The organism is Pseudomonas sp. S3_A09, from assembly GCF_054668065.1.
In genome coordinates this window covers 449738-505402 of sequence record NZ_CP162752.1, presented here as the reverse complement: position 1 = coordinate 505402, position 55665 = coordinate 449738, and the positions used below count along the sequence as shown (strand labels likewise).

54 protein-coding genes, 1 tRNA gene and 2 pseudogenes (2 of these 57 only partly in view) are annotated in these 55665 nt (G+C 60.1%); 28 read left to right on the top strand and 29 right to left on the bottom strand.

Annotated features, from left to right (window positions below; translation table 11 throughout):
• The 4 genes in view from AB4N92_RS02425 to AB4N92_RS02410 are tightly spaced (at most 25 nt apart) and all read left to right on the top strand, a layout consistent with a single transcriptional unit that may run on beyond the window.
• Positions 1 to 1020, top strand: the 3' portion of a protein-coding gene (locus AB4N92_RS02425) for a LacI family DNA-binding transcriptional regulator (protein WP_236267219.1). Its footprint begins 3 nt before the window's first position; 1020 of the gene's 1023 nt are visible here — the last part of the coding sequence; its start codon lies off the left edge, out of view; its stop codon occupies positions 1018 to 1020.
• A gap of 23 nt (positions 1021 to 1043) precedes the next feature.
• On the top strand, positions 1044 to 1961 hold the full coding sequence (gene rbsK, locus AB4N92_RS02420; protein ID WP_010209111.1) for a ribokinase: 918 nt from the start codon (positions 1044 to 1046) through the stop codon (positions 1959 to 1961).
• Entirely contained in the window at positions 1958 to 2362 is a 405-nt protein-coding gene (rbsD, locus tag AB4N92_RS02415; RefSeq protein ID WP_010209113.1) for a D-ribose pyranase, read from the top strand. Before rbsK ends, rbsD begins: the two co-directional genes overlap by 4 nt.
• A 25-nt stretch (positions 2363 to 2387) precedes the next feature.
• Positions 2388 to 3416, top strand: a complete 1029-nt coding sequence (locus AB4N92_RS02410; protein WP_021491189.1) for a nucleoside hydrolase — start codon at positions 2388 to 2390, stop codon at positions 3414 to 3416.
• A 33-nt stretch (positions 3417 to 3449) separates the two neighbouring features.
• Here the strand turns inward: AB4N92_RS02410 and AB4N92_RS02405 are convergent, their stop codons facing one another.
• Positions 3450 to 3662: a hypothetical protein gene (locus AB4N92_RS02405; protein ID WP_010209115.1), complete on the bottom strand. Its 213-nt coding sequence runs from the start codon at positions 3660 to 3662 to the stop codon at positions 3450 to 3452.
• Positions 3663 to 3832: 170 nt separating this feature from the next.
• On the opposite strand from AB4N92_RS02405, the gene AB4N92_RS02400 reads away from it, so the two are divergent.
• Positions 3833 to 4141, top strand: coding sequence for a hypothetical protein (locus tag AB4N92_RS02400; protein WP_029529088.1), 309 nt, complete (start codon positions 3833 to 3835; stop codon positions 4139 to 4141).
• A 144-nt stretch (positions 4142 to 4285) separates the two neighbouring features.
• Entirely contained in the window at positions 4286 to 4603 is a 318-nt protein-coding gene (locus AB4N92_RS02395; RefSeq protein WP_010209117.1) for an I78 family peptidase inhibitor, read from the top strand.
• A 73-nt stretch (positions 4604 to 4676) separates the two neighbouring features.
• Here AB4N92_RS02395 and AB4N92_RS02390 read toward each other — a convergent pair whose 3' ends face one another.
• Positions 4677 to 4889, bottom strand: coding sequence for a cold-shock protein (locus tag AB4N92_RS02390; protein WP_003234260.1), 213 nt, complete (start codon positions 4887 to 4889; stop codon positions 4677 to 4679).
• Positions 4890 to 5177: 288 nt separating this feature from the next.
• A complete protein-coding gene (locus AB4N92_RS02385) occupies positions 5178 to 5492 on the bottom strand; it encodes a hypothetical protein (protein ID WP_021491187.1) in 315 nt (104 codons plus the stop codon).
• 373 nt (positions 5493 to 5865) lie between these two features.
• Between AB4N92_RS02385 and thrS the strand changes: the two genes are divergently transcribed.
• From thrS to AB4N92_RS02340, 9 genes are all read left to right on the top strand, one after another.
• A complete protein-coding gene (gene thrS / locus AB4N92_RS02380) occupies positions 5866 to 7788 on the top strand; it encodes a threonine--tRNA ligase (protein WP_010209120.1) in 1923 nt (640 codons plus the stop codon).
• Positions 7788 to 8339 (top strand): translation initiation factor IF-3, encoded by a 552-nt coding sequence (infC, locus tag AB4N92_RS02375; protein WP_169850653.1) that lies wholly within the window; start codon positions 7788 to 7790, stop codon positions 8337 to 8339. The genes thrS and infC overlap by 1 nt, the downstream gene beginning before the upstream one ends.
• 60 nt (positions 8340 to 8399) lie before the next feature.
• On the top strand, positions 8400 to 8594 hold the full coding sequence (gene rpmI / locus AB4N92_RS02370) for a 50S ribosomal protein L35 (RefSeq protein WP_002553160.1): 195 nt from the start codon (positions 8400 to 8402) through the stop codon (positions 8592 to 8594).
• A 30-nt stretch (positions 8595 to 8624) separates the two neighbouring features.
• Entirely contained in the window at positions 8625 to 8981 is a 357-nt protein-coding gene (rplT, locus tag AB4N92_RS02365) for a 50S ribosomal protein L20 (RefSeq protein ID WP_002553161.1), read from the top strand.
• Positions 8982 to 9089: 108 nt separating this feature from the next.
• Entirely contained in the window at positions 9090 to 10106 is a 1017-nt protein-coding gene (pheS, locus tag AB4N92_RS02360; RefSeq protein WP_010209123.1) for a phenylalanine--tRNA ligase subunit alpha, read from the top strand.
• 26 nt (positions 10107 to 10132) lie between these two features.
• Complete coding sequence (gene pheT / locus AB4N92_RS02355) at positions 10133 to 12511, top strand: phenylalanine--tRNA ligase subunit beta (protein WP_010209125.1); 2379 nt, start codon at positions 10133 to 10135, stop codon at positions 12509 to 12511.
• A gap of 3 nt (positions 12512 to 12514) precedes the next feature.
• Entirely contained in the window at positions 12515 to 12817 is a 303-nt protein-coding gene (gene ihfA, locus AB4N92_RS02350; protein ID WP_002553164.1) for an integration host factor subunit alpha, read from the top strand.
• The gene (locus AB4N92_RS02345; RefSeq protein WP_010209127.1) at positions 12798 to 13154 is read left to right on the top strand and encodes a MerR family transcriptional regulator; all 357 of its coding nucleotides are present in this window, start codon (positions 12798 to 12800) and stop codon (positions 13152 to 13154) included. The genes ihfA and AB4N92_RS02345 overlap by 20 nt, the downstream gene beginning before the upstream one ends.
• Before the next feature lie 90 nt (positions 13155 to 13244).
• Positions 13245 to 13321 (top strand) — tRNA-Pro (locus AB4N92_RS02340).
• A gap of 16 nt (positions 13322 to 13337) precedes the next feature.
• Here the strand turns inward: AB4N92_RS02340 and AB4N92_RS02335 are convergent.
• The 3 genes from AB4N92_RS02335 to baeS form a co-directional block, all read right to left on the bottom strand.
• Complete coding sequence (locus AB4N92_RS02335) at positions 13338 to 13493, bottom strand: hypothetical protein (RefSeq protein ID WP_156046228.1); 156 nt, start codon at positions 13491 to 13493, stop codon at positions 13338 to 13340.
• A 72-nt stretch (positions 13494 to 13565) separates the two neighbouring features.
• The gene (locus tag AB4N92_RS02330) at positions 13566 to 14249 is read right to left on the bottom strand and encodes a response regulator (protein WP_460129152.1); all 684 of its coding nucleotides are present in this window, start codon (positions 14247 to 14249) and stop codon (positions 13566 to 13568) included.
• A 3-nt stretch (positions 14250 to 14252) separates the two neighbouring features.
• A complete protein-coding gene (baeS, locus tag AB4N92_RS02325) occupies positions 14253 to 15638 on the bottom strand; it encodes a sensor histidine kinase efflux regulator BaeS (protein WP_045791837.1) in 1386 nt (461 codons plus the stop codon).
• 144 nt (positions 15639 to 15782) lie between these two features.
• Here baeS and AB4N92_RS02320 point away from each other — a divergent pair, with 144 nt between their 5' ends.
• The 4 genes from AB4N92_RS02320 to AB4N92_RS02305 all read left to right on the top strand — a co-directional run bounded on the left by AB4N92_RS02320 (position 15783) and on the right by AB4N92_RS02305 (position 22282).
• Positions 15783 to 16967: an efflux RND transporter periplasmic adaptor subunit gene (locus AB4N92_RS02320; RefSeq protein ID WP_021491113.1), complete on the top strand. Its 1185-nt coding sequence runs from the start codon at positions 15783 to 15785 to the stop codon at positions 16965 to 16967.
• A 2-nt stretch (positions 16968 to 16969) separates the two neighbouring features.
• Positions 16970 to 20104, top strand: coding sequence for an efflux RND transporter permease subunit (locus AB4N92_RS02315; protein ID WP_198581055.1), 3135 nt, complete (start codon positions 16970 to 16972; stop codon positions 20102 to 20104).
• Complete coding sequence (locus AB4N92_RS02310) at positions 20101 to 21495, top strand: efflux transporter outer membrane subunit (protein ID WP_010209133.1); 1395 nt, start codon at positions 20101 to 20103, stop codon at positions 21493 to 21495. The genes AB4N92_RS02315 and AB4N92_RS02310 overlap by 4 nt, the downstream gene beginning before the upstream one ends.
• Positions 21496 to 21580: 85 nt before the next feature.
• Positions 21581 to 22282, top strand: a complete 702-nt coding sequence (locus AB4N92_RS02305) for an MlaA family lipoprotein (RefSeq protein ID WP_050544792.1) — start codon at positions 21581 to 21583, stop codon at positions 22280 to 22282.
• A 136-nt stretch (positions 22283 to 22418) separates the two neighbouring features.
• On the opposite strand, the gene AB4N92_RS02300 is transcribed toward AB4N92_RS02305, so the two are convergent.
• The gene (locus AB4N92_RS02300; protein ID WP_010209137.1) at positions 22419 to 23459 is read right to left on the bottom strand and encodes a zinc-dependent alcohol dehydrogenase family protein; all 1041 of its coding nucleotides are present in this window, start codon (positions 23457 to 23459) and stop codon (positions 22419 to 22421) included.
• 184 nt (positions 23460 to 23643) lie between these two features.
• Here AB4N92_RS02300 and AB4N92_RS02295 point away from each other — a divergent pair, with 184 nt between their 5' ends.
• Positions 23644 to 24126: an Lrp/AsnC family transcriptional regulator gene (locus AB4N92_RS02295; RefSeq protein ID WP_010209139.1), complete on the top strand. Its 483-nt coding sequence runs from the start codon at positions 23644 to 23646 to the stop codon at positions 24124 to 24126.
• Between the two features lie 55 nt (positions 24127 to 24181).
• Here the strand turns inward: AB4N92_RS02295 and AB4N92_RS02290 are convergent, their stop codons facing one another.
• The 10 genes and pseudogenes from AB4N92_RS02290 to oxdA all read right to left on the bottom strand — a co-directional run bounded on the left by AB4N92_RS02290 (position 24182) and on the right by oxdA (position 34164).
• A complete protein-coding gene (locus AB4N92_RS02290) occupies positions 24182 to 24757 on the bottom strand; it encodes a TetR/AcrR family transcriptional regulator (RefSeq protein ID WP_085989253.1) in 576 nt (191 codons plus the stop codon).
• 46 nt (positions 24758 to 24803) lie between these two features.
• Positions 24804 to 26444: an AMP-binding protein gene (locus AB4N92_RS02285; RefSeq protein ID WP_010209141.1), complete on the bottom strand. Its 1641-nt coding sequence runs from the start codon at positions 26442 to 26444 to the stop codon at positions 24804 to 24806.
• Between the two features lie 93 nt (positions 26445 to 26537).
• Positions 26538 to 26729: pseudogene (locus AB4N92_RS02280) on the bottom strand (methyl-accepting chemotaxis protein); the annotation flags it as partial.
• A gap of 126 nt (positions 26730 to 26855) precedes the next feature.
• Positions 26856 to 27470: pseudogene (locus AB4N92_RS02275) on the bottom strand (PAS domain-containing protein); the annotation flags it as partial.
• Positions 27471 to 27824: 354 nt separating this feature from the next.
• Positions 27825 to 29084: a GTP-binding protein gene (locus AB4N92_RS02270; RefSeq protein WP_010209143.1), complete on the bottom strand. Its 1260-nt coding sequence runs from the start codon at positions 29082 to 29084 to the stop codon at positions 27825 to 27827.
• Entirely contained in the window at positions 29081 to 29743 is a 663-nt protein-coding gene (gene nthB, locus AB4N92_RS02265) for a nitrile hydratase subunit beta (RefSeq protein WP_010209144.1), read from the bottom strand. Before nthB ends, AB4N92_RS02270 begins: the two co-directional genes overlap by 4 nt.
• Positions 29744 to 29784: 41 nt before the next feature.
• A complete protein-coding gene (gene nthA, locus AB4N92_RS02260; protein ID WP_029529092.1) occupies positions 29785 to 30378 on the bottom strand; it encodes a nitrile hydratase subunit alpha in 594 nt (197 codons plus the stop codon).
• 73 nt (positions 30379 to 30451) lie between these two features.
• The gene (locus tag AB4N92_RS02255) at positions 30452 to 31966 is read right to left on the bottom strand and encodes an amidase (protein WP_010209147.1); all 1515 of its coding nucleotides are present in this window, start codon (positions 31964 to 31966) and stop codon (positions 30452 to 30454) included.
• A gap of 189 nt (positions 31967 to 32155) precedes the next feature.
• Positions 32156 to 33022, bottom strand: coding sequence for a transporter (locus AB4N92_RS02250; RefSeq protein ID WP_010209148.1), 867 nt, complete (start codon positions 33020 to 33022; stop codon positions 32156 to 32158).
• Between the two features lie 83 nt (positions 33023 to 33105).
• Positions 33106 to 34164: an aliphatic aldoxime dehydratase gene (gene oxdA / locus AB4N92_RS02245; protein WP_010209150.1), complete on the bottom strand. Its 1059-nt coding sequence runs from the start codon at positions 34162 to 34164 to the stop codon at positions 33106 to 33108.
• Between the two features lie 563 nt (positions 34165 to 34727).
• Here oxdA and AB4N92_RS02240 point away from each other — a divergent pair.
• Entirely contained in the window at positions 34728 to 35663 is a 936-nt protein-coding gene (locus tag AB4N92_RS02240; RefSeq protein WP_042571987.1) for an AraC-like ligand-binding domain-containing protein, read from the top strand.
• A gap of 12 nt (positions 35664 to 35675) precedes the next feature.
• On the opposite strand, the gene AB4N92_RS02235 is transcribed toward AB4N92_RS02240, so the two are convergent.
• The 12 genes from AB4N92_RS02235 to bamA form a co-directional block, all read right to left on the bottom strand.
• Positions 35676 to 36674: a helix-turn-helix domain-containing protein gene (locus tag AB4N92_RS02235; RefSeq protein ID WP_010209154.1), complete on the bottom strand. Its 999-nt coding sequence runs from the start codon at positions 36672 to 36674 to the stop codon at positions 35676 to 35678.
• Between the two features lie 72 nt (positions 36675 to 36746).
• Positions 36747 to 38225 carry an aldehyde dehydrogenase family protein gene (locus tag AB4N92_RS02230; RefSeq protein WP_010209156.1) on the bottom strand — a complete coding sequence of 493 codons (1479 nt, stop codon included), beginning with the start codon at positions 38223 to 38225 and terminating at the stop codon, positions 36747 to 36749.
• A 70-nt stretch (positions 38226 to 38295) separates the two neighbouring features.
• Positions 38296 to 39144, bottom strand: a complete 849-nt coding sequence (locus AB4N92_RS02225; RefSeq protein ID WP_021491099.1) for a VOC family protein — start codon at positions 39142 to 39144, stop codon at positions 38296 to 38298.
• 22 nt (positions 39145 to 39166) lie between these two features.
• Entirely contained in the window at positions 39167 to 40813 is a 1647-nt protein-coding gene (locus AB4N92_RS02220; protein ID WP_021491098.1) for a bifunctional 3-(3-hydroxy-phenyl)propionate/3-hydroxycinnamic acid hydroxylase, read from the bottom strand.
• Positions 40814 to 40834: 21 nt separating this feature from the next.
• Positions 40835 to 41653: an IclR family transcriptional regulator gene (locus AB4N92_RS02215; RefSeq protein ID WP_010209161.1), complete on the bottom strand. Its 819-nt coding sequence runs from the start codon at positions 41651 to 41653 to the stop codon at positions 40835 to 40837.
• Between the two features lie 3 nt (positions 41654 to 41656).
• Positions 41657 to 42508: a fumarylacetoacetate hydrolase family protein gene (locus tag AB4N92_RS02210; protein WP_460129139.1), complete on the bottom strand. Its 852-nt coding sequence runs from the start codon at positions 42506 to 42508 to the stop codon at positions 41657 to 41659.
• Between the two features lie 230 nt (positions 42509 to 42738).
• The gene (locus AB4N92_RS02205) at positions 42739 to 44184 is read right to left on the bottom strand and encodes a carotenoid oxygenase family protein (RefSeq protein WP_010209163.1); all 1446 of its coding nucleotides are present in this window, start codon (positions 44182 to 44184) and stop codon (positions 42739 to 42741) included.
• Positions 44185 to 44219: 35 nt separating this feature from the next.
• A complete protein-coding gene (locus tag AB4N92_RS02200) occupies positions 44220 to 45401 on the bottom strand; it encodes an MFS transporter (protein WP_010209164.1) in 1182 nt (393 codons plus the stop codon).
• A 15-nt stretch (positions 45402 to 45416) separates the two neighbouring features.
• Positions 45417 to 46409: a SphA family protein gene (locus tag AB4N92_RS02195; protein WP_042571774.1), complete on the bottom strand. Its 993-nt coding sequence runs from the start codon at positions 46407 to 46409 to the stop codon at positions 45417 to 45419.
• A 218-nt stretch (positions 46410 to 46627) separates the two neighbouring features.
• Positions 46628 to 47047, bottom strand: a complete 420-nt coding sequence (locus tag AB4N92_RS02190; RefSeq protein ID WP_010209166.1) for a DUF6691 family protein — start codon at positions 47045 to 47047, stop codon at positions 46628 to 46630.
• A gap of 2 nt (positions 47048 to 47049) precedes the next feature.
• Positions 47050 to 47484, bottom strand: coding sequence for a YeeE/YedE family protein (locus tag AB4N92_RS02185; RefSeq protein ID WP_010209167.1), 435 nt, complete (start codon positions 47482 to 47484; stop codon positions 47050 to 47052).
• Positions 47485 to 47562: 78 nt separating this feature from the next.
• Positions 47563 to 49929, bottom strand: a complete 2367-nt coding sequence (bamA, locus tag AB4N92_RS02180; RefSeq protein ID WP_460129134.1) for an outer membrane protein assembly factor BamA — start codon at positions 49927 to 49929, stop codon at positions 47563 to 47565.
• 188 nt (positions 49930 to 50117) lie between these two features.
• On the opposite strand from bamA, the gene AB4N92_RS02175 reads away from it, so the two are divergent.
• The 7 genes from AB4N92_RS02175 to AB4N92_RS02145 all read left to right on the top strand — a co-directional run.
• Positions 50118 to 50801, top strand: a complete 684-nt coding sequence (locus tag AB4N92_RS02175) for a response regulator transcription factor (protein WP_010209170.1) — start codon at positions 50118 to 50120, stop codon at positions 50799 to 50801.
• Positions 50798 to 52081 carry a HAMP domain-containing sensor histidine kinase gene (locus AB4N92_RS02170; RefSeq protein WP_236267356.1) on the top strand — a complete coding sequence of 428 codons (1284 nt, stop codon included), beginning with the start codon at positions 50798 to 50800 and terminating at the stop codon, positions 52079 to 52081. The genes AB4N92_RS02175 and AB4N92_RS02170 overlap by 4 nt, the downstream gene beginning before the upstream one ends.
• Positions 52082 to 52138: 57 nt before the next feature.
• The gene (locus AB4N92_RS02165) at positions 52139 to 52579 is read left to right on the top strand and encodes a hypothetical protein (protein WP_029529093.1); all 441 of its coding nucleotides are present in this window, start codon (positions 52139 to 52141) and stop codon (positions 52577 to 52579) included.
• A 278-nt stretch (positions 52580 to 52857) separates the two neighbouring features.
• Positions 52858 to 53526, top strand: a complete 669-nt coding sequence (locus AB4N92_RS02160; protein ID WP_042571771.1) for a GntR family transcriptional regulator — start codon at positions 52858 to 52860, stop codon at positions 53524 to 53526.
• A 77-nt stretch (positions 53527 to 53603) separates the two neighbouring features.
• Positions 53604 to 54410: an ABC transporter substrate-binding protein gene (locus AB4N92_RS02155; RefSeq protein ID WP_010209177.1), complete on the top strand. Its 807-nt coding sequence runs from the start codon at positions 53604 to 53606 to the stop codon at positions 54408 to 54410.
• Between the two features lie 11 nt (positions 54411 to 54421).
• Positions 54422 to 55198 carry an amino acid ABC transporter permease gene (locus tag AB4N92_RS02150; protein ID WP_010209179.1) on the top strand — a complete coding sequence of 259 codons (777 nt, stop codon included), beginning with the start codon at positions 54422 to 54424 and terminating at the stop codon, positions 55196 to 55198.
• A 2-nt stretch (positions 55199 to 55200) separates the two neighbouring features.
• A protein-coding gene (locus tag AB4N92_RS02145; RefSeq protein ID WP_010209181.1) for an amino acid ABC transporter ATP-binding protein crosses the window boundary here: on the top strand, positions 55201 to 55665 show its 5' portion. It continues 315 nt past the right edge of the window; only the first 465 of its 780 coding nucleotides appear in the window; it begins with the start codon at positions 55201 to 55203; its stop codon lies off the right edge, out of view.

Sequence of the window (55665 nt, the reverse complement as noted above, 5' to 3'; positions counted from 1 at the left end):
GCAACGATCAAGGATGTGGCAGCGCTTGCAGGTATTTCCTACACGACGGTGTCTCATGTGGTGAACAAGACGCGCCCGGTCAGTGAGCCGGTGCGCATCAAGGTCGAAGCGGCGATCAAACAGCTCGACTACGTGCCCAGTGCCGTCGCGCGTTCGCTCAAGGCCAAGACCACAGCCACCATCGGTTTGTTGGTGCCCAACAGCCTCAACCCGTATTTTGCCGAGTTGGCCAGGGGCATCGAGGATTACTGCGAGCGTAACGGCTATTGCGTGATCCTGTGCAACTCCGACGACAATGCCGAAAAGCAACGCAACTATTTGCGCGTGTTGCTGGAAAAACGTATCGACGGCTTGATCGTAACTTCGGTGGGCGGCGATGACAGCGGCCTTGCCGCTGGATTGAGCGCGGTACGTACGCCCATGGTGATTGTCGACCGGGCGCTGGATGGCATCGACGTGGATTTGGTGCGTATTGACCACGAGGAGGGCGCCTACCTGGCGACCCGACACTTGCTCGAACTGGGCCATCGAGACATCGCCTGCATCGGCGGACCTGCCCATACCCGTGTCGCGCAAATGCGCTTGGCGGGCTATCACCGTGCGCTGCGAGAGGCAGGCGTAACGGTGGCAGCCAATCGCACCCAGGAAAGTGACTTCACCAGCACGGGCGGTTATACCGCCGCCGTGCAATTGTTGACGGAAAATCCGCCCAGCGCGATTTTTGCCAGCAACGATATGATTGGTTTCGGCGTGTTGCGCGCAGCAGCGGAGCGTAACATCCGCGTGCCGGGCGAGCTGTCGGTGATCGGTTTTGATGACATTCAAATGGGCCGTTATGTCTACCCGGCGTTGACCACGGTCGGGCAATCGATCGTGCAACTCGGCGAGACGGCGGCCGAACTCTTGCTGCGAAAAATTGCAACACCCCACATGCCGATCGATCAACGTATCGTGACGCCGAGCATTGTGTTGCGCGAGTCGACGGCGCCCGTCGCCGGTACATTTGCCCAATACCGCTGAATCGAATTGATGAGTACTGATGTATGCCAGCAAAAGTAGTGGTAGTAGGCAGCTTGAACATGGACCTGGTGACCCGCGCCAGCCGGCTGCCGCGTGCCGGTGAAACGCTGATCGGCCAAACGTTTTCCACGGTGCCTGGCGGTAAGGGCGCGAACCAGGCTGTAGCTTCGGCACGCTTGGGGGCCGATGTTTCAATGATTGGCTGCGTTGGCAGCGATGCCTATGGCAGTCAGTTGCGCGAGGCATTGCTGGTGGAAGGCATCGATTGCCAGGCCGTTAGCACCGTGGACGGCTCCAGTGGCGTGGCCCTGATCGTGGTCGATGACAGCAGCCAGAACGCGATTGTGATCGTGGCGGGCAGTAACGGCGAACTGACGCCTGCGTCGTTGCAGGCGTTCGACGCAGTATTGCAGGCGGCTGACGTGATCGTCTGCCAGCTGGAAGTCCCGATGAATACGGTGGGCTATGCGCTCAAGCGCGGCCGTGAGCTGGGTAAGACGGTGATCCTCAACCCGGCTCCGGCCAGCGGTCCATTACCGGCTGAGTGGTATGCATCGATCGACTATTTGATCCCCAATGAAAGTGAGGCCTCCGCACTCAGCGGCGTGACAGTCGATTCGATTGACGCTGCCAAAGTGGCTGCGACCCAATTGATTCAGGCGGGCGCCGGCAAAGTCATCGTCACCCTGGGGGCTCAGGGCGCGCTGTTTACCGACGGCCAGCGCTTTGAGCATTTGCAGGCGCCGAAGGTCAAGGCAGTCGACACCACGGCTGCGGGGGACACCTTTGTTGGTGGCTTTGCCGCGGCGTTGGCCAACGGCAAAAGCGAGGCCGAGGCCATCCGTTTTGGCCAGGTCGCGGCGGCACTGTCGGTCACCCGTGCCGGTGCACAGCCCTCTATTCCAACGCTGCACGACGTACAAGGTTTTGTGCCCTCATGAAAAAGACACCTCTGCTCAATATCGCCCTGTCGCGCGTGATCGCCTCTCTGGGGCACGGTGACATCCTGGTGATCGGTGATGCCGGCCTGCCGGTGCCGCCGGGCGTCGAGCTGATTGACCTGGCGTTGACCCAGGGCATCCCGGATTTCATCAGCACCTTGCGTATCGTGCTCAGTGAAATGCAAGTGGAGAGCCATGTGTTGGCCGAAGAAATCCTGCTCAAGCAACCGCCGGCACTGGCTGAACTCAACGCACTCACAGAACAGACCGCCCTCGGTGAGCGGCGCCTGGTCAGCCATGAAGAATTCAAACAGCTCAGCCGCAAGGCACGCGCCGTGGTGCGCACTGGCGAATGCCAGCCTTACTGCAATATCGCGCTGGTGTCCGGCGTAACGTTCTAGCGTTCTCAACGACAAGGAGTGTTTTATGCAATGTAGTCTTCCAACCCTGAAAAACCTGTTCCGGAGTGTTCTGCTTTTGTCCGCACTCACTGCTGCAAGCGCCCAGGCGGCGGAAAAGATCGATCTGATCATCGACACCGACCCCGGCGCTGATGACGTGGTGGCCTTGCTGTTCGCCATGGCCTCTCCGGATGAGCTGAACATCCGCGCGCTGACCACCGTCGCCGGCAACGTTCGCCTGGACAAGACCTCCCGTAACGCCCGGCTGGCCCGTGAGTGGGCAGGGCGGGAAGAAATCCCGGTGTACGCCGGTGCGCCGGCACCTCTTCTGCGCAAACCGATCTACGCCGAGAACATCCATGGCAAGGAAGGTATTTCCGGTGTCACCGTACATGAGCCCAAAAAGGGCCTGGCGGACGGCAATGCCGTTGATTACCTGATCAAGACCCTCAGCACCGCCAAGCCTCACAGTATCACCATCGCCATGCTTGGCCCGCAGACCAACCTGGCGCTGGCATTGACCCAGGCGCCGGAAATCACCCAAGGCATCAAGGAAGTGGTGGTGATGGGCGGTGCGCACTTCAATGGCGGCAATATCACCCCGGTGGCGGAGTTCAACCTGTTCGCCGACCCGGTTGCAGCCGAGATTGTGCTCAAGAGCGGCGTAAAGCTGACCTATCTGCCGCTGGACGTGACCCACAAGGTGCTGACCAGCGAAGCACGCTTGAAAAAGATCGCCGACATCAAGAACAACGCGAGCAAGGTGGTGGGCGATATTCTTAACGAATACGTCAAGGGCGACATGGAGCACTACGGCATTCCTGGCGGCCCGGTGCATGACGCTACCGTCATCGCCTACCTGCTCAAGCCTTCGCTGTTCAGTGGTCGTCAGGCCAATATGGTGGTGGATAGCCGTGAGGGCCCGACCTTCGGCCAGACCATCGTCGATTGGTACGACGGCCTGAAGCAGGACAAGAATGTGTTCTGGGTTGAGAATGGCGACGCGCAGGGCTTCTTCGATCTGTTGACTGAGCGCCTGGCGCGCCTGAAGTAAGGGGTTGACCGGTCGGCGTTCGCTGGCCGGTTCTTATTCGCGCTCGGGGTCGTGTGCCCCCATGTGATCGGCCGGATACTTTTCGAATATCTGGCCGATAAACGCTTGCGCCGCCTGCGTGCCCAGTTCCTTGACCAGTAGGTCGATACCAATGATTGCCAATTCCTCTGGGCTGCCAGGACTGTAGGAGCTTTGTCCTTGTGGCCACTTGGCTTTGATGTCGGCTTGGAGCGTTACGGTGGTCATGACTGTCTCGCGGGGTTGAGAGTACTGGGCAATGCGCTGGAACGCGGTTCTTACCGGGCCAGTTAACCATTTTGTACCGCGTTTGGCACTGATACTTAGGCATGAGGCGATTCGGAATGACGGCGACGCTGTGCGACACTGTTCGCCTGTTTAATTGCCGGGGACACCACGTGCAGATCGATTTGAACAATCCCGAGAACCTGACATTGGGAAATGTGCGCCTGCTGCTCGCCAGTGCCAGCGACGACGAACATACCCAGTTGCGCGTGACCAAGGCCGGAATCGCCTATATCTCCTCTGGGAGGGTGGTAGGTGGTGTGGATATCGACGGGCTGCTGTTCCGCCTGGAGACCTGGGCAAAAGGCTCTGGATACGTAGGTAATGTGGCCGCCAGCGATGAAGTCTGGGTGACGCAGATTTTCAATGCGCTGAAGGAAAACTGGCCGAAGCCGGCGTTCGACTACATCGACATCTACTGAACACATTCATATCTGGTCACGATTGACCGGGCGAATGCCTGCCCAGAGTCAGGCAGACTTGCCCAGCGGCGGTTTACGTCTTGAAACCAATCCGCCCAATCGCTGTCGCACGATCTCTGTCCATTTTTTATCATAGGAGGCTTCATGCCTTGGAAGCTCGCATCATTCGGTACTTTGTTGGCAGCGCTCGCGTTGGCGGGTTGCAGCACCCAGGGCGCCTCTGAGCCAGCCAAAGACGCCGTGGCCGATGCCGGTCATAGCCGCTGTGAGTCGAAGGCCGCCGAATTCACCATCGGCCAGAAAGCCTCGCCCCAGTTGCTGGAGCAGGCCCGTACCCGTGCCGGTGCCCAGAACGCACGCATCCTCAAGCCTAACGATATGATCACGCTGGAGTACCGCTCCGACCGCTTGAATCTGAACACCGACGATAACCTGGTGATCACGCGGGTCAATTGCGGGTAAACCGCTCCAGGCTTTAGCAGCGCCCATAAAAAACCCCGTCACATGGACGGGGTTTTTTTAGCTCAGCGGAGAATTACTCGCCGCGAACCTGTGCAGCTTGCATACCCTTTTGGCCTTTCTCAGCCACGAAGGAAACGGTTTGGCCTTCTTTCAGGCTTTTGAAACCGTCGCTTTCGATAGCTTTGAAGTGTACGAACAGGTCGTCACCGCCACCTTGAGGAGTGATGAAGCCGAAGCCTTTTTCATCGTTGAACCATTTAACGGTGCCGGTTTGGCGATTAGACATGGTGTATCTCCAAGAAACATATATTTTCAGTAGTGCTGTGCTGCTCAGGCCAACTGGGCACACCGGGCTATCATAGTCGAAATGTTCGACTTGGGAGCCCCCCAAGGCATTGTTTGCTAATCAATAGCGTCGCATTAAGTGCTTTGGTCGGCTGAAAGCCCCGAATTACGGGGCTTTGGCTCGAAATATCAGCTAGTAAAAAAAGCCGTAAAAGCTGTGTAATTTGTGCGAAATGGCAGTTTTCGGGCCATTTTTTCGGCAAAACAGCTGTGTGATCAGCCGCAAATCTTACTTTTTCTTCACCACTTTGCAGGACGAAATAGCCGCGACCGCTTTGTTTTTAAGCTCCGGGCTGGCGTTCTGATTGGTCATCAGTTCCTTGATTTCGGCAGTGCTCAATTCGGCGTTGATCTTGTCGGCGCCACATTCGCAGTGGGCTTTGGCAGTTTTGACGTCTACGTTCTGGCTGGCAGCTGCGCTGCAATCGCTGACGAAGCTATCGCGAGCACCGGCTGGCCAGTTGGACGGGGCTGCTGCCTGCGCGCCCAGGGAAAGAACAGTCAGGGAAGCGGCGAGAGCGAGAGTAGAGGTAAAACGCATCATGAGGATGCTCCTTTGGGTCGAGGACGAACGGCGATTCTCAGTGGGTTTGAGGTAGTGCGTACAGCTCAAGTTCACTTTTGCAGCTATAAAGGCAAAGGCCGGATTTTGTCGTTACGCAAGATAGCAGCGCCGCGATGACCGTTCATCTGTGCTAGGATCTTGCGCTTGGCTATTTCCAGGCGCGCCAATTGCCGCCTTGCCATATTCTTTTTAGCTCACTCCAGTCACTCTGGTTCGATTATCGGTTGGCCGAAAGGCTCCTGCCGCTGTAAGGCAGGCGTTCATTACTGAGCGGCCTGGTGTTGGATCTTGTACTGGCTCATCCCAACCCACGTGACCTTTGGTAGGGGTCACCACTAGGAGAGGAGGCGCCATGCCAACTATTACTCTTCCCGACGGCAGTCAACGTTCATTCGATCATTCGGTTTCCGTAGCCGAGGTCGCCGCATCCATTGGTGCTGGCCTGGCCAAGGCCACCGTGGCTGGCAAGGTTGACGGCAAGCTCGTCGACGCCAGCGACCTGATCACTCGCGACGCCAGCCTGCAAATCATCACGCCCAAGGATCAAGAGGGGCTGGAGATCATTCGCCACTCTTGCGCGCACCTGATTGGCCATGCGGTCAAGCAGCTGTACCCAACGGCGAAGATGGTGATCGGTCCGGTCATTGAAGAAGGCTTCTATTACGACATCGCCTACGAGCGTCCTTTCACCCCGGACGACCTGGCAGCCATCGAGCAGCGCATGCATGCGCTGATCGAGAAAGATTACGACGTGATCAAGAAAGTCACGCCGCGCGCCGAAGTGATCGACGTGTTCACCGCCCGTGGCGAAGACTACAAGCTGCGCCTGGTGGAAGACATGCCGGACGAGCAGGCCATGGGCCTGTACTACCACGAAGAATACGTCGACATGTGCCGTGGCCCGCACGTGCCGAACACGCGCTTCCTCAAGTCGTTCAAGCTGACCAAGCTGTCCGGCGCCTACTGGCGTGGCGACGCGAAGAACGAGCAACTGCAACGGATCTACGGCACTGCCTGGGCTGACAAGAAGCAGCTGGCGGCCTATATCCAGCGCATCGAAGAAGCCGAGAAGCGCGACCACCGCAAGATCGGCAAGCGCCTGAACCTGTTCCACCTCCAGGAAGAAGCGCCGGGCATGGTGTTCTGGCATCCGAACGGCTGGACCCTGTACCAGGTGCTTGAGCAGTACATGCGCAAAGTACAGCGCGAGAACGGTTACCTGGAGATCAAGACTCCCCAGGTCGTTGACCGTAGCCTCTGGGAAAAGTCCGGGCACTGGGCCAACTACGCCGACAACATGTTCACCACGCAGTCGGAAAACCGCGACTACGCCATCAAGCCGATGAACTGCCCTTGCCACGTGCAGGTGTTCAACCAGGGCCTGAAAAGCTACCGCGAGTTGCCGATGCGCCTGGCCGAGTTCGGTGCCTGCCACCGTAACGAGCCATCGGGTGCGCTACACGGCATCATGCGCGTGCGTGGCTTTACCCAGGACGACGCCCACATCTTCTGCACCGAAGAGCAGATGCAGGCTGAATCCGCCGCGTTCATCAAGCTGACCATGGACGTTTATCGCGATTTCGGCTTTACCGACGTCGAGATGAAGCTGTCCACTCGTCCGGAAAAACGCGTCGGTTCCGATGAGCTGTGGGATCGCGCCGAAGCTGCACTGGCCGCTGCGCTCGACAGCGCGGGCCTTGCGTACGATCTGCAGCCGGGCGAGGGCGCTTTCTACGGTCCGAAGATCGAGTTCTCACTGAAAGATTGCCTTGGCCGCGTCTGGCAGTGTGGTACCCTGCAGCTCGATTTTAACCTGCCGATCCGTCTGGGCGCCGAATACGTGTCCGAAGACAACAGCCGTAAACACCCGGTCATGCTGCACCGGGCGATCCTCGGCTCGTTCGAACGGTTCGTCGGGATCCTGATCGAGCACTACGAGGGTGCATTCCCTGCGTGGCTGGCTCCGACCCAGGCAGTGATCATGAATATCACTGATAAACAGGCAGATTTTGCCGCTGAAGTTGAAAAAACACTCAACGAAAGCGGATTTCGTGCCAAGTCCGACTTGAGAAATGAAAAGATCGGCTTTAAAATCCGCGAGCATACTTTGCTCAAGGTTCCCTATCTTTTGGTTATCGGAGATCGGGAAGTCGAGATGCAGACTGTCGCTGTGCGTACTCGTGAAGGTGCTGACCTGGGCTCGATGCCCGTCGCCCAGTTCGCTGAGTTCCTCGCGCAAGCGGTTTCCCGGCGTGGTCGCCCAGATTCGGAGTAATTATTATTAAGCGTGAAATGAGACAAGATAAACGAGCTGCACCGAAAGCCCCGATCAACGAGAATATCTCGGCACGCGAGGTTCGGTTAATTGGCGCTGACGGCGAGCAGATTGGCATCGTCTCGATTGATGAAGCGCTTCGTATCGCTGAAGAGTCCAAATTGGACCTGGTGGAAATCTCCGCCGACGCAGTCCCGCCTGTTTGCCGGGTGATGGACTACGGCAAGTCGATCTTCGAAAAGAAGAAGCAGATTGCTGCGGCGAAGAAGAACCAGAAGCAGATTCAAGTAAAAGAAATCAAGTTTCGTCCAGGGACGGAGGAAGGGGATTACCAGGTAAAACTGCGCAACCTGGTACGTTTCCTGAGTGATGGGGACAGGGCCAAGGTATCCTTGCGATTCCGCGGCCGTGAGATGGCCCACCAGGAGCTGGGGATGGAACTCCTCAAGCGGGTTGAAGCTGACCTGCTGGAGTACGGTTCCGTCGAGCAGCATCCTAAGATGGAAGGACGCCAGCTGATTATGGTCATCGCCCCGAAAAAGAAGAAGTAATCAACAGGGCACGGCAGGCCTTCTGATTATGTTTATCAACTGAATGCGGAGTATCCGAACATGCCAAAGATGAAGACTAAAAGTGGTGCTGCTAAGCGGTTTCTGAAAACTGCTAACGGTATCAAGCACAAGCACGCTTTCAAGAGCCACATCCTGACCAAAATGTCGACCAAGCGTAAGCGTCAACTGCGCGGTAGCAGCTTGCTGCATCCGTCTGACGTGGCAAAAGTCGAGCGCATGCTGCGCCTTCGTTAATTTTTGGATCAAGAATAGAGGAAGTAACTCATGGCTCGTGTAAAGCGTGGCGTCATTGCCCGTAAACGTCACAAAAAAATTCTGAAACTTGCTAAAGGCTACTACGGCGCGCGTTCACGCGTATTCCGTGTTGCCAAGCAAGCGGTAATCAAGGCAGGCCAATACGCCTACCGTGACCGTCGTCAGAAAAAACGTCAGTTCCGCGCTCTGTGGATCGCTCGTATCAACGCTGGTGCACGTGTTAACGGTCTGTCCTACAGCCGTTTCATCGCTGGCCTGAAAAAAGCGTCCATCGAGATCGACCGTAAGGTTCTGGCTGATCTGGCAGTGAACGAAAAAGCGGCGTTTGCTGCGATTGTCGAGAAAGCTAAAGCCACCTTGGCTTAAGTACCCCCGACAGTCACCTTGGGTTACGCTGTAGCCCAAGGTGTTAAACGTCATAAATAGGGGAAGAGCCTTCAAGCTCTTCCCCTATTTTGTATCTGGAGTCTGTACATGGAAAACCTGGACGCGCTCGTCGCCCAAGCCCTTGAGGCTGTGCAAAGCGCTGAAGATGTAAATGCCCTGGAGCAAATCCGGGTTCACTACCTTGGCAAAAAAGGTGAATTGACTCAGGTGATGAAGACCCTGGGGAATTTGCCGGCTGAAGAGCGTCCGCAAGTCGGTGCGCTGATCAACGTCGCCAAGGAGCGTGTCACAGAGGTGCTCAATGCGCGCAAGGCGACCATGGAGGAGGCCGATCTCGCGGCCAAACTCGCCGCCGAGTCCATTGATGTAACCCTGCCTGGTCGCGGCCAGGCCTCGGGCGGTCTGCATCCGATCACCCGGACTCTGGAACGTATCGAGCAGTTCTTCACCCACATCGGCTACGGCATTGCCGAAGGCCCTGAGGTCGAAGACGATTATCACAACTTCGAGGCGCTCAACATCCCAGGCCACCACCCGGCCCGGTCGATGCACGACACCTTCTATTTCAACGCGAACATGCTGTTGCGCACCCATACCTCGCCGGTACAGGTCCGCACCATGGAAGCGAACAAGCCGCCGATCCGCATTGTCTGCCCAGGCCGTGTGTACCGCAGCGACTCCGATATCACCCACTCGCCGATGTTCCACCAGGTCGAAGGCCTGCTGGTTGATCGCGACATCAACTTCGCCGACCTCAAAGGCACCATTGAAGAATTCCTGCGGGTGTTCTTCGAGAAGGAGCTGGCGGTGCGGTTCCGTCCATCGTTCTTCCCGTTCACCGAGCCATCCGCTGAAGTCGACATGGAATGTGTGATGTGCAGCGGTAAAGGCTGCCGCGTCTGCAAGCAGACCGGCTGGCTGGAAGTGATGGGCTGCGGCATGGTTCACCCTAACGTGCTGCGCATGTCCGGCATCGATCCGGAAGAGTTCTCGGGCTTTGCCTTCGGCATGGGCGTTGAGCGTCTGGCCATGCTGCGTTACGGCGTGAACGACTTGCGTCTGTTCTTCGACAACGACTTGCGGTTCCTCGCGCAATTTCGCTAGTCGTAACGAATCTTTAGGAGAGCAGGATGAAATTCAGTGAACAATGGCTGCGTGGCTGGGTAAGCCCGCAGGTAGATCGTGACGAGCTGGTTGCTCGTCTGTCGATGGCCGGTCTTGAGGTCGATAGCGTTACCCCGGCCGCCGGTGTCTTCAGTGGCGTGGTGGTGGGTGAGGTGCTGAGCACCGAGCAGCACCCTGACGCCGACAAGCTGCGTGTATGCCAGGTCAGCAATGGCGCGGAAACCTTCCAGGTCGTGTGCGGAGCGCCCAATGTGCGCCCGGGCCTGAAGATCCCGTTCGCCATGATCGGTGCCGAGCTGCCGGGCGACTTCAAGATCAAGAAGGCCAAGCTGCGCGGCGTCGAGTCCAACGGCATGCTGTGCTCCCAGGCAGAGCTGCAGGTAGGCGAGGGCAACGATGGCCTGATGGAACTGCCGGCCGATGCGCCAGTGGGCCAGGACATCCGTGTTTACCTGGAGCTGGAAGACGCCAGCATTGAGGTCGACCTGACCCCGAACCGCGGTGACTGCCTGTCCCTGGCTGGCTTGGCCCGTGAAGTCGGAGCGCTGTATAACGCCCCGGTCACCCGCCCAGTCGTCGCCGCCGTGCCTGCGGTGCACGACGAAGTACGCTCGATCGAAGTGCTGGCGCCCAACGCTTGCCCGCGCTACCTGGGTCGCGTGATCCGCAACGTCGACCTGTCCAAGCCAACCCCTCTGTGGATGGTTGAGCGCTTGCGTCGCGCCGACGTGCGCAGCATCGACGCTGCCGTCGATATCACCAACTACGTGATGCTGGAGCTGGGCCAGCCGCTGCACGCTTTTGATCTTGCCGAAATCAACGGCGGCATCCGCGTGCGCCTGGCCGAAGAAGGCGAGAAGCTGGTGCTGCTCGATGGCCAGGAAGTCAGCCTGCGTGCCGATACCCTGGTGATTGCAGACCACTCCCGCGCCCTGGCGATTGCCGGCGTGATGGGGGGCGAGCACAGCGGCGTGTCCGCGACCACTCGCGATATATTCCTTGAGAGTGCGTTCTTCGACCAGATCGCCATCGCCGGCAAGGCCCGCTCCTACGGCCTGCACACCGATGCATCGCACCGCTATGAGCGCGGTGTGGACTGGAAGCTGGCGCGTGAAGCCATGGAGCGCGCCACTGGCCTGCTGCTGGAAATCACCGGTGGCGAAGCCGGCCCGATCACCGAAACTGTGAACGAGCAGTACCTGCCGTCTGTTGCGCCGATCACCCTGCGTGCCAAAAGTGTCGAGCAGATGCTTGGCCTGGTGATCGAGCCGGCTGAAATCGAACAACTGTTGTCCGCCCTCGGCCTGGGTATTTCCGCAGGCGGGGAAGGGCAGTGGACCGTTGAAGTGCCAAGCCATCGCTTCGATATCAGTCTGGAAGTTGACCTGATCGAAGAATTGGCTCGCCTCTACGGCTACAACCGTCTGCCGGTTCGTTACCCGCAAGCGCGCCTGGCGCCACAACCCAAGGCCGAGGCGCGTGCGCACTTGCCCGAGTTGCGTCGTCTGCTGGTTGCCCGTGGCTACCAGGAAGCGGTGACCTACAGCTTCATCGATCCCAAGCAGTTCGAGCTGTTCAACCCAGGCGTCGAGCCGCTGCTGTTGGCCAACCCGATCTCCAACGACATGGCGGCCATGCGTTCGTCCCTGTGGCCAGGTTTGGTGAAAGCGCTTTCCCACAACCTGAACCGTCAGCAAGACCGTGTGCGCATGTTCGAAAGCGGCCTGCGCTTCGTCGGTCAGTTGGACGGCCTGAAGCAAGAGCCGATGCTGGCTGGCGTGGTTTGCGGCAGCCGTCTGCCGGAAGGTTGGGCACAGGGTCGCGACGCTGTGGACTTCTTCGACGTCAAGGCTGACGTGGAAGCGGTGTTGGGTTTTGCGGGTGCTCTGGATGCCTTCACCTTCGTACCGGGCAGCCATCCTGCATTGCACCCTGGCCAGACTGCGCGCATCGAGCGCGAAGGTCGCCTGGTAGGCTTCGTCGGTGCCATTCACCCTGAGCTGTCGAAAACCCTCGGTCTCGACCGTCCGGTCTTCGTGTTTGAGCTGGTTCTGGCTGAAGTGGCCTCTGGCAAGATGCCTAAATTCAGCGAGTTGTCGCGCTTCCCTGAAGTGCGCCGTGACCTGGCCCTGATCGCCGACCGTGAAGTGGCCGCCACTGCCGTTCTGGAGGTAATCCGTGAAAATGCAGGGGAATGGCTGACAGACCTCAGGCTATTTGACGTCTATCAGGGTAAAGGTATTGATCCGCATAGAAAAAGCCTTGCAGTTGGCTTGACCTGGCAGCATCCATCGCGCACTCTTAATGACGATGAGGTGAATACCACGACACAAAATATCCTCACCTCGCTCGAACAAAGGTTGAACGCCACGTTAAGGAAGTGACGTATGGGGGCTTTGACGAAAGCTGAGATGGCGGAACGTCTGTACGAAGAGTTGGGTCTGAACAAGCGCGAGGCCAAGGAATTGGTCGAGCTGTTTTTTGAAGAGATCAGACACGCTCTGGAAGACAACGAACAGGTCAAATTGTCCGGTTTCGGCAATTTTGACCTGCGGGACAAACGCCAGCGGCCTGGCCGCAATCCAAAAACGGGAGAAGAAATCCCGATCACGGCTCGCCGTGTGGTCACCTTTCGTCCAGGGCAGAAGTTGAAGGCCCGAGTTGAGGCTTATGCTGGAACCAAGTCATAACGACGAGCTACCCGTCATCCCAGGCAAACGCTACTTCACCATTGGTGAAGTCAGCGAGCTCTGTGCGGTAAAACCGCACGTACTGCGCTATTGGGAGCAGGAGTTTCCTCAACTCAACCCCGTCAAACGCACCGGGAACCGTCGGTATTATCAGCGCCAGGATGTGCTGATGATCCGACAGATCCGTGCGTTGCTGTACGATCAGGGGTTCACCATCAGCGGCGCGCGCCAACGCATGTCCGGTGATGAAGCCAAAGACGACACCACCCAATACAAACAAATGATCCGCCAGATGATCGCCGAACTCGAAGATGTGCTGGTGGTTCTGAAAAAGTAATTCCGGCTTTTAAAATACTTCCACATTTCAAAAGCTTGCGGTATATTCCGGATCGCTTCGTCAAGAAGCGTACCCAGTAACACGCCTAGTCGGGGCGTAGCGCAGTCCGGTAGCGCACTAGCATGGGGTGCTAGGGGTCGAGTGTTCGAATCACTCCGTCCCGACCATTATTCCTGAGTAAAATCAGACACTTAAGCCGATCAGATAGATCGGCTTTTTTGTGCCCGCGCGAAACTGCCTGGTGATGTCGCTGGTATTCGGCTCAAGGGCTGTGTTCTGCTCAGTCGGGTTGCCACCTTCAGCTCTGGCAATTGCTCTGAAAATTTCCAACCGATTCATGTCTTTTTGTCGTCGGCCAGCGGGGCAGTCGGTTGGGCTTTCTCTTCGAATCAGCCTTGTCCCTTCAAGCCCTCAGGCGTTGGACAACTGAAACCGATAGCCCACGCCGTACAATGACTCGATGGGTGTTTCCCCTGGGCACGCCTGCTCCAGCTTGCGCCGTAGGTTGCGGATATGACTGTCTACCGTACGGTCGGTGACCACGCGGTGGTCGGAGTAGAGCTTGTCGAGCAGTTGGTCGCGGGAAAATACCCGGCCGGCGGAGCGTGCAAAAGTGCTCAGCAGGCGTAACTCCAGAGGCGTGAGGTCCAAAGCGACGCCGTCGAGTGATGCGCGGTACTGGGCTTCGTCGATCAGCAGTCGCGGTGGGGTGTTGCTCAGCAATTGGTGGCCACGGCGCAGGATGGCCTTGACCCTGGCAACTACCTCCCGGGGGCTGAAGGGCTTGCAGATGTAGTCGTCGGCGCCCAGGTCCAGGCCCAGCAGGCGGTCCACTTCTTCGACGCGGGCGGTGATCATGATGATCGGCACGGCACTGAAACCGCGCAGGTCCTGGCACACTTGCATGCCGTCGCGCCCTGGCAGCATCAGGTCGAGCAAAATCAGGCGAGGGGGGCGGGCGCGCACGGTCGGTACCACCTGAAGGCCATTGTCCAGGCACAGGGTCGGGTAGCCCGCTGCGGCCAAGTAATCCTGCAGCAATGCGGCCAGTTTCGGTTCGTCTTCAACGATCAGGATCGGGCGTTCTTCGCTCATGGGTCAGGTATTCCGTGGGAGGCGCAGGCTCAGCCAAAGGCCACCGAGGGGGGAGTGAGCGGCGCTGAGGCTGCCGCCGTGGGCGAGGGCGATGCTGTGGCAGATCGCGAGCCCCAGGCCGGCCCCGCCACTGGCACGGTTGCGCGAGGATTCGCCGCGATAGAAGCGCTCGAACAGGCGCGGCAATTGCTCGGCCGACACACCAGGGCCGGAGTCGAGGATGTCGATGCATACGTCAGCGCGATCCAGGGCGACGCGGATACGTATTAGCCCATTCGGGTCGGTGTAGCGCACCGCATTTTCCAACAGATTGGAGAACAGTTGCTGCAAGCGACCGGCATCGGCCAACAGTTCCACGGGCGGTGCTGGCAAATCCAGTTCGAGGCGCAGGTGGCGCGCGTTCAAGCGCTCCTGGAACATCGACACACTGGCGCGCAGCAGTGGCTCCAGTGCGCAGGCGCTCTTGCGGTAGGTCAGCGCCCCAACATCCGCCAGGGACAGTTCATACAGGTCATCCACCAGCTTGCTGAGCATGCTCACTTCGCCCTGCAAGGACTGCATCGAGCCTGGGTCGAGGGTGCGTACGCCATCCTCGATAGCCTCCAGCTCGCCGCGCAAGACCGACAGCGGGGTACGCAGTTCGTGGGACACATCGGCCATGAATTCGCGGCGCATCTGCTCATTGCGTTCCAGGGTGTAGGCGAGTTGGTTGAAGTCACGGGCCAATTGGCCGACTTCGTCATTGGAACTCACTGCCACCCGGCTGCTGAAGTCGCCGCTGGCCAGGCGATGTGTTGCCGCAGCCACCCGCTTGACCGGCTCCAGCAGCGTGCGGGCGATCCACCAGGCAATCAGCATCGCCAGCAGCAGTGAGAAGGCGCCCATGACCAGGCTGGTGCGTAACTGGTATTGCTGGAATCGTTCGCCGCCGGCTTCGGTCACGCTCTGGAACGGTGTCACGGCCAGCCAGCCCACGGTTTCATCGGCCACCACAATCGGGCGTAGCAGGGCGTCCGTGCCGATGTCCGGGTAGCCGTTCACGCGCTTTTTATATTTATCCAGCAGGGCGATCCGAAACAGGGCGCCCGTCAGGTCCGAAGCCATGGGCGAGCGCAAGTCGTTCTTCGCCGGGTCTGCGCCGAGTTCGGGCCGCATGATCTCAAACCAGCGATCCGGCTGGTTACGCAGGAACTCCCAATTGCCCTCACGCGCGTAAGCACTGGCCAGACGTGGCAGCACGGGCGCCATGCGCTCCAGTGCCTGCTCATTGAGGTACCCGAGAAAGCCGCGTCCAAAACTCCAGCTCGTCGCCAGGCCCATGCTCAGGATGACCAACAACACACCGGCCAGTACCGCAATAAACAGTTTGGTGGAGATACTCAACTTCATGCAGATGGGCCGTTAAAAATAGGTGGGACCATTTAGGCCCTAGTGAGGGATAGATTCAACCCGGCCGGGCAATCTTCAATTTTCCTGCACATTTGCCTCGCAGGATGGCGCTGACTCAAGCCATTCCGTGTCGCAGAGGCTGCTATGTCCACGAAAGTAATCGCCAAATACCTGGTAACCGCCGCAGTTTTCCTGTCCTTGATCGTTCTGGCCATGCTGGGCGGCTGCTCCGGTGGCGAGCCACCTCCTGAGGCAGTCACCCCCAAAGTCTCGGTCATCAGCATAAAACCCCAGAGCCAGGTGCTGACCACTGAGCTGGCGGGGCGCACCCAGGCCTTCATGGTGGCGCAAATTCGTCCTCAGGTTGGCGGTATCGTCCAGCGTCGACTGTTTGTCGAGGGGGCGGATGTCAAGGTTGGGCAAGCGTTGTACCAATTGGATGCAGCGTCCTACACCGCCGCGCTGGCGCAGGCCGAGGCGAGCCTGGCCAAGTACCGCGCCACGCTTAAATCGGCGCAGGCCACCGCCAGGCGCGACGCCGAACTGGTGAAGATCAATGCCATCAGCCAGCAAGATAACGAAGACGCCCAGGCGACCTTGCTGACGGCCGCCGCCGACGTGCAGGGCGCCGAGGCCGACGTTCAGACCGCGCGGATCAACCTGGCTTACACCCGTATTACCTCACCGGTCGGCGGGCGCATCGAAACCTCGACCGTGACCCCTGGGGCGCTGGTGGTGGCCAATCAGGACAGCGCTTTGACCACGGTGCAGCAACTCGATCCGATCTATGTGGACGTGACTCAATCGACCACCGAATTGCTCAAGCTCAAGCGTGACCTGGCCAGCGGCGCATTGCAGTCCAACGGCGATGGCCAGGCACGGGTCAGCCTGAAGCTGGACGATGGCAGTGCCTACAACCAGCAGGGGCGGCTCAAGGTCAGTGGTGTCAGTGTCAACGAGGGGACGGGCACGGTCACCCTGCGTGCGGAGTTCGCCAACCCGGATCACCTGCTGCTACCGGGCATGTATGTCCGCGCGGTGCTCGAACAGGCTCGCAACGAGCAAGCCATTCTGGTTCCGCAAAAAGCTGTGAACCGCAGCGCCAGTGGCGTGACCACCGCGTTGCTGGTGGTTGACGGCAAGGTCGAACAACGTGAGCTGACCATCGATCGGGCGGTGGGGAATCAGTGGTGGGTCACGGCAGGTCTGCAGGCAGGTGACCAGTTGATTGTCGAAGGCGGACAAAAAGTCCGTGCCGGTGCCGCGGTCCAAGTGCAGGACGCCAATGCTCAGGCGGCCACACCCCGCACCCCAGCGAAGGAGGGTTGAGCGTGGCGCACTTTTTTATTGATCGACCGATTTTCGCCTGGGTCATTGCCATCGTGATCATGCTCGGTGGCAGCCTGTCCATCAGCCAGTTGCCGTTGGAGCAGTACCCGGATATTGCACCACCCACGGTGAAAATTTCTGCCACCTACACCGGGGCCTCGGCCAAGACCGTCGAAGACTCGGTAACCCAGGTCATCGAACAGCAGATGAAAGGCCTGGATAACCTGACCTATATGTCGGCCAGCAGCAGTTCGGCAGGCAGTGCCAGCATCAGTTTGACCTTTACTGCCGGCACCGACCCGGACGTCGCCCAGATGCAGGTGCAGAACAAGCTGCAACAAGCCGAGTCGAGGCTGCCGCAGTCGGTACAAAGCGAAGGCCTGACCGTGACCAAGGGCGGTTCGGACTTCTTGATGATTGTCGCCCTGGCATCGGACGACCCCAGCGTCACCGGCACTCAGATAGGTGATTACATTTCCACCACCTTGCTCGATTCCATCAGCCGAATAGACGGCGTCGGCGATGTGCAGACGTTGGGCTCGGGCTACGCCATGCGCATCTGGCTGGACCCCGCCTTGCTGGAAAAATATGCGTTGATGCCGTCGGACATCAGCAGCGCCCTGGAAGCGCAGAACACCGAAGTCTCGGCTGGACAGCTCGGCGCCTTGCCCGCGATCAAGGGGCAGCAACTGAATGCTACGATCAGCGCCCGCAGCAAACTGCAGACCGTGGACGAGTTTCGCAAGGTCGTGGTCAAGTCCAACAGCGACGGTGCCGTGGTACTGCTGGGCGATGTCGCGACCCTGGAACTGGGCAGTGAAAGCTACGACATCAGCACCGCCCTCAACGGCAAGCCCGCGGCGGCCATGGGCGTGCAGTTGGCCGCCGGCGCCAACGCGCTGAACGTCGGCAAGGCGGTCAAGGCCAAGCTCAAGGAGATGGAGCCCTTCTACCCGACGGAAATGCAGCTGAAAAATGTGATCGCCTACGACACCACGCCCTTTGTCAGCCTGTCCATCGAAGAGGTGGTCAAGGCCCTGGGCGAGGCCATCGTGCTGGTGGTGTTGATCATGTTCCTGTTCCTGCAGAGCCTGCGTGCAACGCTGATCCCGGCGATTACCGTGCCGGTGGTACTGCTCGGCACGTTCGGCGTGTTGGCGCTGTTCGGCTACTCGATCAATACCTTGACCATGTTTGCCATGGTCCTGGCGATCGGCTTGCTTGTAGACGATGCCATCGTGGTGGTGGAAAACGTGGAGCGGCTGATGGGCGAAGGGCTGTCGCCCGTGGCGGCTACGCGTCAATCGATGCGTGAAATCAGTGGCGCACTGGTCGGGATCACCCTGGTGCTGAGTGCGGTATTTATCCCTATGGCGTTTTTCGGTGGTTCCACCGGGATCATCTATCGGCAGTTCTCCGTGACCATCGTCTCGGCCATGGTCCTCTCAGTGTTGGTGGCGATGACCCTGACACCCGCGCTGTGCGCGACGTTGCTCAAAGCGCGCAATGGCAAGGGGCATGGCGCTCAGCATGGGTTCTTTGGCTGGTTCAACCGCACCTTCGAGCGCGCCAGCGCCGGTTATGAGCGCTGGGTGGGCGTGGTGTTGCGGCGTTGGGGGCGCAGCCTGCTGCTGTATGGGCTGGTGCTGGTGGTCATGGCGGTGGGTTATGTCAGCCTGGCCACTTCGTTTCTGCCGGACGAGGACCAAGGGATTCTGCTGGCACAGATCCAGTTGCCGGTCGGCGCGACGGACAGCCGCACACAGGCGGTGATCAAGCAGTTCGAGGACTACATCCTGCAACAGCCCGAGGTCGAAGCGATGATCAGCATCAGCGGCTTGGGCATGGGCGGTAACAGCCAGAACACCGCACGGGCGTTTATCCGCCTCAAGGATTGGTCCGAACGCGGTGGCTCTGGTCAGGGGGCAGCCGCGATTGCCCAGCGGGCGACCCTGGCACTGTCCAGCATCGGCGATGCCGATGCGTTCGTCATGCAGCCGCCGACCGTGCGTGGCCTGGGCCAGAGCTCGGGGTTCGACCTGCAGCTCAAGGACCTCGGTGGCCTGGGCCATGATGCGTTGGTGGCCGCCCGCGAACAGTTCCTTGAGTTGGCCAGGAAAGACGCCCGCTTGCTGGGCGTGCGCAGCAACGGCCTGGACGATGCACCGCAGCTCAAGGTCAGCATTGACGACCGCAAGGCCGGGGCCCTGAGCCTGAGTACCAGCGATATCAACAGCACCCTTGCGACGGCCTTAGGCGGCACTTATGTAAACGACTTTCTCAACCAGGGCCGGGTGAAAAAGGTCTATGTACAGGGCCAGGCATCCTCGCGCATGCAGGCTGCGGACCTTGATCATTGGTTTGTGCGCAACAGTAACAATGAAATGGTGCCGTTCTCGTCCTTTGCCAGCAGCACCTGGGGCTACGGCTCGCCGCTGCTGGAACGCTACAACGGTAACGCCTCCCTGGAGATCGTTGGCGATCCGGCGCCAGGGGTGAGCTCCGGCGATGCGATGGCCGCCGTGGAGGCCATTGTCCGGCAGTTGCCCCAGGGTATTGGCTACGAGTGGACCGGGCAGTCCTATCAGCTGCGCTTGTCCGGGTCCCAGGCGCCGCTGCTCTACGGCATTTCCGTGTTGTTTGTATTCCTGTGCCTGGCCGCGCTCTACGAGAGTTGGTCGGTGCCGTTTTCGGTGATCCTGGTCGTGCCCCTGGGGGTCATCGGTGCAGTGCTGGCGACCCGTGTCGCCGGGCTGAGCAACGACGTGTATTTCCAGGTCGGGCTGTTGACCACCGTGGGCCTGGCCGCAAAAAACGCGATCCTGATCGTTGAGTTTGCCAAGCACTTGCAAGAGCAGGGCAGCAGCGTGATCGACGCGACGCTGGTCGCGGTGCGCCAACGCCTGCGGCCGATCCTGATGACCTCCCTGGCCTTCATGTTCGGCGTATTGCCGCTGGCCTTGAGCACCGGTGCAGGCTCCGCCGGACGCCAGGCCATTGGTACGGGAGTACTGGGCGGTATGTTCAGCGCCACAGTGCTGGGGATCTTCTTTGTACCGTTGTTTTTCGTGCTGATCCGCGGTCGTTTCGGCCGCGTGCGCAGCGCTAATCAATCTGCCCCGACAGGTGATGCATGATCAAGTCACACTGGCCTCTGCTGGCCGCCATGGCCCTGGGCGGCTGCGTCAACCTGGCGCCGCAGTACGAGCGCCCTGAGGCCCCCGTCTCCGAGCAATGGTTGCCGGCGGCCAACCTGCCCAAAGGAAAGGTTGGGGCTGATATCAAGTGGCAGCAATTTTTTACCGACCGCCGCCTGGCGCAGTTGCAGCAATTGGCGCTGGCCAATAACCGCGACCTGCGCCTGGCCAGCCTCAACGTTGAAAAGGCCCAGGCGCAGTACCGCATCAAGCGCGCTGACCTGTTTCCTACCGTCGACGCGGGCGTCAGCGGCACCCATAGCCGTACGCCGGGGTCGTTGTCCAACACCGGCACGGCAGTCACCACACACGACTACAGCGCTCAGTTGGGGCTGAGCAGCTATGAACTGGACGTGTTTGGCAGGGTTCGCAACCTGCGCGATGAGGCGCTGGAAGACTACTTGGCGTTGACGGAAACCCGGCGCAGCACGCAAATCAGCCTGGTGGCGGAAGTTGCCACCGCCTGGCTGACCTTGGCCGCCGACAACGAACGGCTGCTGCTGGCCCAGGAAACCCTGACCAGCCAGTTGGCCACCTACGACCTGACCCAGCGCAGCTACGCCTTGGGTGGCTCTTCCGCGTTGTCGGTGGCGCAAGCCCAGACCACCGTCGAATCGGCACGGGGCGATGTAGCGTCCTATGAGAGCCAGATCCTGCAGGACCGCAATGCTTTGCGCCTGTTGGTGGGCAGCGATCTGCCCGAGGCCCTCTTGCCGGGCACGCGCCTGGAGTCGGCGGCAGTGCTGGTGGATATTCCAGCAGGCCTGCCCTCCAGCCTGTTGCAACAACGCCCGGACGTGCTCTCGGCCGAGCATACGCTCAAGTCCGCCAACATCGATATTGGCGCGGCCCGTGCGGCGTTTTACCCGAGCATCAGCCTGACCGCCAACGCCGGCTCTTCCAGCTCGGCATTGGCCGGCCTGTTCAAGTCCGGCAGCGGCGCCTGGACCTTTGCCCCGAGCATCAGCGTGCCGATTTTTGACGGGGGCAGTAACCGCGCAACCCTGGATTCGGCTAAGGTCGAACGCGAGATCCAGTTGCAGACCTATCAGCAAACCCTGCAAACCGCATTCCGCGAAGTGGCCGACGCACTGGCGGTGCGCAGCACCCTGGATCGCCGTATTGCCGCGCAACAGGCGCTGACCGACGCCAGCCGCAAAAGCTTCGAACTCTCGGATGCCTTGTATCGGGGCGGCTCCCAAAGCTACCTCGAAGCCCTGGATGCGCAACGCTCGCTCTACAGCGCACAACAGGACCTGATCACGCTGCGCCTGACCGAGCAGAGTAACCGCATCACGTTGTACAAAGTGCTGGGTGGCGGTTGGAATTAACGGCGCTGGCACATGCACACATCACCGCAGCAATGGAACGGCTTGCGCGGATTAAATCGGCTAGTTCATTCAACGGGGAATCAACATGTGTGCTTTTCGTTCCACTTTAAGCGGTTGCGTCCAGGTGCTGGGCTGCGCCTGTTTCATCATGATGTCACCGCTGTGTCTTGCGAATTCCGACGCGGACCCATGGGAAGGTGTTAACCGACCGATCTTCGCATTCAATGACGTACTGGATACCTATGCACTGAAACCCCTCGCCCAGGGCTATCAACTCATCACGCCCGGTGTTGTCCAGGACGGCATTCATAATGTGTTCAACAACCTCGGGGAGGTCAAAAACCTGGCTAACGATGTCCTCCAGGTGAAGTTCCACAGCGCTGGCGTCGACACAAGCCGCTTTTTGCTCAACAGCACGATTGGCCTGGTGGGGTTGATCGACGTCGCGACCCCCATGGGGCTGCAGCGCAGTGACGAGGATTTCGGGCAAACCCTCGGTTACTGGGGGGTCAATAGCGGGCCTTACCTGGTGCTGCCGTTCCTGGGGCCCAGCACACTGCGCGATGCACCGGCCATCCTTCCCGATGCCTACGCCAATCCGGTTCGCTACATGGGCGACGTGCCTACGCGTAATAGCCTGTACAGCGTGGGCGTGATCGACGGGCGTGCTCAATATCTGGCATCTGAAAAGCTCATGACGGGCGATAAATACACGTTTATTCGCAGTGCCTATCTGCAAAACCGAGCGTTCAAGATCAACGGCGCAAACGTAAAGGATGACTTCTGACCGGCGCCCCTGCGTGCTCTTCCCCAACCCGCTCGGCACAGAAGATCAATATCGTTCGTCACTCTCCAGTTGGAACGCAACACTAACGTTGCGCTTACTCCAGCACTGCCGGTTGTACGGCTGCGTCCTGTGCGATCTAAAATTCGGTCACGACGGTTACGCCAGCGGTCTCGAAACGATCCATGTTCATCAACGCGTCGATGGACTGCTCCAGGCTGATGGTTTTACCCACGAGTTTTTCCGGTGCCAGTTTTCCGCTGGTGATCATCTGGATCATGGCGTCATAACGATGTGCTTGCATGCCGTGGCTGCCGTAGATCTCAAGCTCGTGCGCGATGACCTTGCTCATGGGGATCGCCGGCTGTGCGTGGTCGGCGAGCATCAGGCCTACCTGGACGTGCTTGCCTCGACGGCGCAGGTTGTTGATGGAGTTGAAGCAGGTGGTGGGATGGCCCAATGCGTCCAGCGATACGTGGGCGCCCCCCTGGGTGATTTCCAGCACGGCTTCGGTGACGTCCGCCACGCTGTGTGCGTTCAGGGTGGCAACGGCGCCGAGCGTGCGTGCCAGTTCGAGTTTTTCCGGCGAAATATCGATGGCGATGACATTCGCGCCAAGGGCCTGGGCGATCATCACGGCGGACAGGCCCACACCTCCGCAGCCATGCACCGCGACCCACTGTCCGGCGCTGACCTTGCCTTGGTCAACGACGGCGCGGAATGACGTGGCGAAGCGGCAGCCCAGGCTCGCAGCAGTGGCGAAGTCCATGTTCTGCGGGAGTGCGACGAGGTTCAGGTCGGCCTGGTGTATACCGACGAATTGCGCAAACGACCCCCAATGAGTGAAGCCCGGTTGAAACTGCGTATTGCAGACTTGCTGGTTACCGCTGTTGCACTCGGGACACGCGCCACACCCGCCGACAAAGGGCACCGTTACACGGTCGCCGACCTTCCACCGGGTGATGTCCCTGCCAACTTCCGTCACGATGCCGGCAAGCTCATGCCCGGGAACATGCGGCAGTTGGATGTCCGGATCATGCCCCTTCCAGCCGTGCCAGTCGCTGCGGCAGACGCCGGTGCCCCGCACCTGTACGACCACGCCGTGACGCTCCGGCGTCGGGTCTTCGACGTTCATCAAGCGCGGCGGTTGGGAAAAGGCTTCGTAGACAACTGCTTTCATGAAAATCACCTCTGCTCGGATAGACACGACGTTGTATTCGTTCGATTTCTTGCGCGGGGCGGCTCGAATCAACGCTGATCCATTATGTGCGAATGCCTTGAAATTGCTTTTCAGATTCCAGTTGATAGTGGGCGATAAATGAAATTAATCTCCGTTATCCGGCACATAATTGAAAGGATCAACCATGTTTGAGCGTTTGGATAAGGTGGATATTGCGATATCGGAGCGACTGCAGCGAGATGGGCGACTCTCGAATGTCAAGTTGGCGGAGCAACTTTCCCTCAGTGAAGCATCGTGTTGGCGTAAACAGAAACGCCTGGAGGAGTGCGGCGTGATCGAGGGGTATCAAGCCATCCTGAATCGCAGAAAACTGGGCCTGGGGGTGATGGCTTTCGTGCAGATTTCCTGCAGTGATCACAGTGAAGAAGCCACGGAAAAGTTTGAGAAAATCATAGCGTCGGCGCCGCAGGTACTCAGTTGTCACAACACAACGGGCGAGGCGGATTTTTTACTTCAAGTGGTCGCGAGAGATTTGGACAGCTACAGCCGATTCGTTGAAAAAGTGCTGAGGAAGCTGCCGGGTGTATTGAGTATCCGGTCGAACCTGTCACTGCGAGAAATGAAGACCACCCATCGTTTTCCCGTGGCCGAACTCCTGAGCATCTGAGGACCTTTGAATCAGGGCGACGGCCTGATCATCAGGCGCCCAGGCGCTACCTGGTTCAAGGCAGGGCCTTTATCGCCTGGACGACAGCATTGACGATGGCCTGGGCGATGACCCGACGCTGGGCTTTCTCCATCCTGGGGCTCAGCCATGCAGGCAGGCTGTTCAGCATGGGCACGATTGCCTGCAGTGCGCCTTCGCGCAAGGGGCCACCAGGCTGATGGCATAGCTGCCCGACCAAGCTCAGTATTTCCGACTCATAAGCCTCCCTCAATCGCCGTACACTTTCTTCCATCGGCGCGTTCAGGCAGCCGGTGTCCATGACGGCCAACTTAAACTGCCCGGCCATGTGTTCATGCAATCGAAGGTGGCCTTCGATCAGTTTTGTCAGACGTTGCGCGGGCGTTAATCTTCGTTTTTTGATCAGCTCAACGTGCGACAACAACGTCTGATACAGCTCCATCAGCCACTCGAAAAGCAGTGCTTCCTTGCTTTCTACATGGTGATAAATCGCCCCCGGAGTGATGCCGATATGCGCCGCCAGTTCACGCATGCTGACCTGACTGAAACTGCGCTGCTGGAACAACTCCAGGGCTCTGCGCTGGAATTCAGAGCGGCTTAGCACAGTGCGCACGCTGTGTTGCGCACACGCAGCCACACCCGACGGCCGTAGCCTTGAGTCATGTGTCGAACGCCTGCTGCTTCGCGATTTCCTGGTTGCGCAGAATGAACCGCTGCAATTTGCCACTGGGTGTTTTGGGCAGGTGTTCGACGAACTCGATTTCCCTCGGGTACGCGTGCGCGGCCAGGCGTTGCCGGACATGCAGGCGCAGGACTTCCGCCAACTCGGTGCTTGGCAGGCTTTGACTGTTCAGTACGACGAACGCCTTGATCAACTCGGTGCGTTGCGGGTCCGGTTTGCCAATCACGGCGGCTTCAACCACCGCAGGGTGTTCGATCAGCGCACTTTCCACATCGAAAGGTCCGACGCGATAGCCGGAGGTAGTGATCACGTCGTCGTTACGGCCCACGAAGCTGATGCTGCCGTCGTCATTCAACTCCACGATATCGCCGCTCAAATAATAACGGTCGACAAAAGCCTGGGTGGGCATTCCGAAGTAGCCCTCGAACCAACACAGGGGCGACCGCTCGCGATCCACCGCCAGCACGCCTGGCCGGCCCGGCGGCAGTTCCCGATGAGCATCATCCAGCACGACAATCCGGTACCCCGGAACCGCATAACCAGCTGAACCCTCACGTACCGGGTGACGCAGGCCGTGGTGGTTGCACAGCACCATGCCGATTTCAGTCTGGCCATAATGGTCGTGGATGACCACGCCGAGTTCGTCGGCAAACCAACGGATGACCTGCGGGTTCAGCGGCTCGCCGGCACTGCTGATGACACGCAGGCGACCACGCACGGTGTCGGCGAACGCAGCCCCCGCCGCGATCAGCAGGCGGTAGGCGGTCGGCGAGCCGGCCAGGTTGGTGATCGCATACTTGGCAATGATCCGGCAGGTACTGTCCACCGCGAACGGGCCGTCATAGAACAGCGTGGCACGGCCACATGCCAGCGGGCCGGTCACCGCGTAATACAAACCATAGGCCCATCCGGGGTCGGCGAGGTTCCAGAAATGGTCGTCCTCTCGCAGGTCAATCGAATCACGCATATAGCCCTTGAAGGCCAGAATGGCGCTTAAGGGCACCTCCAACGGCTTGGCCGGCCCTGTGGTGCCTGACGTACACATCAGCAGGAACGGCGCACTGGCGTCCAGCAACTCGGGTACACAATCGGCCTGTTGGCGATCCAGAACGGTCCAGAAGTCGTAATCGTCCGGGTTGCGTGGGCCTGCGCCGGTCACGATGATGCGTGGGCAGTCAATGACGTCGTCCAACTTGGGGCGATTATGGGCATCGGTCACAATCCAGCGCGCCTCGGAGCAACCCAATCGCTGCTCGATTGCCTTGGGGCCGAATGCGGTGAAGAGCGGTTGGTAGACCGCGCCGATGCGCCAGGTCCCCAAAATGGCAATCAACAGTTCAACCGTGCGTGGCATCAGGCCCGCTACACGCTCTCCCGGCTTGACCCCTTGCTCGCGCAAAAAGTTGCCGAAGCGCGCAGCGTGGGCCTGCAGTTCGCTGAACGTGTGGTGCGTGGCGCGGCCATCCGGCGTTTCGCAGTACAACGCCACGGCATCACCCAGGGCGTGCCGGTCGCAGCATTCGATGCAGGCGTTCATGGCCGCCAGCTCGCCGTGCAAGTCCTGGGTGGCCAGTTGTCGATAATTGAAAGAGGTCACTGCCGAGTCGTAATCACGCATAACGTACCTGATTGTTATTGTTGGTAGATGTTCGGTGTGCACACGCCCAGTGCGCGCGCTTTGATGTGGCTAGCTGTCCATCATTTCGGCCGCTTGCTGTGTGGCCTGGCTGGTCCGAGTGGCCAGCTTGCGGACTTCATCAGCGACCACGGCAAACCCGCGCCCGGCCTCGCCTGCGCGCGCCGCCTCAATGGCGGCGTTCAAGGCCAGCAGGTTGGTTTGGCTGGCAATGCCCTGGATGGTGGCGACAATGTGCGTCAACTTGCTGAGCGTTTCCTGCATCACGCGATGTTGTTCCGCCTGCGCCTCACGCATCGTGCTTTCTTCATGGTGGGCATGGATATCGGTAATGGCACCCACCACTCGCTGCGGGGAGCCGTCCGATGCGCGGCGCGTTTGCCCCCGGCCGCGGAACCAGCGGTAAGTGCCACTTTTATGTTTGAGTCGGTAATCCACATCAAACGGTGTTTTGCCGCTGCGGTCTTCAACGTGGGCAACAAACGCTGCGATCGCCCGTTCGCTGTCGTCGGGATGCAGGCGCGAGGTCCAGCTTTCCAGGGTATTGGGGAACTCTTCAACCGTGCTGCACCCCAGCAGTCGGCGCATTTGCGACGACCACCAGATGGTATTTTTCGGGTTCGCAGGGTCGCCGGCCACAACCTCGATGTCCCAGAGCCCGTCGTGCAGCATTTCCCGGGAAATGTCGAAACGTGTGGCCGCCAGTTCAAGTGTCTCGTTGTGCAGGTGTTGTTCGTGAATGTCACGAAGGGTTCCACCGATGGCGAGAGGTACGCCTTGAGGATCACGACTTGCGTTACCGCTGACCCTGCACCAGCGATAGTCACTGCCTGATGCGGACTTCAGGCGCACATCGAGCGCAAAGGGCGTCCGCCCACTGCGATCGGCAAGATGCCGGGCAAGCGCTTCCAGGTGCGGTTGCCGGTCAGCGGGGTGTAACTGTTCGCTCCAACGGCCGAGCTGATCAATACCTTGGGCCTGGATTGACGCCGACCCCGACCACTCCATTGCGCACTCCGGCCCGGGGGCGGCGGTTGCAGCCAGATCCAGTGTCCAGAACAGTTCATCTGCACCCTGGGTGATCAGTGCCCAGCGCGTCTCCACATGACGCAAATGCTTGTCGCGGCAGGCCAGACGTTCGTCCAATTGGCTGACTTTCAATGTCAGTGCACGTGCTTGCTCCTCCAAGGCACGCCGCTCCTGTAGCAATTGATCGACGCCTGACAGAATGCGCCGCAATAACGGGTTGTTCGATGATAACGGCATGCTCGGCTGGTCTGGCTGCTCCAGCCTCTCGGCGAGCGGCGCCAGTACCCAACGGGTGGTTCTGCTGAAAAAAAGCATGGAGCACCTCTACCTCGTTCAAAGGGGATCCGCCTGCAAGAGGGGGGACGGGCATGCCGACAAGGCCCGGGTGTCAAAGTCTGTCGCTCCCGGCAGGGTTTGCCAGGCCGACGGGCCTGCGGCGATTTCCTGAGCACTCAGCAGGCAGTTGTCGAGCTCGTGTTGCAACCTATGGGTATCCAGGTCCTGGCCGATGAAGACCCATTCCTGCCGGCAATCCCCGACAATGCTGTCCCACTTGGCCATGATGCTTTGCAACCGATATTCATCCCGTGGCCATTGCGACGGCTCAATGAAGGTCCACCAGCGCCCGACATAGTCCCACTGGAACTGCTTGCCGCTTTGCACCAGCAGGCCGATTTCAAGGTGGCGGCTGGCCAACCAAAAGTAACCTTTGCTGCGCAACAGGCGCCCGTTGCACCAGGGTCGCAGGAGGAAATCGAACAATCGCTGCGGATGAAAAGGGGCGCGCTCGCGGTACACCCAGGACGTCACGCCATAGGTATCCGACTCGGAGGCCGGTGCGTCGCTGGCCTCCATTGTCTTCATCCAGCCCGGCGACGCCGCAAGGCTGGGTAAATCAAACAGATGGGTGCCGAGGATGTGGGATAGCTCAACGTTACCCTGAGTCATTGGCTCGATCCGCGCGGACGGGTTAAGGCCTGCGAGGATTCCGTGCAAGGCCTGGTAGCCAGGCTCATCGATCAAGTCCATTTTGTTGACAAGAATGACGTTGGCATACTCCACTTGCTCGATCAGAAGGTCGGTTAGAGGGCGCTGGGGCGTGTCCTCCTGTGCGTCGTCGCGGGGCACGGTGTCCGGTGACTCAAGCAGCGCCTGGAAACGGCTGCCATCGACCACTGTCACCAAGGTATCGAGCCGTGCCAACTCGCTGAGGCTGAAGCCTTCGGCGTCCAGGAAGGCGAACGTCTCCGCGACCGGCATCGGCTCAGAGATCCCGGTGGACTCAATGAGCAGGTAATCGAAACGCTGCTGGCGCGCCAGCGCACTGATCTGCTCAAGCAAATCGGCGCGCAGCGTGCAGCAAATGCAGCCGTTGCTCATCTCGATCAACTCATCGCTGCCACGGTGCAGTGACACATCGCGCTGCACCTCCTGGGCATCAATGTTGACCTCGCTCATGTCATTAACGATGACCGCCACCCTGAGGCCTTCGCGATTGCGCAGGATATGGTTGAGCAGGGTGGTTTTGCCGGCGCCGAGGAAGCCGGAAAGCACCGTCACCGGCAGTCGGCCTGTCAGGGCGCCGTCAATCATGCTTTCACCGCTTGAGCGACATCGGCGTGGTCCAGGTAGCTTTCGAAAAGATCGACCACCACCAGCCCATCGTCTGCCGCATCACCCCAGAGATCCTTTACGCGAAACTCGACATGGTAGGTCGGCTGGTGCGCCGCGCTCACGTCGCCATGGCCAATCGCGTCCGGGAAGGGCCACTGCTCTGATGTGCGGTGCAGCACCACGCCTGCCTTGCCACGCACATAGGCTGGCATGCGGGTATGCCCGGCCACGTACTCGTCTCGCACGACGACCCGGTCGCCCACCTCAAAATGCGGTCGACCGGTGATCGCCGGGCGACCTTCAGCATGAGCGGGGTTCGCCAGCTTGAAGGGGGAGCCCAAGGCCTGATCGAGTTCTGCCTGGGTGATGACGCCTGTTTCGACCAGCAGGGTGGCGGTCGCAATGACATAGCGTTCGTAGTACTGAGTGCCGACATGTTGGCGGACATCCAGGCGTTCTACGGCGTGGCGCACTTCGTCCACGCTGAACTTTTTCAAGTGATCGGCACCGATAAACATCAAGCTGTAGGCCAGGTGTTCCCAGTCCTGCTTGAATACCTGTTTGTAGTCCAGACTATTGATGGTGTGAGGGACCTTGCCAAAGCCCTGAAAACCACCGAGATCGTGAAAACCATCCATTGTGAATACCTCTGAAAAGTGAAAGAAACAAAGCGCCCCGGTTACGCGACGTGCGGTAGCGCCACGCCGATAAGGACATCCTTGGTGATCAATTTTCGAAGCGCCTCTTCATCCATGGACTCGCTCCCTTGCGGCCGTACAGGCAGCACCAGATAGCGGCTTTCGGCGCTGGTGTCCCACACCTTGATGGTGACGTCGTCCGGCAGTTGCGTGCCCAATTCCCGCAGGACAGTGCGCCCTTCGCGCACCAGCCGGGCACGAAATTCGAAGCCCTTGTACCACTCCGGTGGCAAGCCGAGGACGGGCCAATTGGTGCAGGAGCAGAGGCTGCACACAATCACGTTTTTCAGAGTGGGCGTGTCTTCCAGGGCAACAATGTATTCACCCTGCGGGCCGGTGTAGCCAAACTGGGCACACGCTGCGGTGCCATCCCTTAGCAACAGTTCACGAAACTGCGGGTCTACCCAGGCCTTGGCCACAACCCGCGCACCATTTTCCGGGCTCCATTCGTGGGCCATCAGTTGCGTCATGTGCTCGATGTAACCGTCGGGGATCAGGTCCTTCTGCTTGAGCACTTGCAGTAACGCTTGTGCTCGTTCGCCCGGTGTTGATGTGTTTCTCTCAGGAGTGGTCATCGGTTTATTCCTCATCATTGAGCGTCTAGGCAGCGCCTGGCGGCTTGGTCTTTTTTGCGCTGCGGGGGGCCGGCTAACAGTTTTTCCAGTCGACAGCCGCCTCGAACGCTGCGGCAGCCTGATAAATCGTGCCTTCGGCATAGTGCTTGCCCACCAACATGAGCCCGACAGGCAGACCGTCTACCAGACCGCAGGGGATCGACATCGCCGGGTGGCCCGTGATGTCCTGGGCGGAGGCATTGCCGATCATTTCCAGTGCTCGCGCCACGTACTCAGTGATCGAGCAATCCGGTTCCGGGTGCGGCTGGGCAATGATCGGGACGGTAGGCATCACCAGCAGGTCATAGCGCGCCAAGGCCGCGTCATAGGCCGAACGAGCCAGGCGCCGGAGGTTTTGCGCCTTGGCGTAGAAACGCCCGTTGTAGCGCTCGACACCGTATTGGCCGACGAACATGCACAGCTTGAGAGAGGCGGACAGGTCATCCGCCTGATCGCGCCATCCGGCTTGCTTGTCCAGCAAGCCCACGTCATACAGTCCTTTCCAGTTAAAACCCGCCCCATTGCCGTGCATCATCTGCATCGTCAGACCCTCACAGCCGATGGGGTGCCACAGCGCCCCGGCGATCGCGTGCTCAGGCACCGACACCTCCTCGACCTGCGCGCCCAGTTGCGAAAACCGTGCGATGGCATTGCGGACCGACGACGCAACGCGTGGATCCTGGTTGGCCAATTCGAAGCCTTCGCGCAGGACGCCAATCTTCAGACCGCTCACACCGCGTGCCAGGTAATCGCTGTACGTGTCGACCTGGGGCGCGGCTTGCCGGGGATCAAGCCCGTCCGCGCCGGCCATGACCTCCAGCATCAAGGCGTTGTCTCTCACATTGGCGGTGATGGGGCCGGCATGATCGATGGTCGCTTCGATGGCCATGATCCCGGTGTAAGGCACCAGACCGTGCGTAGGTTTCATCCCGTAAGTGCCGCAGAATGCGGAAGGAATCCGGATCGATCCGCCCTGGTCACCGCCGACTGCGAGGTCGACCTCGCCCGCGGCGACCAGCGCCGCGCTGCCGGAAGACGATCCACCCGAGGCAAACCCATGGCGATAAGGGTTGTGAACCGGTGCGGGATCGGAAGTGTGACTGCCACCTGACAGGCAGTAATGCTCGCACGTCGCCTTGCCGAGGATGGTTGCGCCCGCGTCCAGTAACCGAGTGACCACAGTGGCGTCGAACGATGGAACGTGGCCTTCCAGTGGCTTGGCACCATTCATCATGGGCACGCCAGCCAGTGAAATGTTGTCTTTGAGTGCGACCGTTTTACCCGCCAGTTTGCCGTCACGGGCACCGCTGACTTCCGTTCGCACGTACCAGGCGTTGAGTGGGTTGTGTGCAGCCGATGGACGATAGCCCGAGCTGCGTTCGTAACGTACCGGTGGAATGAAATCGGGCAACTCGTCAATCAGGTCGTAGGCGTCAAAGCTCGCCTGCATAAGCGGCAAGTATTCCCGCGCATGCTCGGGGCTGAGCTGCATGTGCAGGCGGCTGGCGATATCCAATAACTGCTCAAGGGTGGGGCGAACGATTGCCATGGTGGGGCTGTCCTTATCGTCTGTGGCCGAAGAGCACTGCATGCTCATCAAGGTCAGTGGGCCTGGTGCTCAAGATAGTCCGCGCCTCCAGTCGAAGGCTTGGTTGAAAAAGACAGCGACTTGGCTGAGCCGGACAGCCCTGCGCCAAGGCAACAGAGGGCTGGGGCCGCTGTCCGGTGGACGCTTGCGTCAAAATACGCGGGCGTAGCGCAGGTTCATGCGGAAGTCTTCCTTGGCGCCGTTGTCCACTGACAGATCCTTGCCCAACTGCAGTTGGATCTGGTCTTGGGGGGTGACGAATTTGGTCGCTGTCAGGCGGAAGTTGGTTGTACCCAACTCGTTATCCTGATTGACGTGCTCGACGTTGGTCTCACCTCCCCAGGTGCGCCCGAAGCCGATACCAAACGCTGTGGTAGCGTCAGGCATGTAACGCCCCATGATCTGTGCTGCATAGGAAACGTCTTGCTTCAGACGGTCAGCATTTGCGCCATAGTCGGTGTTGTCGCCATACCAGGTTGCGCCGCCGACCAAGTCCATTGCCCATCTTTCTGTGAAGTGCTTGACGTAGGCACTCTGCAGTTCGAACTTCCAGCGGTTCTCACCGATATTGAGCGCGTCATCCTTGTCATAAGTGCCAGTGGGTACATACAGATAGGGGGCGATACTGAGGGTGTCGCGGGCTTCGTTGAGCCGCCACTTGACCGGCGCGGTCAGGATCAAGTCGCCGACGCCGCGGGTACTGCCCAGCGTCGAGGCGTCACCGCCACTGGAGACGTGCCCGAAGGGCAGCAGGAATTGCGGGTCGATGGTGACTGTGTCGCTGAGTGCGTAGACGTGGAGCAGACGCAGAATGCCGACGTCTGAGCTCAACCTGTAGTCGGAGCTGACCTTGTGCCCGTTGGCGTAAGCCGAGTCCGTGGTGGAGTGCTGGTAATAAATCGCACCGATGGTCGCGCCGACCGGGTATTGCTCATAGTCGCCAGGGGCTACTTCACCGGCGTTCGCGTGAAGTGCGGGCAACAGGGTGGAAAGTGTCAGCAGGCGGATCTTGTTCATTTTTTTATTCCTCGCACAGGAAACCACGCCACCCGGGGAGGGTGGCAAGGAAGTAGGAAATGGGGGAGAAGTGCCGACGGCACTCAGGCGGTTGGCGACAGCGCGTCGCGCAACATGCCGGTCTGCGAGTGACAGTTGATGTACTCGAATACCTGGCTCTTGGCGTCTGACACCGACACTTCGTGGTACAGCCGTAACTTTTTCAAACCCGCGGCCACACGGAAGAACGTCACGAAAATACGCAGGTGGGTAGGGTGCGACTCTGCCCAGCGTTCGAGTTTTTCCACCGAGCGCCAGTGACCGATGTTGTAGCTCACGTCGAGAAAGTTACCGTCGATATCGATATTGCGCACAAACCTGTTGCTGTAGCAGCCCAGGGGTTGGCCGTTGTCACGCAGGAAGTCCATGCCGTCCTGCAAGGTCGGCAAAATTTCATCCAGGTACAGCGAGCGTTCGTCCGCCTCGGCATCCGCCCAGTCCTGGCCTGAACGGATCAGCGTGAGGTTGTCATGCCCCATGACCACGACCCGCCCACCCTTGGCAGGGTCACCCGCGACCACTTTCAGCTCACTGGTAGGTTTCATCCAGTCCGTCTGGGAGATCGGGAAGCGGTCGCGCATCGAGCCCCAGTAACCGTGTTCCTCGATCTCGCCACTGGTGCTATCCATGACCGCGCCGACACCGGGCAAGTTTTCCTGGAAGGCGTACAAGGTTTCGAACTGCTCGGCGCGTGGGGCGGTGATTTCGCGGAAATAGCCCAGGCCGTCACTGAGCCGATCCGGCGAATTCCACCAGTCATTTACCTGGGGTGAGCGCAACCAGCGACAGTGGGCGGCAGGGTCTTTCCAGTACCCGACCACAATCAAATTATCAAACCCACTGCTGTCGGTGTGGTGGGTCAAGTCATGGGTCTGCGGGCCATCGGCCAGACTGAAACTGCCGACGATGTGGCGCATTGACTGCAACGCGGCCTCGCGCTGGGCGTCGCCGCGATATTGCACGCCGAGGTAAGCCATCACCACTTGTTCCAGTTGCTCGTCAGCGCGCGCGACCCACATCGGGAACGGCGGTTGATATTCGTCGGGCACCCGGCGTGACAGGGTGCGTGGGCATTTGAGATGTGTGTCGATTGCAGATTCCATGGTGAGCTCCTCGTTATTTTCGTTCAGGCCTACGGGTGGGCATCAGCGCTTCGGCGGCAGGTCGCGTTTGACGACTTGCCGTCGGTGCAGCAGCGTCATGGCTCCCCATTCAATCAACCAATACGCCGACTCTTCAGGGACCAGGTCGCGCCTCTGCAGAAACCAGGAGGAATCAGCCCGTCGTTGTGAATAGTGTCGATACATGGCGTGCCTCATCAGCGGGGTATGAGCTGCTGTGAGGTGGAAATTAGGCTGGGTGGCGAGGGGGCGCTTTGTTCGACGGGACAACCGTTTGGTTGGAAAAGACACGGCAGAAACTGACGTTGCGCCGTGGTCCGCGTTGGTGCACTTGGGCCGACCGCGTGACGGGCTGTGCCTCTAAATGGGGATAACGGCACAGGCAACCGCCTGCGGCCTGAGGCGCGTTGCGAGGGGCATCGCACGGCAGTGTGACTGGACGGCCTGCAGCGGTGTTTGGCCTGCAAATTGCTTTTGATGGGGGACAGTTGACCGCAAGTTACACCTTATCGAGCGCCTTTTGCATTGATGTCGAGGTCAGTGACATGAACCCGAGCACGCAGTATTCGACCCTTGCAGTGTCGGCCCCCCGTCGCTTTGATTACTGGAAGGAAGTGGTGTGCCGCCATTGCCTGGCAGCAGACAGCAAACCCTTGTCCCAGAGCAGTTTTGATGGCGCGCTCGCGATCAATACGCTCGGCGACCTGGACATCTGTTCGCTGTCTTCGCCGCTGCATTACTGGGAGCGCTCAGAGCGTCACCTGCGCAGCGGCCCGGCTGAAGATTTATGGTTGGGCTTCTCCCGAAATGGCCATGGGCAAATTGAGCAAGGAGGAAGAAAAGCCAGCCTGGCAGCTGGAAATCTGTTTCTTTATGACGCAACACAGGCGTTTCGATTCAGTTTCGGTGGTACCGAAAACCACTTGGTCCGTATTCCGCGAGCCTTACTGATTGAGCGTCTGCCACGAATCGCCGATTACACGGCGATGGTCCTCGACGACCGCCGCCCCGGCGTCGTGCCCTTGCGTGAAATGTTGCGTCAGGCCGCGAGCTCGCCGATGTCGTTGCAGGATGAGCACATCTCGAATCGTTATTCCGGCGCATTGATCGACCTGCTGGTGATAAGCCTGGAACTCCAGGACCTGAAGACAACCCATCAGGAACTCGACCTCTACGGTCGTATCATGCAGTACATCCAACGGCACTTGACCGAGCCGGACCTATCCATTGACGTCATCGCGCAGGCTCATAATGTGTCCACGCGAACTGTCACGCGCGCGTTCGCGCGATACCAGAAGACCCCCGTTGCCGAGATCTGGAAAGAGCGCCTGAATGCGAGCCGTGAAGCGATCGAGCGCGGTCAGGTGCGCAGCGTGTCCCAGGCGGCGCTGGACTTCGGGTTTTCCGACTTCTCCCACTTCAGCCATGCCTTTCGCAAGGCCTTTGGCGTTGCGCCGAATACCCTTTTGCGCCGCAATTGAGAGGCTTCGCGCTCAAACGGCTGGCGATTGAGTGCGGTTGTCGCTGGCCGTTTCCCGGAACAGTCGTGGTGACATACCGAATGTCGATTTGAAGTGCCGGCTGAAATGTGAACTGCTGCCATAGCCCCAGGCATAGGCGATCTCGGTGAGTGAGCGATGGGCCTGTTCGCGGTTGCGCAGGTCCTCGGCGCATCGGGACAACCGACGCTGCCAGATATACTCGCTGACGCTGCAGCCCAATTCATCCTGAAAGGCCCGGTGCAAGCTGCGCACCGAGCACTGTTCAGCATTGGCGATGCGCTCAATGCTGAGGTCGCGGTCCGCCAGGTGGCGCTCAATATAGGCCTTGAGGCGATTCTGTTTGAAGAACCGGAAGTCGTGGTCCAGTTGCTTTTCATCTTGCTTGTTCTTCAAGGCATTGTTGAGCAACCCGGCGATGCTGTCGCCGATCAGCCCGGCCGACTGGCTGTTGAGCAAGGGGTATTGATGGTAAGCGTCGCTGATCAGGTGCATCAGCATGCGCCCCAGCCCGTTGCGGCCACTCAAGTGCATGTCGCCGGTCTGTGTCAGTTGCCCGGCGGCGCCTTGGAACAGCAGGATAAAGTGTTCGCACCCCTGGGTACTGGTTACGCTGAAGGGCTTGCCACAATCGACCAGGAGCATTTCGTCCGGTGCGACGGTACTGCTTTGCTGCCCTTGCTCGAAGTGGCTGACACCGGCAACTTGCAGGATCAACATGCGCGGCGTGTCGACGACATCGAGTGCTTTGCTCAAGTGGCGTGAATAGCGATGGGCACTGGCGGTCATGCGGCAGAAACGCAGCTGGCCCAGGTCGCCATATTCCAGCCGCCCCTGGAAGTTACCGTTGTGCAACGGGTCGATATGGGTGGCTTCCAGGCGCTTTATATACTCAGGCGTGCGGCCCAGGTGATCGCTCATGAACTCTTTCCACTTCATCAGCCGGTCAGAGCGAACGACCTGATCGGTGGACACACAGGCTAGGTTGTTCATTGGTTTCGCCTTCTGTCTTTTTGTTATGGCTGAAGGGGCAAGGAGGGCGCCTTGCCCGATTCTGGCATGCGATCAGAACGGGTAGCGATGGCTCCCCGCTTGCCAGGTGACCCAATGGGCCCGGGTAAACTCATCCAAGGCATAGTGACCGTTGAAGCGCCCTAGGCCGGAGTTCTTCTCGCCACCGAACGGTGCATTGGGTTGGTCGTCGACGGTGATGTCGTTGATATGGGTCATGCCCGCCACGATGCCACGCGCAAAACTCAGGCCGCGCGCCATGTCCCGGGTGAACACGGCACTGGATAGACCGTACTCGCTTGCATTGGCCAACTCCAGGGCGTGGGCCTGATTGTGTGCAATCATCAATGGCAATAACGGGCCGAAGGTTTCATCGCGGGCCAATGCCTGCTCGGGGCCCACTTCGCCGAAGACATGGGCTGGCAGCACGAGCCCTTGCGCCTGGCCACCACACAGTTGCTTGAGACCGGCACGCTCGGCTGCGTCGATCTTCCCCAGCAGGCCATCGAGCTGACTCTGGTTGACCACCGGCCCGATCACCGTATCGGGCTTGGCCGGGTCACCGGTCTTGAGGTTGAGCACGCGCTCCACCACCAGCGCCGCGAAGTCGGCATACAGCGAACGATCGACAATGACGCGGTTGACGCTCATGCAGATCTGGCCCTGATGCAGGAAGCGCCCGACCACGGCGGCATGCGCCGCGATCTCGATGTCCGCATCGTCCAGGACCACCAGCGGTGCGTTGCCGCCCAGTTCCAGCGCCACGCGCTTGATGTGCTTACCGCCGATGGCGATGCGTCCGACATTGCGGCCCACGTCGGTGGAACCGGTGAAGGAGATCAGGCTTGGTATCGGGTGCTCGACGAATGCATCACCAATCTCCGAGCCCGCGCCGACCACCACATTCAGCGCACCCGCGGGGAACCCGGCTTCTTCGAACAGGTGCGCAATCAGCAGGCCTCCGGTGACCGCCGTGTCACTGGCGGGCTTGAGCACCACGGTATTGCCCAGCGCCAGGGCCGGCACCACCGAGCGCATGCTCAGGTACAGTGGAAAGTTCCAGGGGCTGATGACACCGACCACGCCCAGCGGCTCGCGAAACACGAAGCTCTGTTCGCCAGGCTTGTAACTGCTCAGGATTCGCCCCTCAACCTGCATCGGCAGCGTTGCGCACTCGCGAACCAGGTTGAGGGTGAACTGCCATTCCATCCCTGCCTTGATACGGGTACTGCCGGACTCACGGATCAGCCAGTCGATGATTTCTTCGCTGCGGTCCTGGATGACCTGAGCGAGTTTTTCCAGCTGCGCACTGCGCTGGGTCGGGTGCAGCGCTGCCCAGTCGGTCTGTGCGCGCTGGGCCGCCTGGTAGGCGTCATCCAGGTCAACCACCGAGGCCAGCGGCATCTCCAGCAAGCGTTCGCCGTTGAACGGGTTACGGTCATCCAGGCGTCGTGTCGAACGACCTGTGCGCCAGGTGCCGTTGATGTATTGGTCGCCGCTGATGGCGTAGGTCGCGAAGGTTGGAATTGTCATTGTCTTACCTTAGGCAGGTAGCCGCGTTGATTGAGGGTAGGTGAGGGCAGACCCTTTGAAGTGTGTCTTTTCAGCTGCGTATCCAGGCGCGTCCCCAGGAGTTGAGGGTGTATTCCTCTTGGGGCCAGACGCCTGGCGCGCGGCTGGCTTCGGTGATTTCCAGCTCCGCCGAGAACTCCAGGCGATTGCGATCGGCATCGACCACCATGAAGAACAGGTTATTGCCCGGACCGTGGCGACCTGGGCCAAAGAACAATGTAATCCGCTCCTTGGCGAAACGGTCGCCCCAGTCGCGAATGTCATTCCACTCGTTGGTTTCGTAACAGTGATGATCCCATTCGTTTTTCGAACCGCGGAAAAACGCCAGCGAGTGGTGCTCGTCGTCTGAACGCAGGAAGCAGGTCGTGAGCTGGCTGCTCTGCTCATCGACAACATTGTCCGAGACCGTGAACCCCACCGTGTTGACGTAGAAGTCGATCATCGCTTCCAGCTCCGTGGTCTGGAACACCACATGCTGCAGGCGGCCCGGCATGCCCTTGCGGTCGGTGGCGACGGCGCCAAGAGACACGCCAAACACGGTTTGCCGGCCCTGGGGGTCGCGGATTTGAAAGGCGCCGGCTTCCAGCAGTGGCGAGTCGAGCGCTTCGACGCTACAGCCCTTGCTCACCAGGCGCGTGCGCAGTTCACTCAAGCGCGCTTGGCTGCCCAGGTCGTACGCGGCCGCGAGCAGGCCGCTGTGGTCGGCGGGCGAGATTAGCATGGCCCGTTGCGGGCCTTGGAGCAGCCAACTGCCGTCTGCCTGCGCCAGGCAGTTCATGTCCAGCAGGCGCCGATAGAAATCAACTTGTTGCTGGGGCGCTTTGCTCGCCAGGTGCAGGTAACACAGGCGTGCGGGGGTAGAAGTCTGCAAGGTTTGCATAAACACCTCGGTGGCTGAAGGTTCAGGGGTAGACGGGGGCCATGGCCGGTTGATCCGCACAGGCGCTTGTCGAGGGGATGCCGAACAGCGCCTGCAAGGCGGCGGCAGCCTGGTCTTGGGTGGTCTTGTCGAAGAGGGCGGCGACATAGCGATCGGGGCGCAGCAACACAAACGTGTGGCTGTCGCCCAGCAGGTCCTTGAGCGCATCCTCATGGTCTTGAAGTACGGTGCAGCCAGGCAGCGATGGCAGGGCCTGGAAGTGCGCAGGCAGGATCAGGATGCGCTTGGCCTCCAGGTGATCCCAAAGACCGTGGCGCAGTTCATCAAGACGCTGGCGAGCAGGGTCGCCATATTGAATCAGGGCAAAGCCGGCACCGATGCTCGCGTCCAGCAACTGGGCGTGGCCTTGGGCGTCGGTCAGCAGCGGCTGAGGAAACATTTGCCCACAGGCCAGCTTTCCGGCCTTGCCGTCGGGCAGCACCAGGCCTTGGGTAAAGCGTGGTTTTGGCTTGAAGCGCATCTGCAGGAAATAGTCGCGCAGCGGCGGCACCAGGCCGACCAACGCGAATGCCGCACTGATCAGGCGAGCCCGCAGCACGGTAGCCGGCGCCATGACCACGCCCAGGTTCAGGGCCAACTTGATCAAGGCCCAGGCATGCCCGCGCCGCTCGCTTTCGTAGGACTGCAAGGCGGTCGCGGCCAATTTGCCGTTGAGTACGCCGATCAACTTCCAGCCCAGATTATGAGCATCGCGAACGCCGCTGTTCATCCCCTGTCCGGCGTAGGGCGGGGTCAGGTGCGCGGCATCACCGGCGAGCAATACGCGGCCCACCTGCCAGCGCTCTGCAACGCGGGCATGAAAGGTGTAGACCGTCTTGCGCACGATCGAAACCGGCGCATCGCCCTTGAACGGACGCAACAGCACGTGCAGGCTTTGCGGGCTGAGCACCTGCTCCTCGGTTTCGTCCGGCCGGAGCATGAATTCGAAACGCCGCGTACGGTGCGGACCGGGTACTTCCACCACCGGGCGCCGGGCGTCACAGTACACGCGGGTCTGCCAGAACGGGTCGTCGTCCTGGTCGGTATCGACCACCAGCCAGCGCGAGGAGAAGCTCGACCCGACCATCTCGATTCCCAGTTGCTTGCGCACCGGGCTGCGGCCGCCGTCGCAGGCGACCAGGTAGTTGGCCTTGACGTCGAGCAATTGGCCATCGGTGTCCTTGATCAAGGCACGCACACCGTGCGCGTCTTGAGTGAACTCCAGCAGTTCGTGATTGAAGCGTGCAGTCACGCTCGCAAAGCGCTCAAGGCCGGTCTTCAGCGTGTGTTCGAACAGTGGCTGGCGAAAGGCATTGCGTTTGGGAAAACCATACACCTTGCCGGTGGGCTCGACCTTGCCAAAGCAACGCCCGCCCGGGCGGGTGAAGTAATGCACGCCGTAGCCCGGCACCACATCGTGTAGCACGGCGGCATCCAGCCCGATCGCCTGCATGGTGCGCAGGGATTCATCGTCGATCGAGACAGCGCGGGGCTCGGTCACGGTGCCGGCCTTGCGGTCGATGATCAGGGTATCCACCTGACCCTGGCCAAGCAGGTTGGCCAGAGTCAGTCCGGTGGGGCCGGCGCCGATGATCAGGACTTGAGTGCTGAAGCTGTTGAGGGTTGTCATTGTTATTCCCTTCCAAAGGTTTCAGTCCGGCTGCGCGGGGCGTTGAGTCAGGGCCGCCATGCGTTGCGAGAGTGTCTGTGCGAGGGTCAGCATCTGTTCCCCTTGTTGCGCTTCCTGGGTGTTGTCACGCTCCTGGATCGGACGCACGCAACTGATGCTGCCCAGCACCTTGCCGTCGCTGTCGAAAATCGGTGCCGCGAGGCCGTAGACGCCGGGATCGATTTCCGCCGCACTGGCGACATAGCCCTGGCGACGCAGTTGCTGCAGCGCGCGGCGGAACTGTTCCCAGGTTTGGCCCAGGTGGCTGGCGCGCACTTCATCCGGGTTTTCCAGGAACAGCTGGCGGTGCTGGCGCGAGGTCATGTTGGCGAGGATCGCTTTCGATGTCGCGCCGAGGAACAACGGCCTGGGCGAACCCCGGGAGTAGCTGACCTCACTGAACAACTCGCCATGCTGGTGGATACATACCACCTGGTCCTTGAACAGCCGACAGATCAGCCATACCTGTTGCTCGCTCCAGCGTGGCAGAGCCTGTTCCAGCGACTGTGCCGCGCGCACCAGAGGGTCGCTCAGGCGCAGCTGGCGGTCCCAGGTGATGATCCGTGCGCCCAGTGCATAGCGTCCGGCTTCGACCTGAAACAACAGGCTCGCCTCGGCCAGTTCGCGTACGTAGCGGTAAATGGTTGAGCGGGTGTAACCCAGTGCGGCGCCCATTTCGTCCACCGCCCAGATCGGGCTGGCCTCGGTGAACAGGTCCAGCACCCGCAGCATGCGTTCCAGGCTGGAGCCTTTGCTATCGGCTTCCAGCTCCGACGGGCGTTCTGATTCAAGTAGATTCATGACTCACTGCTCGTCGGCGATGCTGTTGCGCAGGCGGCCGATGCCGGTTATCTCGACTTCGACGGTGTCGCCGGGCTTCATCCACACCGGCGGTTCACGGAAGGCACCGACGCCACCAGTGGTGCCGCTGACAATCACGTCGCCGGGGGCCAGTTCGGTGAACGTGGAGCAGTACTCGATCAACTGGCGCACGTCGAAAATCATGTCGCTGGTGCGGGTGTGTTGCATCACTTCGCCGTTCAGGCGCGTGGTCAGTTCCAGCTCCTGCGGGTCGTTGATCTCGTCGTGGGTCACCATCCAAGGGCCGAATCCACCGGTTTGGGGGAAGTTCTTGCCGGGCACGAACTGGAGGGTGTGCTTCTGCCAGTCGCGCACACTGCCATCGTTGTAGCAGGCATAACCGGCCACGTAGTCCAGCGCGTCCGCTGCGTTGACGTGCCTTGCGGTTTTGCCGATGACCACTGCGAGTTCGCCTTCGAAATCCAGTTTGTGCGACACCTTTGGACGAATGATCGGCTGCAGGTGCGCGACCTGGCTGTCGGCGAAACGCGTGAAAATCATCGGATAGGTCGGCATGTCACGCCCGGTCTCCCGCACGTGGGTGGCATAGTTGATGCCGATGCACAGCACTTTCCCGGGATTGGCGATCACCGGCAGGAAGGTGACGTCGGCCAATGGCACGCGGGGCAGTGGCGCGAGCACGGCCGGTGTCAGCTCCCCCAGGCGATTGGTGGCAATGGCTTGCTTGAGGTCAGCGCCAAAGGTTGATTTGACCGATTCCAGGTCAATCAGTTGATCACCTTCGACCACACCGTAGGTCGTGCGACCGTGAACAATGAAGCTTGCAAGTTTCATGAAGTGTCCTCTCGAAAAGGAAGCGGGAGATGGCAGCAATGGGTTTAATCTAGTCTTGAGCATTTATCCTGTAAAGTGGGATTTTTGTATAAATCCTGCATTACGAAATAAACGTGATTTTTCTGTTCGATCATCGGATCCAGCCCTGTAACGCCGGGCAGCCCGCGCCCTTCCAGCAAGTGGAGGGCCACGGGCGTGTCGCATGGAGAGAGGGGGAGCGGTGGCGCGACTTAGTGCGGTGCCCAGCAGCCGTGCAGTGACATGCGCATGCGGAACGGGATTTTGATGCGTGCGAGGGGGCCGGCGGCCATGGCGGTGGCGTCCAGCACCACCAGTTCGCTGCGGCCTTCGGCAATCAGGTTGAGCAGGCAGACTACGTAGCCGTCGCCTTCCTTGGCTTGCGCGGAGCGCGGAATGAAGATGGGTTCCTGGAAACAGCCGCTGTCCCCGGGAAACCAGGCATCGGTGACACCGGTCGTGAGGTTGAGGTGAACCAGCAGGTTGAAAAACTGGAATGGCATCGGCCCGTTCGACGGGTTGTACGGGCGCTCTGGATCGAAGGCGAGCATGAATCCATGTTCATACTTGCGGCCGATGTAGCGGTCATCGCAGCGGGGAAACTCGCAGGGATAGTCCGTCAGCGCCTGGGGTTGTAGTTCATCCTGCGCACTGTTCAGGTCGAATATCCAGCGCATCAGACTGGCGGCCAGGGTCTCTGGCGGCGGTACGAAACCGTCCGCCTGGGGGAAGAAGTAGAAGATGTTGCCGCCGGTGACCGGCATGTCCAGATACACTTTGCCGTCTTCATCGAACGCATTCAGGGTATGGCCCTGGAAGCCGTCCTTGGGTCCTTTGAACCAGCGCACGTCGCGCGCATGGCCGTAACGGGGCACCACGGCAAACAGCTGGGGCAACTCGGGCTGCCACTGGAAATGCTGGCCGCCTTTTTTCATGCGTTCGACGTCCACTGTCAACGGGATCAGTGGGAACACCACATACCGTTCGGTGACCGCGAAGTCGTGGACCATCGCGGCGTAGGGCGCCTGGAACCAGATTTCATGCAGCAGCTTCCCCTCTGGCGATATCTCGAAATAGGCCATGTCCGGTGTACCGTCGCCTTTGGCTTCGTAACTGAAGGCCAGCAGGTTTCCCGTGACGGGGTCGAGCTTGGGGTGGGCAGTGAACGTCGCAGAGTCAATCTGCCCGTCGAAATTCCACTCGCCGAGAGTCTCCAGGGTCTGCGGGTCCAACGCCCAGGGCATGGCATCCTCCTTGAGAGCCAGCAGGACGTTGTTGTGCGGGATCACAGACGTGTTGGCGGTGGTGTTGTTTTTGGCCGCCAGCGGGTCGTTGGTGTAGACGTTGCGGTACACACCATTGAGCGAGCGCCCTTCACGGCGCTGAGCGACCAGGCGATCGGTCAGCACATAGCGGCGGCGCAGCGAGACCTTGCCATCAGCAAAATAAAAGCCGCTGACCAAGGCATCGCCATTGAAGAAAATATCGTTGCCGAGCATGGGCGGGTATTGCGGGTCGGGTGACACCTGGTAAAAGGCCCCACGGATCGCCTCGGGAAGGGCGCCTTCGATTTCAAGGTCATACACGTCGCCCTCGACGCGGCTCGGCGCATACAGCGCTCCGGAAAATTCCGGGGTGTTTGGGAATGGCGTATTCATCGCGTTATCTCATTGATCGGTTTGGGTGGCGTCGTTCAGGCGGATTGGGCTGACAGGGCCTGCCCGCCGGGCTTAACGCCGCGACGGAAGCGAGCCACCACCAGGCACGAGATGATCAAGGCCAGCCCATAAGCGCAGGCGGCCAGCCAGCCCACCGCGCGGAAATGCCCTTCGCCCACTACCAGCGCGGCGCCAAAGGGGCCAAGCCCTTGCCCGACGAATATCGCGGCGTTGCCCAGTCCCGCCAGGCGCCCGGAGGGATCCAGTTCGGCGGCCATGGAAAGCAGATAGGGCAAGCTGAAAAACCACACCATATGGATCAGGCACGCCGTGGTGGCAAAGGCAACGGTACTGTCGCCATACACCATGATCAGGGTCGCCACTAACGCAGCACCGAAGCTCAACAGTTGCGGGAACAGTAGGCCAAGCCGCCGTCCGATGAGCCCGGAAAGGCCTGCACCCAGGGCACCCGCCAGGATGCTGCCGCCGAGGATAGCCCCGATCTGTTGAGGTTCCAGGCCCAGGCTTTTACCGATTCGTTCCTGGTACACCCATAGAGCGGAATGCCCGAAGAATAGCAGCGCAAACAGCGCGATCAGCAGCAGTGAGGTCACCCCGAACGGTCGGGCCGCGCCATGGGCGATGCGTTGGGCGTCCGGGTAATGCCTGGGGATTCTCCCGCAACCCAGTGCGGCAAGCAGGCTGGTGATGGCCAGCAGGCCAAAGGCACCCCGCACGCCAAATACCTGCAGCAGCAGAGGCATCGAGGTGACCAGCAGCATGCCCCATAACAAGTTGCCGATATTGATCACTGCAAACGTTGCATCTTTGGACCGGCGCAGTGCCGCGGTCGCATACACCACCGCCATGACCGCGCCACCGCTGGCGCCGCAGATGATCCGCAAGACCACCAGCCACGTCTGGCTGTGAACCTGGGTGCTGATCAGGTTGCCGACGGCCAGTATCAACAAGGCCACCCGTGCAAAGCGGCGGCGGTCGACACGGGCCATGAGCAGGGCACATACGCCGCAGGCGATGGCCATCGCGATTAGCTCGGCGGCGAAGATCACGCCGATGGCATTGAGCGGCACCCCCAGTTGGTCAATCAGCGCCCCGCCCAGAATCGGCTGGATCTGCAGCGTTCCCAGGGAAATGACCATCATCAGGCAAATAGCGCCCAGTGATTGCTTGCTGTCGATGGAGTCGAGCGCATTCATCACACATCACCTCAGTCAAAACTTATGAACGTAGCGAACTTGCACGGCGTAATCGGTCTTGCTGCGATTCTCTACGCCGGTTTCTTTATAGGTATTGAGCCAGAACGCCTTGTCCTCAGTGATCTTCCAGAACAAACCGGGGCCAATGCCAAGGACTTTCTCGCGAGAGTTGCTCAGGCGGTCGCCGTTGACCCGGTCATCGGAAATCTGCCGGAAGTAATAGCCGTTGATCCCGACCGAGATTTTCGGGTACACCTCGTAGGAGGCCGTAAAGTTGGCCCAGGCCGATTGCCCTGATTGGGTGTCGCGCACGGGGCGCCCTTCAAAGAACTGTGCCGAGCTGCTCGCGGGATCGTCGTTCTTGAAGTTGTACAGGTAATTCAAGCGCCAGCTCACTTCCCAGCGCGGTGCCGGCATCAGGGTCGCGGCCCAGTAGGGGTTGACGGAAAAGTAATGGGAGCCGGGGTTCAAGTCCTTGTGTTTGTCGTACTTACCTGTGGGCAGGATCGTATCGAAGGCCACGCGTTGCACGAACACCGGCCGGCCTTCGGCGTTGAGGAGCGGATCGAACTGGATTTGCGGGCCAACAGTGACGTCGCCCAGGCCGACCCCGTTGTCTTTGAGTTTGACGCCGTTGTCGCCGAAGTCGCCGTCCAGGGAAACCACCGGGACCAACAGGCTCCAGCCCAGGTGTGCGCCGCCGCCGATGGTGTCCGGTGAGTAATAGCTGAACTGGTTGATCAGGGTAATGACATTGATCTTCTGGTTATCGAAGTTGCGGTTGTCCTTGCCACCATTGTCACGAATGCTGCTGGACGTACTGAACTTCAAATAGGTCTGATGCGTCAGCCCCGGTGGCCCGGCGAACCCGTCGAAGAAGCTGGTGCCGCCCAGGTTGATACCGCTGGGTTGGCTGACGGAGGGCGGTGGGGGGCCTTCGGCAGCAAAGGCGGCAAGTGATACGCAACTGAGGGCCAGGCACGCTGGCAAGGATGGTGTCAGTCTCATTGACGTCGCTCTATTATTGGAGTTGTGAGCTGGGGTAGCTTCCCCTGGCACTTCAACTTTAATTCTCGAGCGTTGCTGTTACTTGTACACAGCGGTCAGAGTTGACTGAGAGCGTCATGTCACGCCGGTTGATTTACCCTATCCACGGATAGAGAAGGGGGTGTTCGCAGGATGATGGCGCTTGCGCAGCCATCGTAGTGTGTCCCCATTCAGCGGATTTAACCCCTGCGCCGGTTCTCCAGTACCGTAAACAACAGCATGCCGCCCAGCATGGCCACCGTGAACAGGATGACCTGCCACTGCCCTGTCAGCAGAATGGCCACGGCCGGACCCGGACAAACCCCGGCAATACCCCAACCGATGCCGAACAACAGGCTGCCGCCCACCAGGCGCCGGTCCAGCCCGCGCTTGGCGGGCAACTGCATGGGCGCGCCCAGCAGTGAGCGGGAGTGCCGGCGGGCCCAGGTCAGCGGGCCAATCGCCACGGCAATGGCGCCAATCATAACCAGTGCCAAGGACGGATCCCAAGCGCCGGCTATATCCAGGAACGCCAGTACTTTTGTCGGGTTGGCCATGCCCGCCAGAAGCAAGCCCAAACCGAACAGCAACCCGGCGATGAATGCCGTGACCTTGATCATGTTCAACTTCCCAGTAGATGACGCAGCACAAACACCGTAACGAAACCGCTGGCCATGAAGCAGGCAGTGGCGACCATTGAGCGTGGCGAAAGTCGCGATAAGCCGCACACTCCATGGCCACTGGTGCACCCTGAACCGTACCGCGTGCCCACCCCTACCAGGAAACCGGCAAGGATCAATGCGGGCCAGCCGCTCTGGAATTCAATCAACGGTAGCGTGGCGAACGCACCCCATAGCAGCGGGGCGACGAGCAGGCCGAGCAGAAACAGTGCTGTTTCACTCACGCCCTTGCCCTCTCGCTGCAGAAGATGGCCGATCAGGCCGCTGATGCCGGCGATACGGCCGTTGCTGACGACGAACACGCTGGCCGCCAGGCCAATCAGTGCGCCGCCTGCCAGAGACGACCAGGGTGTGAAGTTGAGCCAGTCGACAGTCATGAAGCATTGCTCCTGAGTGATTCGGCGCTATTGTGCTTCAGCGTCGCCACTGATAGTGGAAAAAGTCGATCAGGCCCTTTAAAACGTCTGCCCCATGGAAAACTGGAAGACCTGCTTGTCTGCGTTCTCAGGTGTGCGAATCGGATAAGCCAGGTTGACACTCAACGGCCCCAGCGGGCTGTACCAGGTCACTCCCACCCCCACGGAACTGGCCATCTGGCTCAGGTCCACGCCGCCGCAGTCTTGGGTCGTGCTCAGGTAGCACTTGTCCGAATACACCGAGCCCACATCCCAGAACAGTGAAGTGCGCACGGATTTGTTGTCCTTGATGAACGGCACGGGGAACAAGTACTCCGCGCCGCCGGTAATCAGGATATTGCCGCCCAGCGCCTCTGTATCCCGGTCCGAATAGTACGCCTGGCCGGCACTGGCATACGTTCCGGTCGCCGGCGTGCTGCGTGGGCCGAGCGTGCCGCTTTCAAAGCCGCGCACCGTGCCTTCACCGCCGGCCGTATAGCTTTCGTAGAAGGGTAAGCCGTCGGTGGAACCGTAGCCGTTGCCGTAACCGAGCTTGGTATGCAAACGCAGGGCGGTGTTATTGCTGACCGGTAGGAAGGTTTGCCCCGTGTAATCGATTTTGTAGAAACTCAGGTCGCTGCCGGGCACCGTCACCGTCAGGTTGAGGTTTTGCGCGTGCCCACGCGTCGCCAGCACGCCTTTGTTCAAGGTCGATTCCGACCAGCCCAGGTTGGCTTTGAAGTTGGTGAACTGTTTGCCTTCGCGCTCGATGAAGTCGTAGATCTCGTCGGCGCTGTAGGTGCCCGGTTCGATACTGTCGTGTTGGGCGGTCAAGCCGAAACTCAGGCGCGACGTCTCATTGATCGGGTAGCCGAGGCTGGCGCCCAGGCCATAACTGTTAATGGCGTAATAGGACACTCCGTCATCGTAGTATTTGTTGTAGTCGGTCTTGTTATAGAACGCGTTGTAACCCAGGCTCACCCCATCACGAGTGAAGTAGGGATCGGTGAAGCCGATGTTGTACTTGCTCTGGTAGGACGACCGGGTCAGCCCCAGGCTGGCAGAATTGCCGGTGCCGAGAAAGTTGTTCTGGGTAATTGACCCGCCGAGGATCAGCCCAGAACTTTGGGCGAAGCCGACGCTGGCCGTGATCGAGCCGGATGCTTGCTCTTGCACGGCGTAGTTCACATCCAGCTGGTCATCCAGCCCGGTCACCGCTGGCGTCTCGACGTTCACTTCCTTGAAGTACCCCAGCCGCTCCAGGCGCACCTTGGACTGGTCGATCAAGTAGGTCGAGGCCCAGCCGCCCTCCATCTGGCGCATTTCGCGACGCAGCACCTTATCATCGGTCTTGGTATTGCCCCGGAAGTTGATGCGGTTGACGTAAGCCCGCTTGCCGGGCTCGACGCTGAAGGTGATATCGACCGTGTGATCCGCTTCATGCACCTGCGGCGTGCCGCTGACGTTGGCGAACGTGTAACCGTCGTTGCCCAGGCGGCGGGTGATCAGGTCCGACGTGGTGGTCATCAATTTGCGCGAAAACACTTGGCCTTTTTTCACCAGTAACAACGCCTGCACCTGATCCTGCGGGACTTTCAGCTCGCCACTCAACTTCACGTCGCGCACCGTGTATTTCTGGCCTTCCTGGATATTCACGGTGATGTACACGTGCTTTTTGTCCGGGGTCATGGAGACCTGCGTCGAGGCGATATCCATGTTGATGTAGCCGCGGTCCAGGTAAAAGGAGCGTAGGCGTTCAAGGTCGCCGGAGAGTTTCTCCCGTGCGTATTTATCGTCGTTCCTGAAAAAGGACAGCCAGTTGCTGGTCTTTAGCGTGAATTGGTCGAGCAAGGCGGCGTCGGCGAATACCGTATTGCCGACCACATTGATGTGCTGGATCGATGCCACTTCGCCTTCGTCGATCTTGATCTTCAGGCCCACGCGGTTGCGCGGTTGGGGCACGACCTCGGTGTCGACCGACGCCGAATAGCGGCCCTGGGCCACGTACTGGCGCTGCAGTTCATTGCGCAAGCCCTCCAGGGTGGCGCGCTGGAATATCTCGCCTTCGCTCAGACCTGATTGCTTCATGCCTTTCATCAGGTCATCGGTGGCGATCGCTTTGTTGCCCTCGAACTCGATACTGGCAACCGAAGGGCGCTCGACGACGTTGATAATCAGCACGTCGCCTTCGCGGCTCAACTGGATGTCCTGGAAGTAACCGGTCTTGAACAATGCTCGGGTGGAATCCACCAGGCGCCGGTCATCGGCTTCATCGCCAACGTTCAGCGGCAATGCACCGAAAACGCTGCCTGCCGAAACCCGTTGCAGGCCATTGATTCGAATATCCGAGATTTTGAAGCCTTGGGCGAGTGCCAGTGAGGCATTGAGCAGCAGCGCAACCGAGCAGAGCAGGCGCGAAAAATTCATCAAGATCTTTTCCAGAACACATCGACGAGCAGCGCCGGCGCGCTTGGTTCACTCGCCGACCGGTGAAGAGCCAGCATAAGAGTGCGCGGCGTTTGGTGCGGTTAACTGAATGTCAAGTTAGGTAAAGGTTGGCCCGGATTCCGGCAGCAAGGCTGATAATGCGCGCCCACACCCCGGACGAGCCCGTCATGATCTCCGTACTGTTAGTCGACGATGACCAGGAATTGACTGAAATGCTGCGCCAATACCTGGAGTGCGAAGGCTTCGAGGCCACGGCCGTGCATACGGGCGAGGCGGGTGAGGCCGAGGCGCTGTCGGGTCGCTACAGCATCGTAGTGCTGGATGTGATGTTGCCGCAGCGTTCGGGCATTGAGGTACTGCGGCGTATCCGTGCCGTCAGCCAAGTCCCGGTAGTGTTGCTCACCGCCCGTGGCGACAACATCGACCGCATCACTGGCCTGGAGCTCGGTGCTGATGACTACGTGCCCAAACCCAGCTCCCCAGGCGAGTTGGTGGCGCGCCTGCGCGCCATCATGCGCAGGGTGCAGGCAGTCGGTCAGCCCACCACCGAGGTGATCAAGACTGGTTCGCTGGTGTTATGGCCCGGCAAGCGCCAGGCCGTGTGGAATGGTGCAGAACTGGGCGTGACCAGCACCGAGTTCAGCCTGCTCGAAGAACTGGCCCGCTGCGCCGGCCAAGTGGTGAGCAAAAAGGATCTATCGCTCAATGCCCTGGGTTGCCCGCTGACCCGCTATGACCGGCGCATCGACGTGCATATCAGCAGCATCCGGCAGAAGCTGGGGCCGCGCCCGGACGCCAAGGCCTGGATCCAGAGCGTGCGTGGCCTGGGCTACCTGTTGATTGCCGAATGACCAAGCCCAGCCTGCTGTTCTGGAAACTGTTCCTGGCGTTCTGGCTGGCGACCACCTTGACGTTCCTGGTCGGGGTCGGTGTGCTGGAGCTGAGCCGCTTCCGCCCGGGCGACCCGCATGTGGGCGCCATCCTCGCAAGTGAGCAAAAGCTGCTGGAACAATTTGGTGTCCAGGCCGCTGGCCAGTTCCTGGCGGTATGGGAGCGTCCGCCGGACGAAGTTATCGGCATCTATGACCGCACCGGCCAGTTACTGGCTGGGTCTGCGGTTGCGGAGCCGGCCTTTGAGCGCGCGGTGACCAGCAAGGAAGGCCTGGCGCTTTCACTGCGCTCGAGTCACGCCCCCGGTGAGGACGGCGGCAGGCCCTGGCAACAGGTCCCGCTGATCATCGGCACGCTGATGAGTGCGCTGTTCAGCGGGTACATGGCGTACTACCTGGCCTGGCCGCTGGCGCACTTGCGCCGGGCGATGAGCGATGTGGCCCAGGGGCGTTTCGAAACCCGGGTCAAGCCCTCCATGGGCAAGCGCCGCGATGAAATCGTCGACCTGGCCGAAGACTGTGACCGCATGGCCAACCAGTTGAAGGTGTTGGTGCAAGCCCAACACCATCTGCTGCACGACATCTCCCATGAACTGCGCTCGCCATTGACGCGCATGCAAGCGGCCATCGGCCTGTTGCGCCAGGACGCCGCACGCCTGGAAATGCTCGAGCGCATCGAGCGCGAGTGCGAACGCATGGACACGCTGATCGAGGCGTTGCTGACCCTGGCCCGCCTGCAGGGCCGCCCTGAAAGCATCGAGCGCGAGCCGGTGGATATCGTGGAATTGCTGGCGATGATTGTCGACGATGCGCAATTCGAAGCGGATATCAAGGACTGTCGCGTTCACCTGCAGGCTTGCCCGCCGTTTATCGCCTGTGTCAGCGGTGAGTTGCTGTACCGCTGTTTTGAAAACGTGATTCGCAACGCCGTACGCTATACCCGTCCGGGAACGACCGTGCAGGTGTCGGCGCAGGTCAATCGCGAAGCTAATCGCTTGAGCGTACGCATCAGCGACCTTGGGCCTGGAGTGGCGCCTGACCGACTGAGCACCATCTTCCAGCCGTTCGAACGCGGTGTGGGTGATGCCACTGTCGGCTTTGGCCTGGGCTTGGCCATTGCGGCGAGGGCGGTGCAGATGCATGGCGGCCATATCGAGGCGCGCAACGAGTCGGGGGGCGGGCTGACCGTGGAGATCAACCTCCACAGTGCGCGATCTTTACACGACATTACATTGGCTTGACCGCCCTGTACGTCGCCCCTCATTAGACTGGTCGCCAGTGATTGAGCGGAGGTGACAATGTTTCAGGTGCATAAAAAGGGCTTTGTACCCGGTAGGAAAATGGTCGACGGCCTGGTCCCGTATGATTTTTTTTGCGAAGACAATCCGGCGATCAATCTCTTCGTGTTTACCGGTGCCGCCACCCCAGGCGCGGCGGTCAAGGAGCAGACGCTATGGGGGTTTACGCGGCTGGAACGGTTCGAGGCGATGACCTGTGCGCTGCTCGGCAACAAGCAGCACAGCGGCTGGTTCCAAAGCGTCAGCGTGTTGACCGGGCCTAACCAGAACGGTACGCAAAGCATGAAGTTCCAACGCGTGCTGAAAATCATCAAGCACGCAAGCAACACCCGCAACGTCGACTACGAGATCCTTACCGACGAAGGTGACACCTACTTCACACGCCCGCCCGTCACTGAAAACAGTGCGCAGACCATCATCTACTCGGCCGAACCCGGTTGAAAATGGCCGGTTGCCTTCAATCCTGATCTGAGGCCAGGGGCCGTGTTTAGACATCTGCCCCGACGTGGCCCGCGACCTGTTACGCGTGCCCACTCACGGGGCAATTTATGTGCTGTTTGGTAGCAAGCACCTGCAACGTCATTGCGCACCCTCTGTCGACAAATCCCTCGCTGTTTCATCCAAATCAACCACTTGGCACACCTTTGCATAATCTGGCACGCAAACTGCTTTTTTGTATTCATGGATAATTGGATACAAAAATACAAAAGGTGCTGCCAATGCAATTCGCCCCCGCTTACGTTGACCGTCAGCCCCTCACCGCCGAGGAGGAGGCCTACAACTTCCTGCTCGACGCCATTTGCGGTGGTCGCTACCGCAAGGGCGACCGGCTGATCGCTGAAGACATCGCCAGTGAGATTGGCATGAGCCGCATGCCGGTGCGCGAAGCCTTCCGCCGCTTGGATGCCCAAGGTCTGGTCACCTTGCGACCCAACCGTGGTGCCGTCGTCAGCGGCCTGGATATCGATGAATTGCACGAAGTATTCGAGATGCGCAGTGCCCTCGAAGGCCTGGCAGTGCGTGTGGCAGTCCCACGCATCGGCGAACGTCAATTGGCCGCACTGGAGCGCATGCTCGACGAGATGGACGACTACCGCGACGAAAGCGCCGCTTGGGTCAGCCGCCACCGCGCTTTTCACGAATACCTGTGCAGCCTCAGTGGCCGTCCACGCTTGATGAAGCAGATCTCGGCGCTGTACTCGCTGGTGGAAGCGCCCATGCGCCTGTGGTTGCAGCATGGCGAGAAACCCCTCAGCGCCCGCCAGGAACATGCGGTGATCCTTGATGCCATCCGTGCCGGTGACGCCGCCCGCGCCGAGGGCGTGGTGCGCGAGCATATCGAGGGCACCGTGCCGGCGCTGATCCAGTTCCTGCAAGCGGAAAAATAACAAGAGGCGGGCCCAAGCCCGTCCGTGTGTTGACTTTGAGTCCTGCCCCGTTAAACAACGAACTGGAGTGTCTGGTCATGCATAAACGCCGCGCCTTGTTGATGGCTGTCTCCCTCGGCTTCTGTACCCAATGGGCTTCTGCCGCGCCCCAGGTGCCGGAGCGCCTGAAGACAGTCGATAAACTCGTCTACTGCTCCGGGATGGATTCACCGCCCCTGGTGTCCTTCGATGAAGCGCAGAAACCGCGCGGTCTCACCGTCGACCTCGGGCTTGAAGTTGCCAAGCGCCTGGGCGACAAACAGGTGCAATGGCGGGTCATTCCGTTTTCCGGCCTGGTGCCTGCGTTGCTTGCCCAGCAATGCGACATGATCGTTGACCAGCTGTTCGACAAACCCGAACGGCGCCAGGTGATCGACATCGTTAACTACATGTATTCCAGCCAGTCGGTGGTGGTGCCCAAGGGCAATCCAAAAGGCATCAAGGCCCTGGATGACTTGTCCGGGCACAAGGTCGCAGTGCTCAACGGCTCCACCATCAAGACCCTGCTGGACGCGCAAAACGACAGCCTGACCAAAGCCGGCAAGCCGCCGATGAAACTGGTGGTGTACAACAGCGACACCGATGCCTTCCAGGCCCTGCGCATCAGCCAGGTCGACGCCTACGGCACCACGGTGGAAACCGCCGGCTACTACGCCGCGATGGCCCCGGACCTGTTCCAGGAAGGCGTGCCGGCATTCAGTCGCATCCTTACCGGCCTGGGCATGCGCAAGGATGACCCGCAACTCAGCGCCGCCGTGCAGCAAGTGATCAGCGACATGCGCAGTGATGGCAGCTATGTGGCATTGCTCAACAAATGGCATGTCAGCAGTGACACTCTCGACTGAGGTTTCCCGCAATGAACTTCAATTGGGATGTGTTCTGGCAGTACCTGTTGCAGCCCAGCGGGGTGTACCTCACCGGGCTCTGGCTGACCTGCCTGATCGCGGTGTCGGCGATGCTGCTGGGCTGTGTGCTGGGCTTGGCGGCTGCACTGTTGCGCCTGTCAAAGAACCCGCTATTGCACCTGCCGGTGCGTTTTTATGTGTGGCTGATGCGCGGCACGCCGTTGCTGGTGCAGATCGTGTTCCTGTACACGGCGCTGGCGGCGGGCGGGATTTTCCGCTTTGAGGATATCGACCTGTTCGGTCTGGTGGTGCCTGGCAATATCCAGGCGGCGATCATCGCTTTGGGCCTCAATGAAGGCGCCTATATGGCCGAGATCATCCGCGCCGGCATTGGCGCGGTCGACAAGGGCCAGTACGAAGCCGGGCGCTCCCTGGGCATGGGCTTTGCCAAGCTGATGCGGCGTATCGTGCTGCCCCAGGCATTCCGCGTGATCGTGCCGCCGCTGGGCAACGAGTTCAACGTGATGCTCAAGAACACCACCCTGGTCAGCGTGATCGGCGTGCAGGAATTGTTGCTCAGCACGCAGATGGTCACCTCGGCGACGTTTCGCGTGTTCGAGTTGTACCTGGTGGTCGCGATCTACTTCCTGATGCTCACCACGCTCTGGGGCTTCTTCCAGCGCTGGCTGGAGGCACGTTTCGGCCAGTCCGACCGGCCTTCCGCACCGCCACCGGCGTCCAGCCGCATGTTCGGGCGCAGCACCTTGAAACTGCTGAGGGGACGATAACCATGGCGCATCAAAGTGAAGAGCTGATTATCGAAGCGTTGGATATTCATAAGTCGTTCGGCGCACTGCAGATCCTCAAGGGGATCTCCCTGCAAGTGCGGCGCGGTGAGGTGGTGGTGCTGATCGGCGCCTCGGGTTCGGGCAAGACCACGTTTATCCGCTGCATCAACCTGCTGGAGGACATCCAGGGTGGACGCATCCGCGTCAACGGCCGCGCCATGGGCTATCGCGAGCGCAGCGACGGCAGCCTGGTGCGCGACTCGGAGCGCAACATCGCCCGTCAGCGCCGCGACATCGGCATGGTGTTCCAACGCTTTAACCTGTTCCCCCACATGACTGCGCTGGAAAACATCATCGAGGCGCCGATCCAGGTGCTTGGCACGCCTCGCGCCCAAGCCTTGGAACAGGCCCGTGGATTACTAGCGCGGGTTGGCCTGGCGGACAAGGCCAGCCACTACCCGGCGATG

What these genes read in the sequence shown, in the direction of transcription:
- AB4N92_RS02210 (WP_460129139.1), bottom strand. Translation starts at nt 42,508, where the DNA reads ATGAAACTTGCAAGCTTCATTGTTCACGGTCGCACGACCTACGGTGTG.
- rbsK (WP_010209111.1), top strand. Translation starts at nt 1,044, where the DNA reads ATGCCAGCAAAAGTAGTGGTAGTAGGCAGCTTGAACATGGACCTGGTG.
- AB4N92_RS02195 (WP_042571774.1), bottom strand. Translation starts at nt 46,409, where the DNA reads ATGAGACTGACACCATCCTTGCCAGCGTGCCTGGCCCTCAGTTGCGTA.
- AB4N92_RS02240 (WP_042571987.1), top strand. Translation starts at nt 34,728, where the DNA reads ATGAACCCGAGCACGCAGTATTCGACCCTTGCAGTGTCGGCCCCCCGT.
- AB4N92_RS02310 (WP_010209133.1), top strand. Translation starts at nt 20,101, where the DNA reads ATGATCAAGTCACACTGGCCTCTGCTGGCCGCCATGGCCCTGGGCGGC.
- AB4N92_RS02270 (WP_010209143.1), bottom strand. Translation starts at nt 29,084, where the DNA reads ATGATTGACGGCGCCCTGACAGGCCGACTGCCGGTGACGGTGCTTTCC.
- AB4N92_RS02155 (WP_010209177.1), top strand. Translation starts at nt 53,604, where the DNA reads ATGCATAAACGCCGCGCCTTGTTGATGGCTGTCTCCCTCGGCTTCTGT.
- nthA (WP_029529092.1), bottom strand. Translation starts at nt 30,378, where the DNA reads ATGACCACTCCTGAGAGAAACACATCAACACCGGGCGAACGAGCACAA.
- nthB (WP_010209144.1), bottom strand. Translation starts at nt 29,743, where the DNA reads ATGGATGGTTTTCACGATCTCGGTGGTTTTCAGGGCTTTGGCAAGGTC.
- AB4N92_RS02405 (WP_010209115.1), bottom strand. Translation starts at nt 3,662, where the DNA reads ATGACCACCGTAACGCTCCAAGCCGACATCAAAGCCAAGTGGCCACAA.
- AB4N92_RS02185 (WP_010209167.1), bottom strand. Translation starts at nt 47,484, where the DNA reads ATGACTGTCGACTGGCTCAACTTCACACCCTGGTCGTCTCTGGCAGGC.
- AB4N92_RS02170 (WP_236267356.1), top strand. Translation starts at nt 50,798, where the DNA reads ATGACCAAGCCCAGCCTGCTGTTCTGGAAACTGTTCCTGGCGTTCTGG.
- AB4N92_RS02165 (WP_029529093.1), top strand. Translation starts at nt 52,139, where the DNA reads ATGTTTCAGGTGCATAAAAAGGGCTTTGTACCCGGTAGGAAAATGGTC.
- AB4N92_RS02175 (WP_010209170.1), top strand. Translation starts at nt 50,118, where the DNA reads ATGATCTCCGTACTGTTAGTCGACGATGACCAGGAATTGACTGAAATG.
- pheT (WP_010209125.1), top strand. Translation starts at nt 10,133, where the DNA reads ATGAAATTCAGTGAACAATGGCTGCGTGGCTGGGTAAGCCCGCAGGTA.
- AB4N92_RS02295 (WP_010209139.1), top strand. Translation starts at nt 23,644, where the DNA reads ATGTTTGAGCGTTTGGATAAGGTGGATATTGCGATATCGGAGCGACTG.
- AB4N92_RS02255 (WP_010209147.1), bottom strand. Translation starts at nt 31,966, where the DNA reads ATGGCAATCGTTCGCCCCACCCTTGAGCAGTTATTGGATATCGCCAGC.
- AB4N92_RS02250 (WP_010209148.1), bottom strand. Translation starts at nt 33,022, where the DNA reads ATGAACAAGATCCGCCTGCTGACACTTTCCACCCTGTTGCCCGCACTT.
- AB4N92_RS02235 (WP_010209154.1), bottom strand. Translation starts at nt 36,674, where the DNA reads ATGAACAACCTAGCCTGTGTGTCCACCGATCAGGTCGTTCGCTCTGAC.
- AB4N92_RS02410 (WP_021491189.1), top strand. Translation starts at nt 2,388, where the DNA reads ATGCAATGTAGTCTTCCAACCCTGAAAAACCTGTTCCGGAGTGTTCTG.
- oxdA (WP_010209150.1), bottom strand. Translation starts at nt 34,164, where the DNA reads ATGGAATCTGCAATCGACACACATCTCAAATGCCCACGCACCCTGTCA.
- baeS (WP_045791837.1), bottom strand. Translation starts at nt 15,638, where the DNA reads ATGAAGTTGAGTATCTCCACCAAACTGTTTATTGCGGTACTGGCCGGT.
- rplT (WP_002553161.1), top strand. Translation starts at nt 8,625, where the DNA reads ATGGCTCGTGTAAAGCGTGGCGTCATTGCCCGTAAACGTCACAAAAAA.
- thrS (WP_010209120.1), top strand. Translation starts at nt 5,866, where the DNA reads ATGCCAACTATTACTCTTCCCGACGGCAGTCAACGTTCATTCGATCAT.
- AB4N92_RS02300 (WP_010209137.1), bottom strand. Translation starts at nt 23,459, where the DNA reads ATGAAAGCAGTTGTCTACGAAGCCTTTTCCCAACCGCCGCGCTTGATG.
- AB4N92_RS02190 (WP_010209166.1), bottom strand. Translation starts at nt 47,047, where the DNA reads ATGATCAAGGTCACGGCATTCATCGCCGGGTTGCTGTTCGGTTTGGGC.
- AB4N92_RS02200 (WP_010209164.1), bottom strand. Translation starts at nt 45,401, where the DNA reads ATGAATGCGCTCGACTCCATCGACAGCAAGCAATCACTGGGCGCTATT.
- AB4N92_RS02345 (WP_010209127.1), top strand. Translation starts at nt 12,798, where the DNA reads ATGCTGGAACCAAGTCATAACGACGAGCTACCCGTCATCCCAGGCAAA.
- AB4N92_RS02320 (WP_021491113.1), top strand. Translation starts at nt 15,783, where the DNA reads ATGTCCACGAAAGTAATCGCCAAATACCTGGTAACCGCCGCAGTTTTC.
- AB4N92_RS02305 (WP_050544792.1), top strand. Translation starts at nt 21,581, where the DNA reads ATGTGTGCTTTTCGTTCCACTTTAAGCGGTTGCGTCCAGGTGCTGGGC.
- AB4N92_RS02385 (WP_021491187.1), bottom strand. Translation starts at nt 5,492, where the DNA reads ATGATGCGTTTTACCTCTACTCTCGCTCTCGCCGCTTCCCTGACTGTT.
- AB4N92_RS02230 (WP_010209156.1), bottom strand. Translation starts at nt 38,225, where the DNA reads ATGACAATTCCAACCTTCGCGACCTACGCCATCAGCGGCGACCAATAC.
- AB4N92_RS02285 (WP_010209141.1), bottom strand. Translation starts at nt 26,444, where the DNA reads ATGCGTGATTACGACTCGGCAGTGACCTCTTTCAATTATCGACAACTG.
- AB4N92_RS02150 (WP_010209179.1), top strand. Translation starts at nt 54,422, where the DNA reads ATGAACTTCAATTGGGATGTGTTCTGGCAGTACCTGTTGCAGCCCAGC.
- rbsD (WP_010209113.1), top strand. Translation starts at nt 1,958, where the DNA reads ATGAAAAAGACACCTCTGCTCAATATCGCCCTGTCGCGCGTGATCGCC.
- AB4N92_RS02205 (WP_010209163.1), bottom strand. Translation starts at nt 44,184, where the DNA reads ATGAATACGCCATTCCCAAACACCCCGGAATTTTCCGGAGCGCTGTAT.
- AB4N92_RS02215 (WP_010209161.1), bottom strand. Translation starts at nt 41,653, where the DNA reads ATGAATCTACTTGAATCAGAACGCCCGTCGGAGCTGGAAGCCGATAGC.
- AB4N92_RS02220 (WP_021491098.1), bottom strand. Translation starts at nt 40,813, where the DNA reads ATGACAACCCTCAACAGCTTCAGCACTCAAGTCCTGATCATCGGCGCC.
- rpmI (WP_002553160.1), top strand. Translation starts at nt 8,400, where the DNA reads ATGCCAAAGATGAAGACTAAAAGTGGTGCTGCTAAGCGGTTTCTGAAA.
- AB4N92_RS02390 (WP_003234260.1), bottom strand. Translation starts at nt 4,889, where the DNA reads ATGTCTAATCGCCAAACCGGCACCGTTAAATGGTTCAACGATGAAAAA.
- AB4N92_RS02225 (WP_021491099.1), bottom strand. Translation starts at nt 39,144, where the DNA reads ATGCAAACCTTGCAGACTTCTACCCCCGCACGCCTGTGTTACCTGCAC.
- bamA (WP_460129134.1), bottom strand. Translation starts at nt 49,929, where the DNA reads ATGAATTTTTCGCGCCTGCTCTGCTCGGTTGCGCTGCTGCTCAATGCC.
- AB4N92_RS02160 (WP_042571771.1), top strand. Translation starts at nt 52,858, where the DNA reads ATGCAATTCGCCCCCGCTTACGTTGACCGTCAGCCCCTCACCGCCGAG.
- ihfA (WP_002553164.1), top strand. Translation starts at nt 12,515, where the DNA reads ATGGGGGCTTTGACGAAAGCTGAGATGGCGGAACGTCTGTACGAAGAG.
- AB4N92_RS02330 (WP_460129152.1), bottom strand. Translation starts at nt 14,249, where the DNA reads ATGAGCGAAGAACGCCCGATCCTGATCGTTGAAGACGAACCGAAACTG.
- AB4N92_RS02395 (WP_010209117.1), top strand. Translation starts at nt 4,286, where the DNA reads ATGCCTTGGAAGCTCGCATCATTCGGTACTTTGTTGGCAGCGCTCGCG.
- pheS (WP_010209123.1), top strand. Translation starts at nt 9,090, where the DNA reads ATGGAAAACCTGGACGCGCTCGTCGCCCAAGCCCTTGAGGCTGTGCAA.
- AB4N92_RS02335 (WP_156046228.1), bottom strand. Translation starts at nt 13,493, where the DNA reads ATGAATCGGTTGGAAATTTTCAGAGCAATTGCCAGAGCTGAAGGTGGC.